General features: G+C 66.9%; 51 protein-coding genes and 1 pseudogene (2 of these 52 running past the window's edge). 36 read left to right on the forward strand and 16 right to left on the reverse strand.

The features are described from left to right. From L5G28_RS03190 to L5G28_RS03200, 3 genes are all read left to right on the forward strand, one after another. Positions 1–653, forward strand: partial view of a CaiB/BaiF CoA transferase family protein gene (locus L5G28_RS03190; protein WP_237000270.1) — the 3' portion only. It extends 1711 nt beyond the left edge of the window; only the last 653 of its 2364 coding nucleotides appear in the window; its start codon lies beyond the left edge, outside the window; the stop codon is at positions 651–653. A gap of 5 nt (positions 654–658) precedes the next feature. Continuing rightward, entirely contained in the window at positions 659–1918 is a 1260-nt protein-coding gene (locus L5G28_RS03195) for an acyl-CoA dehydrogenase family protein (protein ID WP_236998172.1), read from the forward strand. Between the two features lie 71 nt (positions 1919–1989). Next, complete coding sequence (locus tag L5G28_RS03200; protein WP_236998171.1) at positions 1990–3096, forward strand: acyl-CoA dehydrogenase family protein; 1107 nt, start codon at positions 1990–1992, stop codon at positions 3094–3096. Between the two features lie 30 nt (positions 3097–3126). Here the strand turns inward: L5G28_RS03200 and L5G28_RS03205 are convergent, their stop codons facing one another. Together L5G28_RS03205 and L5G28_RS03210 are read right to left on the reverse strand one after the other, a co-directional pair. Beyond that, positions 3127–4515, reverse strand: a complete 1389-nt coding sequence (locus tag L5G28_RS03205) for an amidohydrolase family protein (protein WP_237000271.1) — start codon at positions 4513–4515, stop codon at positions 3127–3129. After that, positions 4512–5702, reverse strand: a complete 1191-nt coding sequence (locus L5G28_RS03210) for a CoA transferase (RefSeq protein WP_237000544.1) — start codon at positions 5700–5702, stop codon at positions 4512–4514. The genes L5G28_RS03205 and L5G28_RS03210 overlap by 4 nt, the downstream gene beginning before the upstream one ends. 211 nt (positions 5703–5913) lie before the next feature. On the opposite strand from L5G28_RS03210, the gene L5G28_RS03215 reads away from it, so the two are divergent. Together L5G28_RS03215 and L5G28_RS03220 are read left to right on the forward strand one after the other, a co-directional pair. Continuing rightward, positions 5914–6858, forward strand: coding sequence for a zinc-binding dehydrogenase (locus L5G28_RS03215; protein ID WP_236998169.1), 945 nt, complete (start codon positions 5914–5916; stop codon positions 6856–6858). After that, positions 6851–7630, forward strand: a complete 780-nt coding sequence (locus L5G28_RS03220; protein ID WP_236998168.1) for an SDR family NAD(P)-dependent oxidoreductase — start codon at positions 6851–6853, stop codon at positions 7628–7630. Before L5G28_RS03215 ends, L5G28_RS03220 begins: the two co-directional genes overlap by 8 nt. A 90-nt stretch (positions 7631–7720) precedes the next feature. On the opposite strand, the gene L5G28_RS03225 is transcribed toward L5G28_RS03220, so the two are convergent. Genes L5G28_RS03225 through L5G28_RS03235 form a run of 3 tightly spaced genes read right to left on the reverse strand, consistent with a single transcriptional unit; the run spans position 7721 to position 10068 of the window. Beyond that, positions 7721–8908: a thiolase C-terminal domain-containing protein gene (locus L5G28_RS03225; protein WP_237000272.1), complete on the reverse strand. Its 1188-nt coding sequence runs from the start codon at positions 8906–8908 to the stop codon at positions 7721–7723. Positions 8909–8915: 7 nt separating this feature from the next. Next, the gene (locus L5G28_RS03230) at positions 8916–9335 is read right to left on the reverse strand and encodes a Zn-ribbon domain-containing OB-fold protein (RefSeq protein ID WP_237000273.1); all 420 of its coding nucleotides are present in this window, start codon (positions 9333–9335) and stop codon (positions 8916–8918) included. A 1-nt stretch (position 9336) separates the two neighbouring features. After that, a complete protein-coding gene (locus L5G28_RS03235) occupies positions 9337–10068 on the reverse strand; it encodes a FadR/GntR family transcriptional regulator (protein ID WP_236998165.1) in 732 nt (243 codons plus the stop codon). Between the two features lie 234 nt (positions 10069–10302). Between L5G28_RS03235 and L5G28_RS03240 the strand changes: the two genes are divergently transcribed. From L5G28_RS03240 to L5G28_RS03255, 4 genes are all read left to right on the forward strand, one after another. Continuing rightward, entirely contained in the window at positions 10303–12660 is a 2358-nt protein-coding gene (locus L5G28_RS03240) for a CaiB/BaiF CoA transferase family protein (RefSeq protein WP_237000274.1), read from the forward strand. Between the two features lie 6 nt (positions 12661–12666). Continuing rightward, complete coding sequence (locus L5G28_RS03245; RefSeq protein WP_236998163.1) at positions 12667–13476, forward strand: SDR family NAD(P)-dependent oxidoreductase; 810 nt, start codon at positions 12667–12669, stop codon at positions 13474–13476. A gap of 37 nt (positions 13477–13513) precedes the next feature. Beyond that, entirely contained in the window at positions 13514–13969 is a 456-nt protein-coding gene (locus L5G28_RS03250; protein WP_237000275.1) for a nuclear transport factor 2 family protein, read from the forward strand. 176 nt (positions 13970–14145) lie between these two features. Next, positions 14146–14961 (forward strand): SDR family NAD(P)-dependent oxidoreductase, encoded by an 816-nt coding sequence (locus tag L5G28_RS03255; protein ID WP_237000276.1) that lies wholly within the window; start codon positions 14146–14148, stop codon positions 14959–14961. Positions 14962–15016: 55 nt separating this feature from the next. Here L5G28_RS03255 and L5G28_RS03260 read toward each other — a convergent pair whose 3' ends face one another. Beyond that, the gene (locus L5G28_RS03260) at positions 15017–16144 is read right to left on the reverse strand and encodes a CaiB/BaiF CoA transferase family protein (RefSeq protein WP_236998160.1); all 1128 of its coding nucleotides are present in this window, start codon (positions 16142–16144) and stop codon (positions 15017–15019) included. Between the two features lie 167 nt (positions 16145–16311). Between L5G28_RS03260 and L5G28_RS03265 the strand changes: the two genes are divergently transcribed. Genes L5G28_RS03265 through L5G28_RS03275 form a run of 3 tightly spaced genes read left to right on the forward strand, consistent with a single transcriptional unit; the run spans position 16312 to position 19076 of the window. Then, a complete protein-coding gene (locus L5G28_RS03265; protein WP_236998159.1) occupies positions 16312–17325 on the forward strand; it encodes an LLM class flavin-dependent oxidoreductase in 1014 nt (337 codons plus the stop codon). Positions 17326–17374: 49 nt separating this feature from the next. Next, positions 17375–18820 (forward strand): MFS transporter, encoded by a 1446-nt coding sequence (locus L5G28_RS03270; protein WP_237000277.1) that lies wholly within the window; start codon positions 17375–17377, stop codon positions 18818–18820. A gap of 55 nt (positions 18821–18875) precedes the next feature. Continuing rightward, complete coding sequence (locus L5G28_RS03275; protein ID WP_236998157.1) at positions 18876–19076, forward strand: ferredoxin; 201 nt, start codon at positions 18876–18878, stop codon at positions 19074–19076. A gap of 66 nt (positions 19077–19142) precedes the next feature. Here L5G28_RS03275 and L5G28_RS03280 read toward each other — a convergent pair whose 3' ends face one another. Continuing rightward, positions 19143–20372, reverse strand: a complete 1230-nt coding sequence (locus L5G28_RS03280; RefSeq protein ID WP_237000278.1) for a cytochrome P450 — start codon at positions 20370–20372, stop codon at positions 19143–19145. A 135-nt stretch (positions 20373–20507) separates the two neighbouring features. Between L5G28_RS03280 and L5G28_RS03285 the strand changes: the two genes are divergently transcribed. From L5G28_RS03285 to L5G28_RS03320, 8 genes and pseudogenes are all read left to right on the forward strand, one after another. Next, positions 20508–21281: an SDR family NAD(P)-dependent oxidoreductase gene (locus L5G28_RS03285; RefSeq protein ID WP_237000279.1), complete on the forward strand. Its 774-nt coding sequence runs from the start codon at positions 20508–20510 to the stop codon at positions 21279–21281. Next, positions 21278–22159, forward strand: coding sequence for a DUF6282 family protein (locus L5G28_RS03290; protein ID WP_236998154.1), 882 nt, complete (start codon positions 21278–21280; stop codon positions 22157–22159). Before L5G28_RS03285 ends, L5G28_RS03290 begins: the two co-directional genes overlap by 4 nt. Positions 22160–22179: 20 nt before the next feature. Continuing rightward, entirely contained in the window at positions 22180–23010 is an 831-nt protein-coding gene (locus L5G28_RS03295; protein ID WP_237000280.1) for a mycofactocin-coupled SDR family oxidoreductase, read from the forward strand. Positions 23011–23021: 11 nt separating this feature from the next. Further along, the gene (locus L5G28_RS03300; RefSeq protein WP_237000281.1) at positions 23022–23807 is read left to right on the forward strand and encodes an SDR family NAD(P)-dependent oxidoreductase; all 786 of its coding nucleotides are present in this window, start codon (positions 23022–23024) and stop codon (positions 23805–23807) included. A 5-nt stretch (positions 23808–23812) separates the two neighbouring features. Further along, positions 23813–24576: pseudogene (locus L5G28_RS03305) on the forward strand (crotonase/enoyl-CoA hydratase family protein). A 92-nt stretch (positions 24577–24668) separates the two neighbouring features. After that, positions 24669–25817, forward strand: a complete 1149-nt coding sequence (locus L5G28_RS03310) for an acyl-CoA dehydrogenase family protein (RefSeq protein ID WP_237000282.1) — start codon at positions 24669–24671, stop codon at positions 25815–25817. 29 nt (positions 25818–25846) lie between these two features. Next, on the forward strand, positions 25847–27058 hold the full coding sequence (locus L5G28_RS03315) for an acetyl-CoA C-acetyltransferase (protein WP_237000545.1): 1212 nt from the start codon (positions 25847–25849) through the stop codon (positions 27056–27058). 69 nt (positions 27059–27127) lie between these two features. Then, on the forward strand, positions 27128–27808 hold the full coding sequence (locus L5G28_RS03320; protein WP_237000283.1) for a GntR family transcriptional regulator: 681 nt from the start codon (positions 27128–27130) through the stop codon (positions 27806–27808). Between the two features lie 70 nt (positions 27809–27878). Here L5G28_RS03320 and L5G28_RS03325 read toward each other — a convergent pair whose 3' ends face one another. From L5G28_RS03325 to L5G28_RS03345, 5 genes are read right to left on the reverse strand one after another with little or no spacing between them, the layout of a single operon-like run. After that, on the reverse strand, positions 27879–28334 hold the full coding sequence (locus L5G28_RS03325) for a MaoC family dehydratase (RefSeq protein ID WP_236998148.1): 456 nt from the start codon (positions 28332–28334) through the stop codon (positions 27879–27881). A gap of 10 nt (positions 28335–28344) precedes the next feature. Next, entirely contained in the window at positions 28345–29235 is an 891-nt protein-coding gene (locus L5G28_RS03330) for an HTD2 family dehydratase (protein WP_237000284.1), read from the reverse strand. Positions 29236–29237: 2 nt separating this feature from the next. Beyond that, positions 29238–29981, reverse strand: coding sequence for a 3-oxoacyl-ACP reductase FabG (gene fabG / locus L5G28_RS03335; protein WP_236998146.1), 744 nt, complete (start codon positions 29979–29981; stop codon positions 29238–29240). Between the two features lie 54 nt (positions 29982–30035). Next, positions 30036–30863 carry an HpcH/HpaI aldolase/citrate lyase family protein gene (locus L5G28_RS03340; RefSeq protein WP_237000285.1) on the reverse strand — a complete coding sequence of 276 codons (828 nt, stop codon included), beginning with the start codon at positions 30861–30863 and terminating at the stop codon, positions 30036–30038. After that, the gene (locus L5G28_RS03345; RefSeq protein WP_237000286.1) at positions 30860–32032 is read right to left on the reverse strand and encodes an acyl-CoA dehydrogenase family protein; all 1173 of its coding nucleotides are present in this window, start codon (positions 32030–32032) and stop codon (positions 30860–30862) included. The genes L5G28_RS03340 and L5G28_RS03345 overlap by 4 nt, the downstream gene beginning before the upstream one ends. A 132-nt stretch (positions 32033–32164) precedes the next feature. Between L5G28_RS03345 and L5G28_RS03350 the strand changes: the two genes are divergently transcribed. The 3 genes from L5G28_RS03350 (at position 32165) to L5G28_RS03360 (ending at position 35550) form a co-directional block, all read left to right on the forward strand. Next, on the forward strand, positions 32165–33352 hold the full coding sequence (locus L5G28_RS03350; RefSeq protein WP_237000287.1) for a CaiB/BaiF CoA transferase family protein: 1188 nt from the start codon (positions 32165–32167) through the stop codon (positions 33350–33352). Positions 33353–33354: 2 nt separating this feature from the next. Continuing rightward, positions 33355–34572 carry a CoA transferase gene (locus L5G28_RS03355; RefSeq protein ID WP_372477155.1) on the forward strand — a complete coding sequence of 406 codons (1218 nt, stop codon included), beginning with the start codon at positions 33355–33357 and terminating at the stop codon, positions 34570–34572. A gap of 69 nt (positions 34573–34641) precedes the next feature. After that, a complete protein-coding gene (locus L5G28_RS03360) occupies positions 34642–35550 on the forward strand; it encodes an MBL fold metallo-hydrolase (protein WP_237000289.1) in 909 nt (302 codons plus the stop codon). A 26-nt stretch (positions 35551–35576) separates the two neighbouring features. Here the strand turns inward: L5G28_RS03360 and L5G28_RS03365 are convergent, their stop codons facing one another. Beyond that, on the reverse strand, positions 35577–37184 hold the full coding sequence (locus tag L5G28_RS03365) for an FAD-dependent oxidoreductase (RefSeq protein WP_237000290.1): 1608 nt from the start codon (positions 37182–37184) through the stop codon (positions 35577–35579). 113 nt (positions 37185–37297) lie between these two features. On the opposite strand from L5G28_RS03365, the gene L5G28_RS03370 reads away from it, so the two are divergent. From L5G28_RS03370 to L5G28_RS03380, 3 genes are all read left to right on the forward strand, one after another. Beyond that, positions 37298–37894 (forward strand): helix-turn-helix domain-containing protein, encoded by a 597-nt coding sequence (locus L5G28_RS03370; RefSeq protein WP_237000291.1) that lies wholly within the window; start codon positions 37298–37300, stop codon positions 37892–37894. A gap of 89 nt (positions 37895–37983) precedes the next feature. Further along, the gene (locus tag L5G28_RS03375) at positions 37984–39354 is read left to right on the forward strand and encodes an NADP-dependent succinic semialdehyde dehydrogenase (protein ID WP_237000292.1); all 1371 of its coding nucleotides are present in this window, start codon (positions 37984–37986) and stop codon (positions 39352–39354) included. Between the two features lie 46 nt (positions 39355–39400). Next, the gene (locus L5G28_RS03380; protein ID WP_236998139.1) at positions 39401–40291 is read left to right on the forward strand and encodes an oxidoreductase; all 891 of its coding nucleotides are present in this window, start codon (positions 39401–39403) and stop codon (positions 40289–40291) included. Here L5G28_RS03380 and L5G28_RS03385 read toward each other — a convergent pair. Then, entirely contained in the window at positions 40288–42231 is a 1944-nt protein-coding gene (locus tag L5G28_RS03385; RefSeq protein WP_237000293.1) for an SDR family oxidoreductase, read from the reverse strand. The two genes, L5G28_RS03380 and L5G28_RS03385, sit on opposite strands and share 4 nt — an antisense overlap. 401 nt (positions 42232–42632) lie before the next feature. On the opposite strand from L5G28_RS03385, the gene L5G28_RS03390 reads away from it, so the two are divergent. Then, positions 42633–43157, forward strand: coding sequence for a GtrA family protein (locus L5G28_RS03390; RefSeq protein ID WP_237000294.1), 525 nt, complete (start codon positions 42633–42635; stop codon positions 43155–43157). Between the two features lie 18 nt (positions 43158–43175). Here L5G28_RS03390 and L5G28_RS03395 read toward each other — a convergent pair whose 3' ends face one another. Further along, entirely contained in the window at positions 43176–43766 is a 591-nt protein-coding gene (locus L5G28_RS03395) for a TetR/AcrR family transcriptional regulator (protein WP_237000295.1), read from the reverse strand. 112 nt (positions 43767–43878) lie between these two features. Between L5G28_RS03395 and L5G28_RS03400 the strand changes: the two genes are divergently transcribed. From L5G28_RS03400 to L5G28_RS03420, 5 genes are all read left to right on the forward strand, one after another. Then, the gene (locus tag L5G28_RS03400; RefSeq protein WP_236998135.1) at positions 43879–44049 is read left to right on the forward strand and encodes a hypothetical protein; all 171 of its coding nucleotides are present in this window, start codon (positions 43879–43881) and stop codon (positions 44047–44049) included. Positions 44050–44276: 227 nt separating this feature from the next. Further along, on the forward strand, positions 44277–47678 hold the full coding sequence (locus tag L5G28_RS03405; RefSeq protein ID WP_237000296.1) for a pyruvate carboxylase: 3402 nt from the start codon (positions 44277–44279) through the stop codon (positions 47676–47678). Between the two features lie 187 nt (positions 47679–47865). Further along, positions 47866–48735, forward strand: a complete 870-nt coding sequence (locus L5G28_RS03410; protein ID WP_237000297.1) for an SGNH/GDSL hydrolase family protein — start codon at positions 47866–47868, stop codon at positions 48733–48735. 185 nt (positions 48736–48920) lie between these two features. Next, the gene (gene alr / locus L5G28_RS03415) at positions 48921–50066 is read left to right on the forward strand and encodes an alanine racemase (RefSeq protein WP_236998132.1); all 1146 of its coding nucleotides are present in this window, start codon (positions 48921–48923) and stop codon (positions 50064–50066) included. 10 nt (positions 50067–50076) lie between these two features. After that, a complete protein-coding gene (locus L5G28_RS03420; RefSeq protein WP_237000298.1) occupies positions 50077–51039 on the forward strand; it encodes a D-alanine--D-alanine ligase family protein in 963 nt (320 codons plus the stop codon). A 30-nt stretch (positions 51040–51069) separates the two neighbouring features. On the opposite strand, the gene L5G28_RS03425 is transcribed toward L5G28_RS03420, so the two are convergent. Next, positions 51070–52443, reverse strand: a complete 1374-nt coding sequence (locus L5G28_RS03425) for an MFS transporter (RefSeq protein WP_236998130.1) — start codon at positions 52441–52443, stop codon at positions 51070–51072. Between the two features lie 316 nt (positions 52444–52759). On the opposite strand from L5G28_RS03425, the gene L5G28_RS03430 reads away from it, so the two are divergent. The 4 genes from L5G28_RS03430 to L5G28_RS03445 all read left to right on the forward strand — a co-directional run. Beyond that, positions 52760–54385 (forward strand): SpoIID/LytB domain-containing protein, encoded by a 1626-nt coding sequence (locus tag L5G28_RS03430; protein ID WP_237000299.1) that lies wholly within the window; start codon positions 52760–52762, stop codon positions 54383–54385. Positions 54386–54463: 78 nt separating this feature from the next. Beyond that, positions 54464–55663 carry a UDP-galactopyranose mutase gene (gene glf / locus L5G28_RS03435; RefSeq protein ID WP_237000300.1) on the forward strand — a complete coding sequence of 400 codons (1200 nt, stop codon included), beginning with the start codon at positions 54464–54466 and terminating at the stop codon, positions 55661–55663. After that, entirely contained in the window at positions 55664–57574 is a 1911-nt protein-coding gene (locus L5G28_RS03440) for a glycosyltransferase (RefSeq protein WP_237000301.1), read from the forward strand. After that, positions 57555–57671, forward strand: the 5' portion of a protein-coding gene (locus tag L5G28_RS03445) for a phosphatase PAP2 family protein (RefSeq protein WP_237000302.1). It continues 480 nt past the right edge of the window; only the first 117 of its 597 coding nucleotides appear in the window; it begins with the start codon at positions 57555–57557; the stop codon falls past the right edge of the window. The genes L5G28_RS03440 and L5G28_RS03445 overlap by 20 nt, the downstream gene beginning before the upstream one ends.

Genomic DNA, 57671 nt, shown 5'->3' on the forward strand with positions numbered 1-57671 from the left:
AAGCGCAGTACGTGGAGAGCCCGCAGCTGCACTCGAGCCTGTTCGTGATCAGCGAGCACTCGGCGACACTCGACGGTGCGGCGGTGCCCGCCCACCAGCTCGACTCCGAACAGATGGGGCTTTCTCCGCTGTACCGCCTCTACCGGACCTCCGATGGTTGGATCGCGATCGCGGTATTCGGTGACGCCGCCTTCTGTCGCCTAGCCGACGCTCTGAACCTCCTCGGCCTGGCCAGTGACGCGCGGTTCGCCGACGCGGCCCTACGCCGGACGAACGCGGACAGCCTCGCGGAACTGCTCACCGCCCGCTTCGCGGAGCTCACCAGCGACGACGCGTTCGCGATCCTTGACGGCAACGCGGTCCCCGCCGAGATCCCGCTCGATCACCCGGCCATGCCGGAGCTGCTGTGGGAGGAATGGGCCACCGACTCCGGTCGCGTCGTCGAACACCACCACGAAGAGTACGGCTGGTCGCGCGAGGTCGGAATGGTGATCCACCTGTCCGACACTCCCGGACGTTTCAAGGGCGGCAGCCCGCGTCTCGGCCAGCATACGGCTGAGATCCTCGACGAACTGGGCTGGAGCGCGGACGAAGCCGCCGCGCTGATGGCCTCCGTGTGCAAGCTGCCCACTGCTGCAGCAAAGGAATCGTAAGAATCATGGACATCACCTATCCCGCGGCCGCCGAAGAGTACCGCGTTCAGATACGCACGTTGCTCGAATCGGAGCTTCCGGACGACTGGCAGGGCATCGGTGCCTTGCCGTTCGCCGAGCAGGAAGTGTTCCTCAAGAACTGGCGCAAGGTGCTATCCGACAATGGGCTCCTCGCCGTCTCGTGGCCGAAAGAGGTCGGCGGAGCCGGACTGTCGGGCATCGAGCAGGTGGTTCTCAACGAGGAGCTCATGCGACTCGGTGTGCCCGACGGCACTGAGAACGACACCCTCGGCATCAAGCTGCTCGGCAACACGATCGGTGTCCTGGGCACCGACGAGCAGAAGGAGTACTTCCTGCCCCGTGTGCTCTCCGGAGAGCACGTCTGGTGTCAGGGATATTCCGAACCCGAAGCCGGCTCCGATCTCGCTGGCATGCGTACGCGGGCCGTCCGGGACGGCGACGAATGGGTGATCAACGGTCAGAAGACCTGGACGTCGCAGGGACACAGCGCGAACTGGATCTTCGTGATCGCCCGCACCGATCCGACGGTCGCCAAGCACAAGGGTCTGTCGTTCCTCCTGGTGCCGATGGACCAGCCCGGTGTCGAGGTCCGCCCGATCCTCAACGCCGCCGGATACGTCGCGTTCAGCGAGGTGTTCTTCACCGATGCGCGCACGCCCGTCACTCACGTCCTTGGCGAGGTCGGCGGCGGCTGGAAGACGGCGAACACCCTCCTCGGTTTCGAGCGCGGCGTGCGAGCGACGACCGACGCGGTGCGGTTCGGTCGTGAGGTCGAGCGCCTGATCGAGCTGGCACGCGAGCGAGGACTGACTGATGATCCGCGGATCCGCGCGGAACTGGCCTGGTGCTGGTCGCGCGTGCAGACCATGCGGTTCCGCGGCTACCGCGCCCTGACCAAGCTGCTCAACGGCGGCTCGTACGGTGTGGACGGATCGTTCTCGAAGGTGATCTGGAGCGAGTTCTTTCAGCGGCTCACCGAGATCGGCATGGAGATCCTGGGCCTCGAAGCGCTCACGCCGAGCGGCGCAGGCAACGACGGCATCCTCGTGACACCGAACCCGGGCACGGACAACTCGTCGAAGTGCTGGACGGACATCGCACTGTATGCGCGCGCCGCGACGATCTACGGGGGCAGCTCGCAGATCCAGCGCAACATCATCGGAGAACAACTCCTCGGGCTCCCCAAGGAACCGCGCCTGGACGGCGGGCCGTTCCAGGACATCGGGCGTCGTCAACCCGCCTGACTCGAAACGTCCACGCCCTCGAACCTCTTCGCTGCTGTGCCGGCGACCTGGATGAAACGGAAAACACCAGCATGTATTTCGAATTCGACGATGATCAGGAGGAGTTCCGCAAGTCGCTGCGCCGCCTGTTGACCGAGCGTGCTCCGATGAGTCGAGTCCGCGAGTTCGCCGAGTCCGGCGACTACGACGCCGACACGTGGAACCTGCTTGCATCGAACATGGGCGTTCCCGGACTGCATATCGACGAGCAGTTCGGTGGCGGCGGGTTCACTTTCCTCGAGACCTGCCTGGTCGCGCAGGAGTTGGGGCGCGCGCTGACCCCGGTCCCGATGGTCACCACGACCGGAGCCATCGAGGCGATCCTTCGACTCGGAACTGACCAACAGAAGCAGGATCTGCTGCCGCGCCTCGTCGAGGGCTCGGCGATCGGTGCGCTCGCACTGAGCGGTCCCGACGACACCTCGGTGGACGTGGCAGGCGTGCGCGCGGTCGACGACGGCCCCGGGGCCCAGTCCCTGACCGGGCGGGTCGATTATGTGGCCTTCGGACACATCGCCGACCTGTTCGTCGTCCCGGCGCTGACACCGGCCGGGGACCAGGTGGCGCTGTACGCTGTTGATGCTAACGCCGACGGCGTCGAGGTCACTTCACAGCCGTCTCTGGATCTGACGCGTCCGGTGGCGACCGTCGAGTTCACGAACACTCCCGCGCAATTGCTCGGTGCGGAGCCCGAGCCGATCCGGCACGTCGTCGACGTGGTTCGGACGCTGCTCGCCAACGAATCACTCGGTGCTGCGGAGGCAGCGCTGGAGATGGCCGTGGAGTATGCCAAGCAGCGTGTGCAGTTCAACCGGCCGATCGGCTCGTTCCAGGCGATCAAGCACAAGTGTGCGGACATGGCGATCGCGATCGACGCGTTGCAGGCGACGGTCATGTACGCGTCGATGTGCGCCGACCAGGACAGCGACGAGTTCAGTCGCGTGTCCGTGATGGCCAAGGGGCAGGCTGCCGAGTGCCTCACCCTATGCGCATCGCAGAACATTCAGGTGCACGGTGGAATCGGGTTCACCTGGGAAGCCGACCCGCACCTGTACTTCCGGCGCGCGAAGGCCACCGAGCCGCTGTTCGGTAACAGCAAGCATCACAGCGATCTGCTCGCCGATCTGGTCGGCATCTGATCCGATCGCGATGACGCGGTGCTGCGCCGCTCATCGCTCAAACACGACCCGGCTGCCGACGAGGGTGTATCGCACCCGCACGGCTGCCGGGTCGTCGAGCATCTGCGCCCACGGTCGGTCGAGAACGATCAGATCGGCGTCTGCGCCGACCGCGATAGTGCGGGCGGGCCCGCCCGGGTCGTCGAGCGGAGCCAGGAGGCGGTCGAGGGCGCTCGCCGCCGTCAGGGTCTCCGACTGTCCGACGACTCGCCCGTCGGGGGCGGTGCGATCGACCGCTGCCGCGACGATCCGCCACGGATCGACCGGGCCGTACGGCGCGTCGCTCGAGAGTGCTAGCCCGATGCCCGCGGCGAGGAGACTCCGACAACGGTAGAGGCTCTCGAGATCGTGCGGGTCGACGCGCCGCAAGTAGTCGTCGCCGCGGTCGGCGAGGAACCCGGGCTGCGTCACCACCGTCAGGCCGAGGTCGTGGAACGTTCCGATCGCCTCGTCAGGGATCACCGCGCCGTGCTCGACACGGTCACCGGGCACGGTGCCTACCGCATGGAACACCGCCACCAGCAGCCAGCACGCCTCCACACTCACGCAGTGCACCGCGACCGGACGACCGAGTGCGTGTGCTCGCTGAATCGTGTCCTCGAGTTGCTCGATGTCCGGCAGGTCGGAGTCGGCGATGACGATTTTGTACGGCCCCGTCGCGACGTTGCGGCCGCCGGACCGGTGCAGCGGCACGCCGAGCAACTGGAGGCGTTGGGGGAGGGCGCCGGTCGCTGCCGCATCGGTCAGTGCCGCGAAGGTGCGACCGTCCAGATCTGGCGTCGCATCGGTGATCCCGGTGATTCCGTGCGCCGCGAGATGCATGCCGACCTCGTCCAGCGGAGGCGGGCCGTGATCGGGTAGACGAGTCCGCAGCCAGGTGTCGGCGCGCCAGACGCGACCGGTGGCCCGGCCGCTGTCGTCGCGTTCGACGCCGGGCTCGGTGGCGTTCTGCAGGTCGACCAGGTGGGCGGCAGTCGAATTGAGGACCCACATGGCTCCGCTGCGGTGCTGGATGCGCGTCGGACGATTCCGGCACAGTTCGTCGAGGGCGTCGGCATCCAGATGGCCCGCGACAGTCTCGACGTAGCCGACGCCGCGGATCCACCCGTCGCCGGGCGCCGAGGCGAGGGCCGCGGCCAGGTCAATGGCCGTCGTCACATGCGGGGGGCCGCAACGGATCGAGCGCCAGTGGGCGGCGAGCGCGTGCAGGTGGAGATGATGATCGTGCAGTCCGGGAAGCACCGCGCACCCAGCGGCGTCCAGCGTCGGCGTCGACGGCCGGGCGTATCCGGTCCCGACGGCGTCGATTCGGCCGCCGCGCAGGTGGACGTCGGTGCGGACTCCCGCAACGTCGGCGTTCGCGATCACCAGACGGTTCACCGGGCGACCCCCAGTTCGGCGAGCACCGCCGCGGTGTCGCGTCCGCTGACGGGTGCCTGGTCGGTGCTCGGTCGTCGGCGCGGCGCGGTGAGGAGCGCGTCGCCGGCGGGTTCGGTCTGCGTCGCGGGATCGAGAGTCGTGGCGACCACCGACGACATGTCGACGTCCCACAGTTGTCCGGAACCGTCGGGGCCTCTCGACATCGCGAGATCGGCCGCGGCGAGTCCGGACAGCGGATCGGCGATCGCGTCGCCGACGAACAGCGGCGTGCCGTCGTCGGCGCGCGCCACTAGACCGGCGCATGCGGCGATGTCGTCGCCGAAACCGATCCGGTTCGACTCCCGGCCGTGTGCGGTGATCGAAACCCAGGTGCCGCCCGCCGCGACGAACCGGTCTGCGTCGAGTCCCCACCTGGCAAGGGCCCTGGGCCGCGATGCCTCGATGACGATATCGGCGGAGGCGACGAGCGCGGCGAGCGCATCTCGCTGCGCGTCGTCGTCGGGATCGAGGACGACCGATTCGTGCCCGGCGTGCAGGAGTCGGTAGAACTCGCTGTCGCCGCGCCGTGCGCCGTCCGGGCGGCCGGGCGTCTCGACCTTGATGACGCGAGCGCCCGCGAGAGAGAGTAGATGGGCACATAGCGGGCCCGCCCACAGTGCGCTGAAATCGACCACCCGCAGTCCGGCGACCGACCTCGGCGGCAGGGTCGCGGCCTGCGCGGTCGACTGCGCCGTCTCGACCGGGCCGACTGTCCCGACCGGCCCAGCCGCGACGCCGAGAAGCTCGGCGCGCTCGGCGAGTTCGGCTCCGGTGTGTGAGCGCACCCAGTCGGCGACCGCGGGCCACGGATCGTCGCGGACGTCCGCGCAGGCCAAGGCGCCAAGTAGAATCGGGTCGTCTGGTCGTGCGCAACTGACCGCGGCCCAGCCGTCGAGCGTGGGCAGTAGTCGGCAGTGCCGACCAGCCGAGGTCATCCCGTGCCGGGTGAACCCGGTGTAGGCCGCACGTTCGGACAGCAGTCGCGCGCCAGCGAGCCGAACTCGTCCCTCGGTGGCCTCGGCGATCCGGGCGGCGTGTCGATCGGCGACGGTCGCGGCGTGGCCGGGAGGGATCAGCGGGGGGCCGTCGCCGAATCCGGTCAGTACCGGGACGCCGCTGCGTGCCCAATCGATCACGCGGCGCGACATCTCCTCGGTTCGGCCTGGCACGTGGGCGAGTGTACTGCGCGCTCGCGAAGCGGAATGGGGTATTCACTAAACAGCTAGTAATCGTTATCATAAATAGTGCTACCGCTGACCGTCACCGGGTGCGGAGTCGATCCCGTCGCCGGCCCGTGCGTCATCGTCGACTACGGACTCCCGTACGTGTGAGGCCAACCTAGAGAACGGAAACCTGGACATGAAGGCATGGCAGTTCGAACGTGCGGGCACTCCGCTGGAGCTCCGCGACCTTCCGGAGCCGCGCCCCGCGGCCGACGAGGTGTTGATCGAGATCAAAGCGGCCGGCTTGTGCCACACCGACGTCGGCATCCTGCACGACCCGCAGTGGTCCGAGCGGATCGGTCCGTTCCCGTTGACACTCGGGCACGAGCTCGCGGGCGTGATCATCGAAGTGGGGCCCGACGTCGAGGGTTTCGCGGTCGGTGACCGAGTAGGCGTCTTCCCCGCGGGGCGGACCCGCCCCGGGCTCGGGCGCGATGGCGGCTACTCGTTCCGATGCACGGCGTTGCCGGAGGACCTGGTGAGGGTCCCCGCAGAGGTCGGATTCGAGCAGGCCGCGCTGGGCACGGACGCCGGGCGGGCGGCCTACCGGGCGTTGGTGCGCCGCGGCGGTGTCACGAGCGGCGACAAGGTCGGCATCATCGGCTTCGGCGGGCTGGGCCAGATGGCGGCGCGGATCGCCGTGGTGCTCGGCGCCACAGTCTTCGTCGCCGAGAAAAAGAAGTCGCTGTGGAGCGCCGCCACCGAGATCGGCGCACAGGCGGTGTCTGGCGACATCACCGACTTCGCAGACGAGAAGCTCGATCTCGTCGTCGACTTCGCAGGTTTCGGGACGACTACCGCGGCAGCGATCGAGGCCGTCCGCGAGTTCGGCACCGTCGTGCAGGTCGGAATGGGCAAGCTGTCCGCAGAGATCTCCACCGGATCGCTGATCTTCAAGCAGGTGACACTCATCGGGTCGCGCAGCGGCTCGGTCGAGGACATCGCCGCGGTGTACGAGCTGTTCGCGGCGGGCGAGTTGAATCCGTTGATCTCACCGATCACGTTCGAGGACATTCCGGCAGCGCTCGACCGGCTGCACCGGGGCGAGGCGGAAGGGCGACTGGTGGCCGTCTATGAGTGACCGAGCGGCGATTGTCACCGGTGGAGCCAGCGGTATCGGCGCCGCATGCGCCGAGCGGTTGGCGTCCGACGGATTCCATGTCCTGATAGCCGACCTACAGGAAGACGCCGGTCGGGCGCTCGCCGATCGCCTCGGTGGGGAGTTTGTCCGCACTGACGTGACGGATGAAGCGGACGTCGCGGCGGTCGTGGACCGCGCAGGCGAGTCTCTCGAGGTGTTCTTCGCCAACGCAGGCGTCTTCGGTGCCCTGGGGCCGATCGAGCGGACCGACATGGCTGCAGCCGACCACACCATTGCGGTGAACCTGCGCGGCACAGTGCTCTGCCTCAAGCACGCGGTGCGCGTGATGCGTCCGCGCGGGCGCGGATCGATCATCGTCACTGCGAGCCCGGGCGGGATCGTGGGTGGGGTCGGCCCCCACATTTACAGTGCGACCAAGGCTGGTGTGGCAGGCCTGGTGCGCGCCGTTGCCGCCGAGGCGCGCGACTACGGCATCCGCGTGAACTCGCTCGTCCCGGGGGCGATCGTCTCGCCGATGACGGCCGCGGTGCTCGCCGACGACCCGACCGATCTCGACGGTGCGACTGCAGCGATGGCTCCGATCCCGCTGGTCGGCCGCCCCGGGCAGCCCTCCGACGTGGCGGGCGCGGTCTCGTTCCTCGCCTCCCCGGACTCTGCGTTCGTCACGGGTACCGAACTCGTCGCGGACGCCGGGTACACGCACGCGTCTGGCTCGGCGGCGTTCGCCAAAGGGCGGTTCGCCGAGTCGTGACTCCGCGGAACGGCTGAGAGCGAACTCGCGACCCTCCTCACCGACGAGGAGGGTCGCGAGTCTGTTCGTCAGGCTCCGCAGGAGCGGGCGTCAGTCGTCGCGGCTGAACACGAACGCAGTCGACTTCGCCAGACCGTTCGACACGGTCACCAGTGATCGGGACGCGCCCGGCACCTGACGGTCGCCACCTCGGTCGGTCACCTGGATTACGGCTTCGGCGAGATGAGTCATACCGTGCAGGCGACCCTCGCCGAGCGCGCCGCCGCCCGTGTTGACCGGGAGTCGACCGGTCAATTCGGTGTGTCCGTCGCGGGTGAACGGGACCGCCTCGCCACGGCCTACGAAGCCCATGCCCTCCAGCCAGGTGTGGACGAAGACGCTGAAGCCGTCGTACAGCTGCGCGTTGTCGATGTCGGCCGGACCCAGCCCGCTCGTCTGCCAGAGGGTGCGGGCGATCTGCTCGGAGCCCTCGATGAGATCCTCCAGCGTCATCACGGCGCTCGTCGGCGCGGTGTGGGTTCCCGCGGCGAAGCCGGTGAGCAGCGCGGGCGCCCGGCGCAGGTCGCGGGCGCGTTCGGTCGAGGTGAGTAGGAGCGCGACGGAACCGTCCACCGGAAGATCGCAGTCGAGGATCGTCATCGGGTCGGCGATCATCCGAGCGTTCAGATAGTCGTCAGCGGTGAGCGTGGTCCCGCGCCAGTACGCGTTCGGGTTCCGCTGGGCGTTCGCGCGATTGGCGACCATGAACGGCGCGAGATCGTCGCGGGTGAGTCCGTGCAGATCGAGGTAGCGGCGGAGGACGGTCGCGGCCCAGGCGGGCGGCATGCTGAAACCGAACGGCGCATGGAACTGGTCGGGGCCGGCCGCGACTGAACTGTCGTAGTTGATGTACGTGCCCTTCGGCACGTGCAGCGACCGGTAGACGATCGCGTAGTTGCAGACTCCGGAGCGGATTGCCATCGCAGCGTCCATCACGCTCTGGGTGACCATTCCGTTGGTCGATCCGGTCCAGGTGATCTGCGGTCGGATGCCGAGCACCTGAGGCAGATAGTACGGCGTCACGACATCGATGCCCTCGCCCGTGCCCTTCGTGCCCCCGTACCGCGGCATCGACGGCGACGTCGCGATGCCGTCGACGTCGGCCCGAGTCAGTCCCGCGTCGTCGAGGGCGCGGTCGCACGCCTCGACCGTCAGCGACGCCAGTGTGCGGGGCAGTCGTCGGCCCATCTCGCTGTATCCGACGCCCGCGACGGCGACCCTGTCACGTAGTTCCCACATCTTCGTCTCACGCTTCCGTCAGTCGGAACTGCGGGAGCACGCAGTCCTCGGAGATCTCTTCGAAGTCCACTTGCACCGCTGCTCCGATCCGAGCCTGCGCCGGCTCGGCGTCGAGTAGGTCCGCCACGAGGAGCAGACCCGGCTGCTCGACGAGTTCGACGATCACCACGACGAGCGGCAGCAGCTCGGCGAAGCCGGGGCCCGGCGGATGTTCGAGCACCGTGAAACTGTGCACGGTGCCGTAGCCGGAGACTTCTTCGAAACCGAGGTCTTCGCTGCCGCACGTCGGGCAGGTCAGGCTTGGTGCGTGGTTGAAGCGTGTGCACGCGGCGCACCGCTGGATGCTCAACCTGCGTGCGCGCACGCTCTCCCAGAACCCCTCGGTCACATCGTCGGGGAACGGGGCCGGTCGGATCGGTGTCGTCACGTCACATCCTCCACTTGACTGGCGCCGCGAGCGCCTTGGCGTAGTGCTTCTCGGTGTAGGTGGTCAACGCCGTCATATGCGTGTTCATCAGCTCCTCGGCCCGGTCGGGGTCGTGGTCGGAGATCGCGGTGGCGATCGAGGTGTGGATGTCGACGGTCAGTTCGCGTTGCCGGGAGGGATACTGGACGCCGACGGACGACCCGTCGAGGATGTCCGACAGCGCGGTGAACAACGCGGCGAAGATGAAGTTTCCCGATCCCTCGGCGATGCTGTTGTGAAAGCGACGAGTCTGGGTGAGGAAGCCGTTCTCGTCCTCGAGGTTCTGTTGCTCCAGGTCGATGATCGCGAACAGGGCGGCGATCTCGTCGGCAGGCATCCGTTCGGCGGCCAGCCGTGCCATTCGGGGTTCGAGCGCCGCGCGGGTCTCCACGACAGTCTCGAACGGCGCCTGCTGGAACTGCAACAGCAGGCTCAGCGAGGTGGCGATCGCGGAGCTGTCGGGCCGCTGCACGATCGGGCCCCCGCTGGGGCCGGGCTTGAGGGTGATGACGCCCTGCAACTCAAGGAATCGCAGCGACTCGCGCAGGGTTCCGCGTCCGACGTTGTAGTCCTCGAGCATGGCCTTCTCCGGTGGTAGGCGATCGCCGATCTGATTGCCCCGCCGGTGGATGTCATCGACAATGCGCTGCGCCACGAGTAGCGCAGTCTTCTTCGGGCGTTCCGTCGTCGACATGGTCGTGTTCTCCTGGCTCTTGTGCTCGCGTCACCCGTACCTTACATTCAATGTTATTGATATGTATAGATCGTGTGATTTTGTGAGGCTCGCCGACCGATCTCAATAGCGGAAGAGTTTCTCTCGATCGCCTCGTGGATCTCCGCAGCGCGGCGCGTGTCAATTCGCCCTGCTGGTGGCCGATTCCACCAAAGAATCGGCCACCAGAGAATCCGAACAGTGAGGGAGTGTCTTATGCCTGGTCCACTCGATGGGCTCGTAGTAGTCGATGCGAGTCGGGGCATGCCGTCGGGCATCGCCACCATGATGCTGGCCGATTACGGCGCGCGAGTGGTCAAAGTGGAACGCCCCGGTGACGTATCGGGGGCCGAGGCGACGCTGCGAAAGGTCCTCGACCGCGGGAAGTGGAGCGTCGCAGCGGATATCGATACTCCGGAGGGGCTGGAGACGCTGCACGAGGTGCTTGGGTCGGCGGATGTCTTCGTCGAGGCCTGGGGTGCCGGACGGGCCGAGGCAAAGGGCCTGGACCACGCGTCTCTGCGCGAACGATACCCGCAGTTGGTGTGCCTGACAGTGACGGGATATGGGACAACCGGGCCGCTGTCGACGAGGCCGGGATACGAAGCCCTGCTCAACGCCCGCCTCGGCATGAGCGCCGAACAGCGTGCGCATCGGCCCGGTCCGACGTTCCTCGGTCACCCGACCGTGTCATACGGCACCGCGTTCCTGGCGGTCATCGGCGTGTTGTCGGCGCTGCACGCGCGCAAACTCACCGGTCGGGGTCAGCGCGTGGACACATCGCTGCTCGACGGGATGCTCGCCATCCGAGCGATGAACTGGTGGTGGAACGAAAAGGACATCTCCTATCTGGCCCGCAGCGGAACGCAGCAGGGATTCGGTAACAAACGGCTGATTACGGATCCGTTCGAATGCGCCGACGGCAACTGGTTGATACCACACACCGGCGGTCCGGGATCCTACAAACGGATGATGGACCTGCTCGGCTTCGGTGATCGTGTACGCACGATCGAGGGCCCCGAGATGTCGGTGCCGCTCGATGACGACGAACTGGTGATCGCGCGCGACCTCGTACCTGAAGCGTTCAAGTCGCGTCCGCGCGACGAGTGGGTCGCTCTGTTCGCGGAACACGACATCGCCTGCCTGCCGGTGCTGCATCCCCACGAGATCTTCGATGACGACCAGGTGCGTCACGCCGGTGTCGCGGTCGACCTGGCCGATGCCGACCACGGCACCGTCCGGCAGATCGGACCAGTGGTGCGCTTCGAGAAGACCCCGCCCGAGGTCCCGACGCCGGCCCCGCAGGTCGGAGCTCACAACGGTCGGGTCGGCGAACTGGAGCAGAGCCCGGCATGGCGGCCGACCGGCTCGCGCAGCCTGACGCGGCCGCTCGAAGGAGTGCGGATCGCTGACTTCAGTTCGTTCTTCGCGACCGGGTTCGGATCCAAGCTGCTCTGCGATCTCGGGGCCGAGGTCGTGAAGGTGGAGCCACCGTCGGGCGACCAGATGCGTCCGCTCGGTGACCTGTGGGAGTGCTCGCAGCGCGGCAAGCGCGGTCTGTGCATCGACATGCGCACCCCGGAGGGGCAGGAAGCCGTTCGCAAACTCATCGCGGAGGTCGACGTGGTCGCCGTCAACTTCCGGCCGGGCAAGGCGGAGAAGATCGGCTTGGGCTACGAACAACTGCGCGAGATCAACCCCAACCTGATCTATGCGTACCTCCCCGGTTTCGGCTCGACCGGCCCCAAGTCGTCGTTGAAGAGTTTCGCGCCGCTGCAGTCCGGCCTCGTCGGGATGAACTTCATCGGTGCGGGCGCCGATAACCCGCCGATCCGACGGGTGATGGGAAACGAGGACCTTTACAACGGGTTCCTCGGCGCGGTCAGCATCGCCATGGCGCTGGTGGCTCGCCAGAACTCCGGCTCCGGCCAATACCTGGAGAGCCCGCAGCTGCATTCGAGCCTGCTGGTGCGGACAGAGATGGCCGCGGACGGCGACGGCAATCCGCTCGAGCCGTATGGGCTGGACTCAGACACGACCGGATGGGGACCGCTCTACCGGCTGTACCGCACATCTGACGGTTGGGTGATGATCGCGGTCTTCGGCGATCAGAAGTTCGCCGCGATGACCGACGCGCTCGGCCGTTCCGAGTGGGACCGGGAGTTCGGGACGAAGCAGCAGCGGGCTGATGGTTCCGACGAACTGGCGGCCAAACTCGAAGGCGTGTTCGCGTCGATGAGCACCGAGACCGCTTTCGCCACTTTGGACGGTGCGGGCGTGCCGGTGGAGATTCCTGCCGACGATCCGGTCATGCCGGAGCTCTTATGGGACGAGTCTCTCGCGGAGACCGGGCAGGTCGTCGAACAGCATCATCCGGAGTACGGCTGGTGCCGCGAGGTTGGTGTCACGATCCGTCTCTCGGACACTCCGGGCGCAGTGCGTGGGCCCAGCCCGTTGCTGGGACAGCACACACGTGAGGTCCTCACCGAGCTCGGCTATCCGGTCGCGGCCATCGACGACATGGTGGAGCGCGGCGTGTGTCGTGAGCCCGCGGCAATCGAATCGAAGGTGTGAGATCCCGTGTTGACGGACAAGCGGGTGCTGGTCACCGGCGCCGCCAAGGGGATGGGGCGCGACCTCGCCCTGGAGGCCGCCCGTCAAGGCGCGTCGCACATCGGCGTCACCGACGTCGATGCCGTCCAGCTCGCGCAGACCGTGCAGGAGGTCGCCGAAACGGGTGCTCGGGTCCACTCGGTCACTGCGGATCTGCGTTCCACGTCGGATATCGAGGCGATGGTGGAGGAGTTCGCCGGTTGGGCGGGCGGACTGGACTCGCTGTTCAACAACGCCGGCGTCCTCGACCACATGTTCACCCCAGCTGACCAAACCGGTATCGAGACGCTGCACGAAGACGTCTGGACCACCGTGATGGACATCAACCTCAAAGCCGTCTGGTCGGCGATCAAGTTCGCCGCGCCGCATCTGCGTGAATCCGACCGGGGGCCGTCGGTGGTCAACGCCGCCTCGGTGTCGGGGCTGGCCGGGACCAGCATGGTGGCCTACGGAGTCTCCAAAGCCGCGGTGATCCAATTGACGAAGGTCGCCGCGGTTAACCTGTCACCGCATGTTCGAGTGAACTGCTACTGCCCGGGTTCGATTCGGACACCGATGAGCGACGCCCACCTGGCCGCCGGCGACGACCGGCTCCGACAGGCGCGATCGATGTATGGAACCCACCTCATCCCGCGGCGCGGTCTGCCGGTGGAGGTGGCGCGGACGGCGTGCTTCCTGGCCAGTGACAGCGCCTCGTTCCTGACCGGCGTCGTGCTGCCGGTCGATGGCGGCACCATGGCCTGGCGTGGCACGCACGACGATGTGCCGCTGGACTGAACCAGACTCGAGATCGACCCACCCTGGAGGTAGGAGCATGGTGAACGACGAAGTGACCGACCTGCGCAACCGGTTGCGACGGCTCGAGGCGGCAGAGACCGCGCGCGACCATCTGCACGCCTATGCGCGGGTGCTCGACGATCCGGACCCGGACACCGTGACGGCATTGTTCGCCGCCGACGGGGTGCTGAGCACACCGTCACGGGAGGCTCGAGGCGTCGCGCAGATCCGTGAATTCTTCCAAGGTGCGTTCGCCGCCGATCCGTCGATCAAGCGGCACTTCGTCGCCAACACCGAGGTCACGTCGGTGGAGGCGACCAGAGTTCGGACGCAGTCGCAGTTCCTCTTCACCGGCCGCGGACGGGACCGATCCGTGATCGGCTGGGGCGACTACACCGCCACCATCGATACGGCCGGCGCGCGGCCGATGTTCTCGGAGTTGCGAATCGCGATCGACGTGAGCACCGACCTGGCGACCGGGTGGCCGAAGTAGGCCGGCACGTTCGACATGACGAAGGCCTGATACGTCCGCAGCTCGCCGCCGTCGGCTCAGTCCTCGAGAACCTGGGTACTCGAGCATCGATCGGCATGGTCGTCATCGACGGGAAGCCCGAAAGACCGCGACTAACGCTGAAGAATGTCCACATCAACAACAGTGAGGTTTGACCGATGCTCGGCGACAAGAGAGTTCTCATCACAGGTGCGGCGAAAGGGATGGGCCGTGAGCTCGCCCTCGAAGCCGGCCGACAGGGTGCGACCGCTATCGGCATAGCCGATGTGGACGAGGCAGAGCTGGCGGTGACAGCCGATCTTCTCGCCCAGGCGGGCGTGCGGACGCGAGCGATCCACACTGATCTGCGGTCGACCGCAGAGGTGCGCGCGATGGTCGAGGACTTCGCCTCGTGGGCGGGCGGGCTGGACACTCTGTTCAACAACGCGGGCGTCCTCGACCACATGTTCACCGATCCGCAGCAGGCCACCCTAGAGGGTCTGGACGAAGACGTCTGGAACACCGTGATGGACATCAACCTAAAAGCGGTCTGGTCGGCGATGAAGTTCGCCGCACCGCATTTGCGGGAGTCCGAGCGCGGTCCGTCAGTGGTGAACGCGGCGTCCGTCGCCGGGATGGCAGGTACCCGGATGCCGGCATACGGTGTGTCGAAGGCAGCGGTGATCCAACTGACGCGGGTGGCCGCGGTCAATCTGAGTCCGAAGATTCGGGTGAACTGCTACTGCCCGGGAACGATCCGGACACCGATGAGCGACGCGCATCTCGCCGCGGCGGCGGACAAGAAGGCGCGTGCCCGCGAGATGTACGGCCCGCATCTCCTCAACAGGCTAGGGGAATCGGTCGAAGTTGCGCGGACGGCATGCTTCCTGGGCAGTGACGATGCGTCGTTCTTGACCGGTGTGGCGCTGCCGGTCGACGGTGGGATGACGGCCTGGCGCGGAGTGCGGGACGAGGCCGAGATCGAAATCGACTGATCTTCTCGTCCGCGGCCCGTTGGAGCAGATTTCACATCGGGCCGCGGACGGTGGCTCAGCGGGTGGGCAGCTTCGGTGGGTTGGTCCGGTACGTCGGCGGCGTCTTCGACAGGCGGATCGGGTTGCGGATCTGCGCGACGCCAGTGCCTGCGGGCTCGTCCGACGGTTCGACGACGGGACTCAGCCCGAGGCTGTCGGCGAATTCGATGGCCTGCCCGATGTCGTTGATCGGGCCTGCGGGGACATCAGCGTCGCCGAGAACGGCGAACCAGTGGTCCGCGGTGTCGGTGCGCAGGACCGTTTCGAGCGACTCCACTAGTTCCGTGCAGTTGATGACCCGGTTGGCGTTGGTGTCGAATCGCGGGTCGTCGATCAGTTCGGGCAGTCCTAGCGACCGGCACAGTGCGGCGAACTGGCGATCGTTCGCCGCGGCCACGGCGAGCGGCCGGTCGGCGGTGTTCAGCGGCTGGTACGGCGCGACGCTCGGGTGCGCGTTGCCCATCAGGCCAGGGACGTTTCCGGTGATGATGTGACCGGATACCTGGTTGGTCAGCGACGCCAACACCGACGACAGCAGGTTGACCTCGACGCGCTGGCCTTCACCGGTCCGCAACCGGTGAATCAGCGCGGTCTGGATGCCCATCGCCGCGTGGAGGCCGGTGATCGCGTCGACCATCGCCACGCCGACCTTGGCGGGGCCGGTCTCCGGATGCCCGGTGATGCTCATCAGGCCGCCGGTAGCCTGGGCGATCAGGTCGTAGCCGGGCAGATGCGCGCCCCCGTCCGATCCGAACCCGCTCACCGAGCAATAGACGAGGCCCGGATTCTCGGCGGCGAGTTGCTCGTACCCGAACCCGTACCGCTCCATGGTGCCCGGGCGGAAGTTCTCCACCACGACGTCGGCTTCGGCGATCATCTCATGGGCCATCGCGCGGTCGGCCTCGCTGGTGAGGTCGAACCCGATGGACGTCTTGTTCCGGTTGAGAGCGAGAAAATATGTGGATTCGCCCTCGTGCCAGGGCGGACCCCATCCGCGGGTGTCGTCCCCGACGTTGGGCCGCTCCAGGCGCGTCACGGCGGCGCCGAAGTCGGATAGCAGCATCGTCGCGTACGGACCGGCCAGAACTCGGCTGAAGTCGACGATCCGAATGCCGGTCAGGGCTCCTGGTGTGGTCGCGGTCATCGTTCTCCCTCTCTGGCATCGTGCCAGGTTGAACACTTGGTGATGCGGTCGCTCCGTGTCGAATCAGTTGAACACTACACATCCATGCGCATGGTTGCTATGGTTCTACTGAATCGACAGTGGCGCGGGACACGTTCCGGCGCCGACAGGGAGTGAGGCACCGCCACATGAAATTGGCCCTGCGATACGACATGCGTACACCGGACATCGGAGTGGGCAGCCCGGAACAATACGCCGCCGTCCTCGATCACGCCGCCTGGGCCGACGAGGTGGGCTTCGAGACGGTCTACCTCGCCGAACATCACGGCGCCGACGACGGCTACTGTGCGTCACCGATGATTCTGGGATCCGCGATCCTCGGTCGGACCCGCAGGCTGGGGGTGCACCTCTCCGCGCTCGTCGCGGTCCTGCATCATCCACTCCGCCTCGCGGAGGATCTGGCCGCGCTGGATCTGATCGGTGGCGGCCGAGTCGAGGTGACGGCGGGCATCGGCTATCGCGACTTCGAGTACCGGATGTTCGATGTCGACCGACGTCGTCGGGCACGGATTCTCGAAGAGACCATCGAGGTGCTGCGGCAGTCGTGGACGGGCGAGGAGTTCGAGTTCCGCGGCGAGCGGGTGCAGGTGCGGCCCCGACCCGCGCGTCCCGAGGGGCCGCCGCTGTACGTCGGCGGATCCGCCGATGCGTCCGCGCTGCGCGCAGCGCGGATCGGTGACGGCTACCGACCCGCCGGTGCGGAGAAGGATCGCCTGTACGAGGTGTACGCCGCCGAGCTGCGCAAGCTCGGCCGACCGGTGCCGCCGCAGGCCCCCGCGCTCGGACCGCTGTTCCTGTTCGTCTCCGACGATCCAGCGCGCGATTGGGACGTCGTTGCGCCGCACGTGCTGTACACGACGAATTCCAACGCCGCGTGGGCCCGCGAGCGTGGAGTCGGCACCACGGCTTACCGTGCCGCCGACGGCGTCGCGGATCTCAAGAGAGACCCCAACATCCGAGTCGTGACGCCGGAGGAGTGCCTTGCGCTCTGCGACGAACTGGGCGACGACTCCGAGCTCGTCTTTCAACCTCTGATGGGCGGTCTTCCACTCGAAGCAGGATGGCGGAGCCTACGTCTGTTCGAGACGGAGGTCCTCCCCGAACTCGTGGTTCGCGGGTATCGCGACGCGGAACCCTCGTGACCCGCCTGCCGACCAGCTACGGACCTCCACTACTCAACGAAGAGGCACAATGACCAGCATTACATCGACTACAGAGGGAACCGACGCCCCACCCGGAATGCCGCGCGCACTGGTCGCGCTGATCGGCTACTTCGTCATCCTCGCCACCCTGGTGACGACCATCCCGATCAAGCTTCTCGGTCAAATCGGCCCCGATCTGGGCGCATCCGGCGGTCTGCTCAACTGGGTGGTCATCATCGGCTCGCTCAGCGGTGCGATCGGCACGGCGCTCCTCCCGCCGACCGCCGCCCTGTTCGGACAGCGACGAGTGGCGCTGGTGACGATGGGGCTGCTGACGTTCGGGAGCCTTCTCGCCGCCTTCGCTCCGAACATGACTGTCCTGTTGATCGGCAGATTCATCGGCGGCTTCACCCTTGGTGCCATCGCGCTCGCGTTGGTGATGGCACGAGCAAATCTGTCCGGCCGGGCGCTGAGCACCGTCCTGGCGTGGATCGCCGCCGCCGAGGGCGTAGCGGCGGGCCTCTCGTTCGCGGTGGGCGGCCTCCTCGCCGACACGGTGAAGGTCGACTGGCGAATCATCATCGGCGTCCTGGCACTGCTGGGTCTCGTCGGGGTCGTCGCCACGCTCGTCGTGATCCCCGCCCATGACGCACCGAGCACGGGCCGCGTCGACTGGATCGGCGGAGTGCTGTTGGCCGCAGCCCTCGCCCTCATCCTGGTGCCCCTCAGCATGGGGTCAGAGTGGGGATGGTCGTCTGCGACGGTGCTCGTGCCGCTGATCCTCGGTGCCGTCGCCGTCGCAGTCTGGTGGCGGCTGGAGGAACGCGTCGCCGAGCCGTTGGTAAACACCCGTGCGCTGCGGAACGCGAACTTCCTGCGCGGTTGGCTGGTGTTCTTCCTTGCCGGCGGCCTCACCTGGGTCGTCAACTTCACGATTCCGAAGTTCAGTGAGACGCCGGAATCGGCAGGCTTCGGCTTCGGCTATAACGGCCTGACCAGTGGCCTGTTGATGCTGGTGTACTGCCTCGGCATCGTCCTGGGGAGCGCAGGTGCCGGGCCGTTGAGCCGGTACGTACCCACTCGAGTGATCTCGATGATGGCGTTCACCGGGTGCACTGTCGGCATGCTGCTCATGGCTTTCGAGCACGACCAGGAATGGCAGATCTGGGTCTGGTCGTCCATCATCGGTCTCTCGTACGGGCTCGCGTCGGCGAGCGCCTACATGACCTTCATCCGGGCACTGCGTCCCGAACAGGTTGCGACGGCCGCGAGTATGGGCCAGATCAGCGCTCCGCTGGGCGGTGCGGTCGGCAGCGCCGCCATCACCGGCATCCTGACCGCTCAGGTCCTGCACATCGGCGGCGTGTCGATTCCCACCCAGCACAGCTTCCAGATCGGCTGGCTGATCGGCGCAGGCATCGCGATCGTCGGACTGCTGCTCGTCGCGCTGGTGCGGTCAGACGCCGCAGAGGATGCCGCTGAGGACCTCAACTGAACGACGAACGGCCGCGCTCGCGTGCCGTCAAGCACTGAACAACCAGGAGTTACCCATGATCATTTCGATTGCCGGTGAAAAATGCACTGGGCACGGTCGATGCTATTCGGTGGCCGACCGGCTGCTCACCGACGACGACGACGGATTCGTCGTCGAGCGGGGCACCAGCTGGGAGGTCGCCGACGGCCTGCACGACGAGGCGGCAGCGGCGGCGAAGGCCTGCCCCGAGGGTGCGATCAGCATCCGCGACGCCTGACCCGACTCGACACAGACTTCGGCCCGGAACTCGCGAGAGCTCCGGGCCGAAGTCGTGATGCGGGGGTCAGTCCCACACGAGGGGGAGGCTCTGCAGGCGGAGCTGGCTGCCCCGCTCACGCAGCTCGGTGCCCTCCGCGATGTGGTAGTGCGGGATGTGCTTGTGCCACTCAGTGAGGGCGACGACCAGTTCCGCCCGCGCGAGGTGCATCCCGAGGCAGCGGTGGAAGCCCGCACCGAATCCCAGGTGCTGGGTCAGGTTGTCGCGCTCCGGGTCGAACTTCTCCGGGTTGTCGAACGCTCGCGGGTCCTGGTTCGCGGCGGCCAGACCCAGCCACACCAGGTCGCCCTTCTTGATCGGCAGCCCGTGGAAGTCGATGTCGTGGGCGGCTTCGCGGCCATCCTGGAAGACCAGACCGTACAAGCGGATAATCTCCTCGACGGCGTTCGGCCACAGTTCCGGTTCGTCGATGAGCAGCTGGCGATCCTCCGGATGGGTGGCCATGTGCAGGAACGTGTACCCGAGCGCGCTACGAGTCGTGTCGAGTCCAGCCGACATGATCGTCGAGCAGATCGTCAGGATCATGTCGTCGGGAATGGGCGCGCCTTGATACTCGGCGGTGATCAGTCGGGTGACCAGGTCGGTCGTCGGGTCGCCTGGGTTCGCGCGGCGGTCGGTGATAGCTGCGGTGAAGTACTCGTCGAGTGCCTGGCGGGTCTGCGCGGCGACTTCTTGACCCTCGGGGGTCTTATCGAAGAATCCGGTGAACTGGCCCTCAACCCACGGCATCAACGTGGTGCCGTCCTCGACCGGCAGCCCCAGGAGGGCCAGGAACAGCTCGGTCGGGTAGAGCATGCCGAAGCCGGTCGCCATGTCCTCCGAACCGCGCGGGGCGATGTCTGCGACGAGCGCAGTGGCGCGCTCCTGTGCCAGGTCGGCGATGCGCCGCACCAGTTTGGGGGCGAAGAACGGATTGAGGATCTTGCGCATCTCGGCATGCTCGGGCTGATTCAGGTTCTCCGGAATTAGTCGCATCGCGGGCGATCGGTGGAATGCGCTCACCTGGTCGTTCGTGAAGTCGTCGCCGCGTTGGAGTGCCTCGCGGACGTCGTCGAAGCGATTGATGACCCAGAACCCCTCCTCGGTGGAGTCGTTCCAGGCGAACCGCGACGCTTCGCGGTCGGCGTTGAGCAGGCGGTACGTCTCAAGTGCCGGTCGCTCAAGACGGTAGTCGGTGTGGAACACCGGGCAGCCGCCGAGTTCGCGGGGTGGCGTCGTGATGGCTTCTTCGGTCATAGGGGAGCTCCTCGTCCTCAGAGTCGATACAGTGACTAGTGCTAATTATTAGCATCATTGTGATGGAGATCAATGGTTGACGCTCAATCCTAATGATGCGTATCATTCGAATAAATATGGAGGAGGAGGCCCAGTATGAACAGGTTGCACAACCAGGTCGCCGTGGTGACCGGCGGTGGTTCCGGTATCGGTGCAGCGTCAGCGCGGCGGCTCGCTGCCGAGGGCGGCGCGGTGGCCGTTGTCGATCTCCACGCCGACGCCGCCGAACAGACGGCCCAGGACATCAGGTCTGCTGGCGGTCGCGCTCAAGCTTATGAGGCCGATGTCCGAGATCGCGAACGGATCGGCGAAGTGATCGACGCAGCGGTCGACGATTTCGGTGACATCGGCGTGCTGTTCACCGGAGCCGGTGTCTCAGGCGCTCGGATCGACAGCCACGAGATGTCCGTCAACGACTGGCAGAGTGTTCTCGACATCAACCTGAACGGCACGTTCTTCGCTGTCCAGGCCGTGCTGCCCTCGCTGCTGCGCCGAGGCGGCGGGTCGATCATCACCTGCGGCTCCACCTCGTCCTACGTCGCGACGCAGGGCGGACTTGCGCCGTACCGCGCCTCCAAGGGCGGCGTGAAGATGCTGACCCAGACCCTGGCCGTCGAGTACGCGCCGCAGGGCATCAGAGTCAACAGTGTCTGCCCGGGAGCGGTGAAGACCAATCTGAGTGCGAACACCGCGTCGATAGTCCCGGCCGACGGCACCGTGCGGAACCCGTCCAAGCCGTTGAGCGTGCCACTCGGCCGATACGGCGAACCAGAGGAGATCGCCTCGGTGGTCGCATTCCTCGCATCCTCCGACGCGTCGTACATCACCGGTCAGGCGATTCTCGTCGACGGCGGAGTCACGGCCGAATGACACGCGACTCCGGCACGGCGCCGATCCACTTCGACGGTGCGATCGACATGCACTGCCACTTCGGCCCGGAACCGCTCGTCGAGAAGCTGGCGAAGCATCCGCACGCCGTTGATCCGATCGAGGCGGCCCAGGAGGCATTCGCTGCCGGGATGCGTGCCGTCGTGCTCAAAGCGCACGAGTTCCCGTCCACGGCAGTCGCGGATCTGGCCAACAAGGCCGTCCCAGACGTGCGTTCGATCGCGGGTATGTGCTGCGATCACCCGGTCGGCGGCATCAATCCGCAGGCAGTCGAGACCGCGCTGCGGGCGGGCGCGCGGGTGATCTGGTTGCCCACGCTCTCGTCCGTGTCGAACCGGCCGGCCGCCGTCGCAGCTGCGTTCGGCGTCTCGGAGGGAATAGCCGTGCTCGATCCCGATGGTGAGTTGCTGCCTGAGGTCCGCGCGGTCATGGACCTCGTCGCGGCCTACGATGCTGTGCTGGCCACGGGCCACATCACAGTCGACGAGCACTACGCGGTGGCGCGAGAATTCGGCCGGCGCGGCCGGCTGGTCGTCACGCACGCGATGCATGCGAGCGCCGGACCGGGCCTGTCGGTCGACCAGACTGCGGAACTCGCCGATCTCGGCGCCGTCATCGAGTTCTGTGCCCACACGTGCATGGGCAAGCCGTCGACGTTCGACCAGGTGATCGCCGCCATCGCGCGAATCGGCGCCGATCAGGCGATCGTGTCGACGGACTACGGCTGGACCGACTCGCTGCCCCACCCGGCAGCGGGGCTGAAAGGTTACGTCAACTCCCTGTGGGACGCGGGAGTCGATGAGCAGGACTTGCGGGTGATGGCCGGTTCAGTGCCGGCCCGCCTGCTGAGCTTGGACTGATGACTATGGAGGAGATCGGTATGGGACGGGTAGCAGGCAAGGTCGCGTTCATCACGGGTGCGGCGCGAGGCCAAGGTAGAGCGCATGCGGTGCGCCTGGCGCAGGAGGGCGCCGACATCATCGCCGTCGACTCGTGTGAAGACGTGTCGTCGCTGGAGTATCCGATGGCGACGGAGGACGACCTCCGCGAGACGGAGAGACTGATACGCGAACTCGGCCGCCGAGTGATGGTTCGCAAGGTCGACGTCCGTGACCAGGCCGCTCTCGACCAGGTGACCGCCGACGGCGTCGCCGCGTTCGGCGGCATCGACATCGTGAGTGCCAACGCGGGCGTCTGCGGATGCCGTCCGACGATGGACCTGTCTGACGTCGAATGGCAGGACATGGTCGACATCAACATGACGGGCGTGTGGCGCACAGTGAAAGCCACTGCGCCGCACCTGATCTCGGCTGGTCGGGGCGGCTCAATCGTCCTGACGAGCTCGGTCGTCACCATGGTCGGCGCCGCGAACGTCGCGCATTACAGCGCGTCCAAGAGCGGTGTGGTCGGGCTGATGAAGACGCTCTCCGCTGAACTCGGCAAGCACCAGATCCGGGTGAACGCGGTCCACCCGGGCAACGTCGCCACCGACATGCTGTTCAGTGAGTCGACGCTGCGGGTGTTCTGTCCGGACCTCGAGAATCCCACGACGGACGATCTGCGCGAACGCGCGCGCGGCGGCGACGTGCTCGGCCAGGGTTGGGTCGAAGCCGTCGACATCAGTAACGCGGTCCTGTACCTGGCGTCCGACGAGGCTCGTTTCGTCACCGGCGTCTCCCTCCCGGTCGACTGCGGCCGTCGGATCGGCTGAACGGAGTGATGATGTCTGAAGCGACGAACACGGGGAACCAACACTTCCAGGGTGGAAGGCGTTTGCCGGGTAGACGGATTCTCGTCACCGGAGGAGCGGGCGGGATCGGTGCGGCGGCCGTCAAGCAGATGTCGGACGAAGGAGCCGCCGTGGCCGTCCTCGATCGAGGCCTCGACGCCGCTCGTCGGCTCGCCGCCGACATCGATGGCGCGACGGCGTTCGAGTGCGACGTGACAGACGCGGCGTCGGTCGACGCCGCGGTGGCCGCAGCGGCGAACGAGTTGGGCGGACTCGACGGCGTGCTCACCTGTGCGGGCATCGCCCGTTCCGGCTTGCCGCACGAGATGTCGCTCGACGACTGGCATGCGGTGATCGACGTTAACCTCAACGGGACGTTCTTGGCCATCCGCGCGGCGATGCCGCACCTGTTGGCTGCCGATGTCGCGAGTGTGGTGACCATTGGTTCGGTGGCATCGCTTGTCGCTGCCAACACGAACACCTGCGGATACGATGCGTCCAAGAGCGGTGTCGTCGGCCTCACCCGGTCGGTCGCGGCCGGCTACGCCGAGCACGGTGTGCGGGCGAACTGCCTGTGCCCCGGTGTCGTCGACACCCCGCTGGCGCGCCGAGCGCGAGAGGTCGAAGGCGTGACGAGCAACGCAGTCGCCGCGACTCCGCTGGGGCGTCGTGCCGAACCGGAGGAGATGGCGCGGATCATCGCCTTCCTCCTATCGTCGGAGGCGTCGTACATGACCGGCTCGGTGGTCACCGCCGACGGCGGCCTGACGGCGCGGTGACGACGATGAGTGACGAAGTGCTGGTCGAGGAACACGACGGCGTGCTGGTAGTGACACTGAATCGCCCCGCGGCACGTAACGCGGTCAACGCCGCCGTGTCCGAAGGTGTTGCTGCGGCGATGATCGAACTGGACAGCCGCGACGATCTGTCGGTCGGCGTGCTCACCGGCGCGGGTGGAACCTTTTGCTCAGGAATGGATCTGAAGGCGTTCGTGCGCGGAGAGTCGCCGGTGATCGAAGGCCGCGGATTCCTCGGCCTCGTGGAGGCCCGCCGGACAAGCCGCTGATAGCAGCTGTCGAAGGCTACGCTCTCGCCGGTGGTTGCGAGGCGGTGCTCGCGGCCGACCTCGTCGTGGCGGCGCGTACTGCGAAGTTCGGCATTCCCGAGGTCAAACGAGGTCTCGTCGCCGCGGCCGGTGGGCTGATGCGACTCCCGCAGCGGATCCCGCAGTCGGTTGCGCTTGAGTTGGCCTTGACCGGCGAGTTCCTCGACGCTGAGCGTGCCCACCATTTCGGTCTGGTGAATCGTCTGGCCGACGAAGGGGCAGTGCTGGAGGTGGCGCTGGAACTCGCCGGGGCGATCGCTGAGAACGGTCCGCTCGCCGTACGAGCATCCAAGCAGATCATCCGCGACAGCGCCGACTGGCCGTCCGATGAGATGTTCGACCGGCAGCGAAGCATCGTCGGCCCGATCTTTGCCTCCGCGGACGCGCAGGAGGGGGCTCGCGCCTTCGCCGAAAAGAGGCCGCCGCACTGGCGTGGCGAGTGACCGTCAGGCCCCTCACGGTGTCGCCGTGCGGCAAACACATATATTAAGCTAAACACTGACGGGGTCTGTCCCGCGGAAGGAACTATCGAGTCATGGCATTGACCGAAGACGAACAGGACATGGTGGCACTCGTCGCCGACTTCACCGACCAACGTGTCCGTGACCGAGTCCGCGAGTTCGACGAGCCGGACGTGTACCCCGAGGAATTCATCGAAGAGATGAAGGCGCTGGGCTTCTTCGGTCTCCTCGCTCCCGCCGAGCACGGCGGCGTGGACGTGAGCACCGCATGCTTCGCGCGGGTCACCGAAGAGCTCGCCCGCGGCTGGATGAGCCTGGCGGGCGCGATCGGTGGGCACTCGGTGATCACCTATCTGGTCAAGACGTTCGGCACCGACGAGCAGAAGACCAAGTATCTGCCGAAGATGGCCACCGGCGAGATCCGCGCCACTATGGCTCTCACCGAGCCGGGCGGCGGTAGCGACCTGCAGGGCATGCGCACCTACGCGACCCCGGCCGACGGCGGATACTCGATCACCGGCTCCAAGACGTGGATCTCGAACGCCGCACACTCGGGGCTGATTGGCCTGTTGTGCATCACCGACCGTGACGCGTCGCCAACGCACAAGGGTATGAGCGTCATCTTGGTGGAGCCGGGCGACGGTCTGGTGATCTCGAAGAAGCTCCCCAAGCTCGGATATCGCGGTGTCGAAGCGTGTGAGCTGGTGTTCGACGGGATGCACGTCCCCGCGAATGCTGTGCTCGGCGGCGAACCCGATAGGGGGTGGGGCCAAATGATGCGCGGCCTGGAGATGGGGCGCATCCAGGTGGCGTCGCGGGCACTGGGCGTTGGCCAGGCGGCGCTCGATGCGGCCGTCAAATACGCGCAGGAGCGCGAGTCGTTCGGCAAACCGATCTGGAAGCATCAGAGCGTCGGCAACTTGATCGCGGACATGGGCACCAAACAGCAGGCTGCACGTCTGCTCACCGCGGACGCGGCGGAGAAGCTCGATCGCGGTGAGCGTGCCGACATGGAGGCGGGGATGGCCAAGCTGTTCGCGTCGGAGACCGCCATGCAGATCGCTTTGGACGCGATCCGTGTGCACGGCGGCTACGGCTACTCGAAGGAGTACGACGTGGAGCGCTACTTCCGTGACGCGCCGCTGATGATCGTCGGCGAAGGCACGAACGAGATCCAGCGCAACGTGATCGCCGCGCAGATCATCTCGCGGAACAAGATCTGATCGACAGGAGCCAGCCAGTGACCCAGCAGTTGAAGCGCGCGGCGGTCGTCGCACCCCTGCGCACCCCGGTCGGCACGTTCGGCGGCTCGCTGCGTGACGTGCCCGTGGAAGATCTCGGCGCAGGCGTCGTGACCTCGGTCATCGAGCGTTCCGGCGTCGACCCCGAACGCATCGACGACGTGGTGTTCGCCCAGTCGTACGCCAACTCCGAGGTGCCGTGCGTCGGCCGTTGGCTCGCACTGCACGCCGGACTGCCGATCTCGGTGCCGGGCATGCAGCTCGACCGCCGCTGCGGCGGTGGCCTCCAGTCGCTGATCACCTCGGCGATGATGGTCCAGACCGGCGGTGCCGACGTGGTATTGGCCGGCGGGATCGAGTCGATGAGCCGCATCGAGTACTACTCGACCACCAACCGGTGGGGCAGTCGTGCGGGGAACTCGGTGCTGTACGACCGGCTTGACCGCGGCCGTGAACGGTCGCAGCCGGTCCACCGGTTCGGGGAGATCTCTGGGATGATCGAGACCGCCGAGAACCTCGCCGCCGACTTCGGTCTCACCCGCGAGGCCGCGGACGCCTATGCGGCGCGCAGCCATCAGCGCGCGGCACAAGCATGGACCGAAGGCCGATTCGACGCCGAAGTGGTGCCCGTGTCGGTGCCGCAACGCAAGGGCGATCCGATCGAGTTCACTCGCGACGAGGGCGTCCGACCGGAGTCGAGTGTCGAGACCCTCGCCAAGCTGCGGACGCTCACTCCGGGCGGCACAGTGACCGCGGGCAACGCCAGCCAGCAGAACGACGCCGCCGCAGGCTGCCTGATCGTCGCCGAAGACAAGCTCGACGAGCTCGGTCTGGAGCCGATCGGCTTCCTCACCGGCTGGGCGGCGGCGGGCTGCGCGCCCGACCGGATGGGATTCGGACCGGTCCCCGCGGTCGAGAAGCTCGCCGCACGCGCAGGCACGAGCGTGCCCGAACTGCTCGACCGGTGCGACCTCGTCGAACTGAACGAGGCGTTCGCAGTCCAGGTGCTCGCCGTGCTCGAAGGGTGGGGCTGGCACGATCACGACAAGCTCAACGTCAACGGCTCCGGAATCTCCCTGGGGCATCCGATCGGCGCCACCGGTGTCCGCATGGTGACCACCCTGATGCACGAGCTGACCCGTCGCGGCGGGGGTTCGGGGCTGGTGACCATGTGCATCGGCGGCGGGCAGGGCCTGGCTGCAACGTTCGAGACCGCGTCGTAGACCAGCCGGCCGGCGGAAGACGCCCAATCAATGGCGAGTGAGTTGTGACGAGCGAATAGGAGCGTGCGGATGGCGGCGATCGAGCAGGGCGGTCCGGGAGGCCGTCGCCAACAACTGTCCGAGCACGTCGCGGCGTACGTCCGTGAGTCGATACTGACCGGACAGGCCAGGCCGGGAACGTTCCTTCGCACGGAGGCGCTCGTCGAAGCGGTCGGCGTGAGCAACACGCCGGTTCGGGAGGGACTGCTGATCGTCGCAGGCGAAGGGTTCGTCGAACTGGTGCCACGTCGGGGCTACCGGGTTGCCGAGGTGAGCCGCCGCGACATCCGGGACATGTTCTTGATGCAGGCATCGATCGCGAGTGAACTCGCCCGGCGAGCCGCAGCGTCGATCACCGACGAACGCCTCGCCGAGCTGACCGACCTGGTAGCCGAGCACCGGCGCGCGGACCAGGCCGGAGACGATGAGGCCACAGTGCGTCTGGGCCATCAGTTCCATCGAGCGGTGAACCTCGCGGCGGAGTCGCCACGGATGACGTTGGTGCTCGGCGGTCTCGTGAAGCAGCTGCCGAACCGCTTCTACAACGACATCGAGGGACACAACCACGACACCGAGGTGGCCCACCCGAAGATCCTCGATGCGTTGCGAGCCCGGGACGGCGAGGTAGCAGCATCGGTGATGCACGCGCACATCATGGACGGTGCGGACGAACTGGTTCCGTTCCTCGAATCCCAGGGGATGTGGGGTTGATTCACCGATCGCGTTGCACAACGGTCGTCTGGCGACCGTTGTGCAACGCGATCTGTCTATGACTGGCGAGTCAGTCGGTGATGACGACGAGGGTCTCCGCGATGCAGGAAGGCTTGGCCGCGCCGTCGACGGTGACGGTGTAGCGGGCGGTCACGGTCGCACTGCCAGGCTTCTCGGCGATGTCGACGATGGTGACGGTCGCGGTGAGCGACGAGCCGACGGGAACCGGCGCGGGGAAGCGAACCTTGTTGGCGCCGTAGTTGATTCGGGCGCTGCCGAAGTCGAACGAGACGAGGTCGGAGCCGAACGACGGAAGCAGGGACAACGTCAGATATCCGTGGGCGATCGTCGTCCCGTACGGGCCGGAGGCGGCACGCTCGGGGTCGACGTGGATCCACTGGTGATCCCCGGTGGCGTCTGCGAACTGATTGATGCGTTCCTGCTCGACGACGATCGGAGCGCTCGGTCCGATCTCGGTGCCGAGCGCGGCCCGGACATCGTCGAGAGTGGCGAAGACATGTGACATTACGATCCGTTCAGTCGGCGAACTGCAGGTCGATGCTGGTGTGCGGTCCCGCGTCGAGACCGCGCGGACCGATGAGAGAGACGGTGCGGCCGCCATCGGAGTCCTCGGAGCGAAGCCACGCGTCCTGCCCGCAGAACAGCGGGGCCGAATTGCGGTGAGACAGAGACGAGATCGCTCGGGAATCACCGGAGAGCCGGTGCGTCTCGGCGAGCGCCAACGACATCAGCGGGCCGTGCACGACGAGGCCCGGATAACCCTCGACTCCGGTGGCGTACGGCCAGTCGTAGTGGATCCGGTGGGTGTTCGCGGTGGCCGCCGAGAAACGCATCAGCAGTGTCGGGTCGGTCCGCAGGTCCCAGCCGCCGTCGTCGCGGGCGACAAACGGGGCGCCGCTCGGGACGAACGCCGACGCGGCATCCGGAGACGGCCGATCACGCGCGTCCGACGGTGCCGCTGAGTCCCGATAGATCAGGTTCTGATGTTCGATCACGGCGGGCTCGCCGTCGGAGCCGTGCAGTGTGGTGGCGACGGTGACGAGGACGAGTTTGCCGCTGCGGCCGTCCTTCTCCGTCACCGACTCCACCCGCGATTCGCGCCGTGTCGTGTCACCGACGTGCAGCGGTGCGCGGAACTCGACGCTGCCACCGGCGAACATGCGCCGCGGAAGTTCGATCGGCGGTAGGAACGAGCCGCGGAACGGATGCCCGTCGACGCTCAGCTGGGACGATTCCGCCCACCGCGGCAGCGCCACCCAGTGCCACAGCGGTGGCAGCTCGTCGCCCGGCAGCGGAGTGGGCAGACCGTCGTCGAAGATGCTCGCCAACGCGGCGACCGGCGTCGGGTCGATGAGCTCGTCCGTGACGACCGTGTGCGGCTCCCAGACTGTAGAAGTGTCGACCATGGCTACATGTACCGCCCGCCGGTCACTTCGAGGACCGTTCCGGTCATGTAGGACGAGAGGTCCGAGGCGAGGAACGTCGCGACGTTCGCGATCTCGCTCGGCTCGCCCGCGCGGCCCATGGGGATCTCGGCCATCTTCTGATCCCAGATGCGCTCGGGCATCGCTTCGGTCATCGCGGTGCGGATGAGGCCGGGCTGGATGCAGTTGACGCGGACACCGAGGTACCCGACCTCTTTGGCGGCGGCCTTCGACAAGCCGACGATGCCAGCCTTGGCGGCCGAGTAGTTGGTCTGGCCGGCCAGACCGACCTTGCCCGAGATAGACGACAGGTTGATGATCGAGCCGGTCTTACGTTCGCGCATGTGTGCGGCGGCGGCCCGCGTGCCGTGCCAGACACCTTTGAGGTGGACGTCGATGACCTGGTCGAATTGGTCTTCGGTCATCTTGCGCATGGTCGCGTCCCGGGTGATCCCGGCGTTGTTCACCATCACGTCGACGACGCCGAACGCGTCGACGGCAGCGTCGATGAGCGCCTGGACGTCGGCTGCCGAGGTGACGTCGCACGCGACGCCTCGGGCGACGGACGTGTCGCCGAGGCCCGCGGCGGCGGTCGCGGCCTGGTCGGCGTTGATATCGCCGATGACGACGCGAGCACCGTCGGCGACGAACTTCTCAGCGATCGCCAGGCCGATGCCCTGGGCCGCGCCGGTGATGACGGCGACCTTGCCGTCGAGGAGTGCAGACATGGGGTGTCCTTTCGTGGAGGGGACGAGCGTGGAGGGGGTCTAGAAGGGGGTAGGTCAGCGGCGCGCGAGGATCGCGCGGGCGCGGTCGACGACGGGTTTGTCGACCATCTCGCCGTCCACCTGGGCGACAGCGGGGGACGAACCAGCGGGGGACGAACCAGCAGGGGAATCGAACGCGTCGACGATGCGTTGCGCCCAGGCGAGCTGGTCGTCGCTCGGCGCGAACGACGAGGCGACCGGGGCGAGCTGACGCGGGTGGATGCACAGCTTTCCGGTGAAGCCGAGGCGCCGCGCATAGGTGGTGTCGGCGGCCAGCCGGTCGGGATCGTCGATTGCCGCCGTGACACCGTCAATGGGCCCGGCCAGGCGCGCGGCGGCCGACGCCAAGACGAGTGCGCCGCGGGTCGGGAGGAGGGCTTCGGTGTCGAGCGGGTCGATGCCGAGCTGTGCGGCGAGGTCGAAGGTCCCGACGCCCAGACGGACGACGTTCGGCGCGGCCGCGAGAGCCGCGGCGTCCAACACGCCGCGGGCCGATTCGATGAGCGCGATCACCGCGGTGTCGATGCCGAGGACATCGCTGATCATCGCGAGATCGGCAAGGTTCTCGGCTTCGGGCAGCATGACGGCGGCACCGGTGCCGACGAGCGACCTCAGGTCGTCGTGGAACCATTCGGTGCGGGCGCCGTTGACCCGGACGGCGCACGCGTTTCGGGCAGCCCATTCGGCGATGTTGCGTCGGGCAGCAGGTTTGTCGTCGGCGCCGACCGCGTCCTCGAGATCCAGGACGACGAGGTCCGCGCCCGCTTCGGCGGCCTTGTCGAACCGGTCGGGGCGGTCGCCGGGCACGAACAGGAGCGTGGACGGGGTAGCCGCCGCCGTCACTTGGCCGCCTCCTTCTTCGCCTGCTTCACGAGGCCGCCTCCGATAATGAGGCGCTGGATCTCGCTGGTGCCTTCGTAGAGGCGGAGGAGGCGGACGTCGCGGTAGATCCGTTCGACGGGCATCTCGCGCATGTAACCCGATCCGCCGTGGACCTGGACGGCTTTGTCGGCGACCTGCCCGACCATCTCGGTGCAAAACAGTTTCGCGGCCGACGGCGCGATGCGACGATCCTCCTCGGATACCCACTTCGCGGCGGCGTCACGCGCGAGTGCGCGGCCGGCCATGACGCCGGTCTGCATGTCGGCGATATGCGCTTGCACCAGTTGGAAGTCGCCGATCGGGGTGCCGCCCTGAGTGGCGACGGCGACGTGCCGCAGCGACTCGTCGAGTGCACGTTGAGCAGCGCCGACAGCGAGGCCGGAGATGTGGACGCGACCGCGGGCGAGTGACGTCATCGCGGCGCGGTACCCGGCGTCGACGTCGCCGCCGACGACTGCCGACGCGGGAACCCGCACTCCGGAGAAGGCGACGTTAGACGTCCATGCGCCCTGCTGGCCCATCTTCTCGTCGTGCGGTGCGACGGTGAGACCGGCCGTGTCGGCGGGAACGAGGAACACGGCGATGCCGGGACCGTTCGCATCGGCCGGACGGGTGCGCGCGAAGGCGACGAACAGGTCGGCGGACTCGGCGTTGGTGATGAAGCACTTCTCGCCGTCGAGGATCCAGTCGCCGTTGTCTTGCTCGACGGCCTTGGTCCGCAGGCCTGCGGGGTTCGATCCAGCGCCGGGCTCGGTGAGTGCGAACGATGCGACGACCTCGCCGGAGGCGATCTTCTCGAGCCACTGGGTCTTCTGCTCGTCGGTGCCGTAGTTCACCAGCACTTGACCTGCGATGCCGTTGTTGGTCCCGAACATCGAGCGGACGGCGAGAGATGTGTATCCGAGTTCCATCGCCAACTCGACGTCTTGGGCCAGGTCGAGGCCGAGGCCGCCCCACTCCTGAGGGATGGCGAATCCGAAGAGACCCATCTCCTTCGCCTGTTGGCGGAGATCGTCAGGCATCGCGTCGTTGTCGGCGATCTCGCGCTCGCGGGGGACCACCCGGGTGCGGATCCATTCGCGGACGGACTCGTTGATCGCGGTGAAGTCTTCGGGACTGACCTCTGACATCCGTGGCCTCCTCGGCTGTTGGGGCGACTGATGCGCCGTCTTCGCTTAATATATGATCTGGATCGAATGTATGCCACCGCCGCTTCGACATTCGACGGCGGGTGTTGGTCGACGACAAGAAGGGGCCGTGCCATGAGTGATGGGCCGTCACGTCGTGCACCACTTGAGGGCGTCACCGTTGTCTCGTTGGAGCAGGCGATCTCGGCTCCGCTGGCGACGCGTCACCTCGCCGATCTCGGCGCCCGCGTCATCAAGGTGGAGCGGCCGGACGGTGGGGACAGCACGCGGCACTACGACACTGCGGTCAACGGGGAGTTCAGCGCGCACTTCGTGTGGCTCAACCACGGCAAGGAGTCAGCCGCGCTGAACCTGAAGGACCCGGACGATCTGACTGTTCTGATCGGGTTGATCGGCCGGGCCGATGTGCTGATCAGCAACCTCGCGCCCGGAGCACTCGAGCGTCTCGGCCTCGGAATCGACGATCTCGCCGCAGCGCACGAACGGTTGATCGTCGTCGACGTGTCGGGCTATGGCAAGGGCGGTCCCCTCGACGACAAACGTGCGTACGATCTGCTCGTCCAGTCGGAGGGCGGAGCCTGTTCCATCACCGGCGAGGCCGGCGCGCCGGCCAAGGCGGGCATTCCGATCGCCGACGTCGGCACCGCGATGTACGTCTACTCGACGGTGCTGGCCGCGTTGTACGACCGGGAGCGAACCGGGCGCGGCGCTGTCATCGAGATCGCGATGCTCGACGTGGTCGCCGAGTACATGGGCTTCGCGCTCAACCAGGTGATCCACACCGGGACCGCGCCGACTCCGGTCGGCATGGGGTCACCGATGATCGCGCCCTACGGGGCATACCCGACGGCCGACGGCCAGACCGCCGTTCTCGGGACCACGAGCGATTCCGAGTGGCGGCGACTCACCACGATGATCGACCGACCTGACCTGGCCGCCGATGAACGTTATTCCCGGAACAGCCTGCGCGTGGAGCATCGCGCGGAGGTCGACGCGGTCGTCGGGCACTGGTGTGCAGCCCACACGTTGGCGCAGATCCAGGCCGCGGCGGACGCGAACGGGATCGGCAATGCGCGGTACAACACCGTCGACGATCTCGTGAAACACCCACAGCTGGCCGCGCGTGACCGGTGGCGCGAGGTCGGCACCCCGACGGGCGATGTTCCCGCGCTGCGTCCACCCGCGGTCGCACGATCCTGGCCGATCCGGTCGGGATCTGTGCCGGGGCTGGGTGAGCACACCGATGCCATTCGTGCAGAGCTCTCCTCTGCCGCAACACAATCTGAGATATCAGGGAGTTGACTGTGTCCGATCCGATCGCGCAACCACTCGATGGCGTTCGCATCGTCGAGTTCGCGAGCTTCGTCGCTGGACCGAGTGCCGGGATGGCGCTCGCGCAGCTCGGCGCCGACGTCATTCGCGTCGATCCGCTGGGCGGCAACGCCGACTACCGGCGGTGGCCGCTGTCGGACCGCACCGGCGAGAGTCTGTATTGGAACTCCCTCAACCGGGGCAAGCGATCAGTGGCGGTGGACGTGCGCAGTGACGCGGGCCGTGAGCTACTGCTGAACCTCGCGACCGCTCCAGGGGCTGATGCGGGCATCGTCGTCGACAACGCCGTCGGACGCTCGTGGTTCTCGTACGAGACTCTCCGCGCCAGGCGCGAGGACGTGATCGCCGTCCGCGTGCAGGGTCGCGCTGACGGCGGGCCCGCCGTCGACTACACCGTCAACGGGGCGGCCGGCGTCGCCGACCTCACCGGGCCCGTGTACACCGACGCGCCGGTGAACCACGTGCTCCCGGCCTGGGATCTGCTGTGCGGCCAGCAGGTGGTTTCGTCGGTGCTCGCCGCGTTGCGGCGGCGTGATCGGACCGGTCACGGCGCGCTCGTCGAGATCGCGCTGGCCGACGTCGCGATGGCCGCCGTCGCCAACATGGGCTGGTTCTCCGAAGCCGCGGAGCGCGGCGACCGCGTCCGCCACGGCAACCACGTGTACGGGGGTTTCGGCGTCGACTTCGCGACCGCCGACGGCGACCGCGTGATGATCGTGGCATTGACGCCGCGCCAGTGGAAGGCGATCGGCGAGGCGACTGGGACCGCCGAGGTGTTCGCGGCGCTGTCGGCGTCGCTGCACGCGGACTTCTTCACCGACGAAGGGCGGTACGAACATCGCGGCGTCATCGAGGCGGTGCTGACGCCGTGGTTCGCGAAGAACTCCACGTCGCACGTTCACGCCGCCCTCCAGAACGCTGGCGTGCTGTGGGGGCCGTACCGTTCGGCGGCCGGGGTGGCCGCGGACTTCGCCGCAGATCCGGCGTCCGAGCCGGTCCTGGAGTCGCTCGTGCAGCCGGGGGTCGGTGAGGTCATCTCTGCGAACTCCGCGGCTCGCTTTGATTCGCAGTACTCGGGCAGTGTGCCCGCGGCGCCGCTGGGACACGACACTGACGCCGTCCTGTCCGAGGTGCTCGGGCTCGACGCCGGCGAGCTGGGGCGGCTTCGCGACGACGGTGTGATCGGCTGACGGCTTGACGGGCGGGGGCGTATCCACAGCGGCGGGTGCCAGGGTCGGGTGCCCCTTACGATCTACCCCATGCGCATCCGCCCCGGCAGGCCCCGCCTCGACGACTACGGTCGCTACTTCGACCTGCCCGCGGCGCCTGCCGACGCACCGCTGACCATCACGTGGGCCGGTGTCACGACGCTGCTCATCACCGACGGGGCCTCGTCGATCATGACCGACGGATTCTTCACGCGGCCGTCACTGCTGTCGGTCGGGGTGCGCAGACTTCGCTCGTCGCCGCCGCGGATCGACGATGCACTGACCAGGCTCGGCGTCGAGCGCCTCGACGCGGTGATCCCCGTGCACACACACTTCGATCACGCGCTCGACTCGGCGACCGTGGCCCGGCGGACCGGCGCGGACCTGATCGGCGGAGCATCCGTCGCCCACGTCGGGCACGGGCTGCCCGACGGCCGGGTCCGCGTCGTCGACGCCGGTTCGACGGTCTCGGCCGGCGCGTTCGACGTCACGCTCATCCGCGGTGACCACTGCCCGCCCGACCGCTATCCGGGTGACATCACCGCGCCGGTCGTCCAACCCGTGCGCGCCTCGGCCTACCGCTGCGGCGAGGCGTGGTCGACGGTCGTGGTGCACCGAGCATCCGACCGTCGCCTTCTGATCGTCGGGAGCGCGGGATACGCGGAGGGCGCGCTCGCCGGGCAGACGGCCGATGTGGTCTACCTCGGGATCGGGCAGCTCGGTGTGCAGTCGCCGGAGTACATCGAGACGTTCTGGCACGAGACGGTCCGGACGGTCGGCGCACATCGAGTCGTCTGCACCCACTGGGACGACTTCTTCCGTCCGCTCGACCGGCCGCTGCGCGCGCTGCCGTACGCGGGCGACGACCTCGACGTCACGATGACGACGCTCGCTCGCCTCGCCCAAGCCGACGGAGTGGCACTGCATCTACCGACATTGTGGCGGCCGGTCGCGCTCTGACGCCGGCGTAGCGCCGAAGGTCGAGGTCAGCGACGACGGAAGGCCCTGACGACGACGTCGTGAATGGTGGTCTCGTGGCACTCGGGGCCGGACACCGTTCGGCGGGACTCCTCGGCGGTCACGATCTCCCACTGGACGGGGTCGAGGCGCGCAATGACGGTGGCCGCGGTCGCTGAGGCCGAGACGGGCGGGCCGTCGGACTCGTGTCGGTGCCTGTCGGTGGCGGCGTCGTGGTGGAGGTGACCGACGATCAAGAGGGTTCCTGCGGGGGCCACCCACGATGCGAGGCGGTCGTAGAACTCCAGCTGCGGGATCGCTGGATGCGCATAGTGTGTGGTGACCAGGTCGTAGCGTTGGTCGGGGGCCCAGGTGGACAGGTCCGCCTGGACCCACTCCACGCGCTCGGCGACTCCAGCGTCTCCGGCGCGCTCAGCGGCGCGGTCAAGCGCTGCGGCGGCGATGTCCGCACCGGTGACCTGCCAGCCACGCTCAGCGAGCCAGATCGCCTCGGCGCCGGCGCCGCAGCCCGCCTCGAGTGCCGTCCCAGGTGTCAGACCGCCGACCTCGCGGACGAGATGCGGGTTGGGTTGACCGGAACCCATGGCTGCGGCGCGGTCGCCTTGCCAGATCCGATCCCAATAGTCGTTGTCGAAGGCGTGCTTCGAGTCGGAGCTTCCGACGCTGCCAGTTTCGGTGGCCGCTGCGCTCACGGCATCGTCGAGGTCCCTCATGATGAGGTCCGTGTTGATGTGCTGAGCTGCTAACGCACCGGCGGCCGCCGCGGCCCCGACCTGGGCTCCGATGTCGGACGAGTTGCCCGCAGCCCATACTCCCGGCACCGAGGTGGCGCCGAACTGGTCGGTCTCGATGAACGCGCCTGCGGGATTGGACGCTGGCTCTATGCCGAGGCCGGCAACGAGTTCGGCGCGGGCGACCATCTGTGTCGAGACCACCACAGCGTCCACCGGGACGACCGTCTCGTCGTGGAGCCGTACCCCGGTGAGGCGATCGTCGACGGTCTCCAGGCGGAGGATCGTACCGTCGACGACGTCGATGCCGAGGGCGTCCAGCTTGACGCGGTCCTCGGGGTCGAGCTGCCGGGTATGGGCGAAGTACACGACGTCGGCACTCCACTGGCGGAACAGGACGGCTTTGTGCACCGCCATCGCATCGGTGCCCAGCACGCCGATCCTGCGATCGCGGACCTCCCAGCCGTGGCAGTACGGACAGTGCAGCACGCCGCGTCCCCACTGGTCGCGGACGCCGGGGATGTCGGGGAGCTGATCGACCAGCCCGGTGGCGATCAGCAGGCGTCGGGCCAGTAGGGCGGACTCGTCGCGAAGTACCACCCGGAACCCGTACGACGCGCACGAGACCTCGACGACCTCGCCCGCGATGATCTCGCCGCCGTAGCCGGTGAATTCGTCGCGGCCGCGAGCCAGAAGTTCGATCGGACTCACACCGTCCAGCGCCAGTAGCCCGTGCACACCGTCCGCGGGCGCGTTCCTCGGCGCTCCGGCGTCGACGACCGTCACCGTCCGCCGCGCACGTGCCAGCGTCAGCGCGGCGCTCAGGCCGGCCGCGCCGCCACCGATGACCACCACGTCGCGTAGTAGATCTGTGTGGTTACCCATGTTGACTCCTCGGGTTCGTCTCGCCTGGTGCGAGGTCTGATAACGCCTATTGATGAGAATGACTTCCAACAGTCGAAGTTGCAATCAATGTTGCCAAATGGAAATGTCGAGGCATGAGCGAATCTCTGGACCGCACACTCAACGCCGTGGGGCCGCGACTCAAGCACCTGCGATTGAGGCGCGACATCACGTTGAGCGACCTCGCGGAGGAGTCCGGCATCTCCACCAGCACCCTGTCCAGGCTCGAGGCCGGTCTCCGACGACCTACCTTGGAACAGTTGCTGCCATTGGCGCGCGTGTATGGCGTCACTCTCGACGAGCTCGTCGACGCACCGCCGACCGGCGACCCGCGGGTCAACCTGCGCCCGATCCCCACCAACGACGGCCGAACGATTCTGCCCCTGAGTCGCAGGCCCGGGGGGATCCAGGCCTACAAGTTCATCCTCCCGGTGGGGCGTGACGACGCCGAGCCCGACCTACGCGCCCACGAAGGCTACGACTGGGCTTTCGTGCTCAACGGCAGACTCCGGCTCGTTCTCGGCGAGCACGATCTGATTCTTGAACCCGGCGAGGCCGCAGAGTTCGACACCCGCACCCCACATTGGTTCGGAGCCACCAGCTCAGGACCGGTGGAGTTCCTCAGTCTGGTTGGCAAACAAGGAGAACGCGCGCATATCCGCACTGCACCCCGACTACACGGATCGGGTTAGGGATCTCGCCCGTGAGCCTCTGACATGTTCGAGCCCGAGTGGCAGACTCGAGGTGACCGAGACCGCACGCGAGTAAGAGGTGTTCCACAGTGATCGCAACCATCAATCCCGCGACCGGCGAGACCGTCAAGACGTTCGATCCCGCATCAGACGACGACATCGAGAAGGCACTCGCGCTCGGTGCCGAGACGGCGCGGACTTACCGGTCGACGACCTTCGCCCAGCGAGCCCAGTGGATGCGTGCCACCGCGGACCTGTTGGAGGCCGAAGCCGACGACGTCGCCGCGATGATGACCCTCGAGATGGGCAAGACCCTCGCCTCGGCGAAGGGCGAAGTCCTCAAGTGCGCGAAAGGGTTCCGGTACTACGCCGATAATGCCGAAGAGATGCTCGCCGACGAGCCCGCCGACTCCGCGGCGGTCCACGCGAGTCAGGCGTACGCGCGATACCAGCCGATCGGCGTGGTCCTGGCGATCATGCCGTGGAACTTCCCGCTCTGGCAGGCGGTTCGTTTCGCTGCGCCCGCGCTGATGGCGGGGAATGTCGGGCTGCTCAAGCATGCGTCGAACGTTCCTCAATCGGCGCTGTACCTCGCCGACGTGATTCGCCGCGGCGGTTTCCCCGAGGGCTGCTTCCAGACTCTCCTGATCGGTGCGGGCGCAGTCGAATCCGTGCTGCGCGACCCCCGTGTCGCCGCCGCCACCCTGACCGGCAGCGAGCCCGCCGGCCGGTCCGTCGCAGCCATCGCGGGCGACGAGGTGAAACACACGGTCCTCGAACTCGGGGGCAGCGACCCGTTCGTGGTGATGCCGTCGGCCGACCTCGACGCCGCCGTCTCGACCGCCGTCACCGCGCGCGTGCAGAACAACGGGCAGTCATGCATCGCCGCGAAACGATTCATCGTCCACACCGATGTGTATGACGAGTTCGCCGCGAAGTTCGTCGACGCCATGAAGGCGTTGACCGTCGGAGATCCGACCGACCCGGACACCGACGTCGGACCGCTCGCCACCGACCAGGGCCGTGCCGATGTCGAGGAACTGGTCGCCGACGCCGTCGAGCGCGGGGCCGAAACTCTGTGCGGCGGAACGCGGCTCGACGGACCCGGGTGGTACTACCCGCCGACGGTGATCGCCGGGATCACCCCCGAGATGCGGATGTACACCGAAGAGGTGTTCGGGCCGGTCGCCGGTCTGTACCGCGCCGCCGACGTCGACGAGGCCCTCGACATCGCGAACGCCACGGACTTCGGCCTCGGGTCCAACGCGTGGACCACCGACGCCGCCGAGGTCGACCGGTTCATCGCCGATCTCGACGCCGGCCAGGTGTTCATCAACGGGATGACCGTCTCCTACCCGGAACTCCCGTTCGGCGGCACCCGACGCTCGGGGACCGGCCGCGAACTGGCCGCACACGGAATCCGAGAGTTCTGCAACGTCAAGACCGTATGGATCGGGTGAACTCGAGGGGTGTCGCTCCGCGTCGACTAGTGGTACGAACAGTCACATGAGCAGCGACACGATGGCCTGGACCTCGAACGACCTTCCGCCCTTCACCGGCCGCACGGTGGTGGTGACCGGAGCTAACAGCGGACTGGGGCTCGTCGCGGCCAGTCAGTTCGCGCGAGTGGGTGCGAAAGTCGTTCTCGCTGTCCGTAATACATCCAAGGGTGAGGAGGCCGCCGCGTCGATCGACGGCGACACCGAGGTACGCAGGCTCGATCTCGCCGACCTGTCGTCGGTCCGTGCGTTTGCCGACGAATGGTCCGGTGACATCGCTGTCCTCGTCAACAACGCGGGCGTGATGAACGTGCCGGAGGGGCGCACCGTGGATGGCTTCGAGACGCAGATCGGCACCAACCACCTCGGCCACTTCGCGCTGACCAATCTGTTGCTGCCGCACATCACCGACCGGGTCGTCACGATGTCGTCGATGATGCATCGGTCCGGCCGCATCGATCTCGGCGACCTCAACTGGGAGCGGCGGAATTACAACAGGGTCGCCGCGTACGGGCAGTCGAAGCTCGCCAACCTGATGTTCTCGCTCGAATTGCAGCGTCGTCTCACCGCGACGGGGTCGACGGTCCGTTCACTTGCGGCACACCCCGGCTACGCGGCGACCAACCTGCAGACACGGACCGACAATGTGGTGCTCGACTGGGGCGGACGTCTCGGCAACAAGTTGATCGCACAATCCGCAGAGGCAGGCACGTGGCCGATGCTGTTCGCAGCGAGCCAGGATCTGCCCGGCGGCTCATACGCCGGACCGGACAAGCTCAACGAGACGCGCGGGCACCCCGCGCTCGCGGGTCGAACCGCCCGGGCGAGTGACCTGTCGATGTGCGCCGCGCTGTGGGATCTGTCGGAAGAGCTGACTGCAGTGTCGTTCCCGCATTAGCGCCGGAAGTCGTGCGTGGCGCTTGAACGCTCGCCCCGAGCCGCCCGCGAATCAGCCCCCATCAGGTACGTCGCGGTCATGGCCCTGCCGGTGGTCTTCGGGAAAGCGTGCCGGGCGAACCCGATGAGATTCCCCTGGGCCGTGTTGACGGTCGCCGGGCGATCGGTGATCGCGTGAAGCACGCGGGCGGCCGACTTCTCGGTGCTCCACACGCCGGGCAGTCGCTTGTAGGAGTTCGTCGGCGCGATCATTGGCGTCTTCGTCAGTGGTAGCCGGACATTGCTGAACGTGATGTGCGAGGACCGGGTCTCGACGGCGACGACATCGCTGAACGCTTCGATCGCACTCTTGGACGCCGTGTACGCGCTGAACCGGGGGCCGTGGGCCTGCACCGCGACGGAGGTGACGTTCACGATGTGGCCGGCCTGCCTGCGCCGCATGTGCGGCAGGAGTGCGAGCGTCAGGTTCACGGTGCCGAAATAGTTGACGTCCATCAGGCGGCGGTAGTCATGAGCCCGGTCCACCGAGTTGAACGCCTCCCGGCGGATCGAATGCCCGGCGTTGTTGACCAGGACGTCCACATGGCCCTGCTCGGCGACGATCCGTGCGACCAGTTCCCGGCACGCCTTCTCGTCGGCGACGTCGCACGGATAGGCGCGGACCTCGCCTCGGGTGATACCGGGCTTGGGCGCGACGGCCAGCAGCTCGGTCACGGTGCTCGTCAGGTGAGCTGGGTCCCGTGCCGAGATCGACACGTTAGCTCCGCGCGCGACGCACATGGCCGCGGTGGCCTTGCCGATCCCGCTGGAGCCGCCTGTGATCAGAATGTTGCGGCCGACGAGAGGTCCGTCGGCCGACGGCTGCCGATTAGCTCGTGTGTCGAGGCGATCTCGCCAGTAGCTCCAGATCATTGGCGCGTAGTCGGGGAACGCCGGAAGCGTGACCCCCAGGTCGGCGAGTGTCCGCGATGTGGCATCAGCGCGGAAGTCGGCGGAGAACGACACCGCGTCGAGTACAGCTGGGGGAATGTTGCGTCCGCGTGCGACGGCGTCGCGCGCAGTTCGGAGTCGCCCCTTCCGCGATCGGAGCACGAGAGGCTGCACCAGGCCGTTCGGGAGGGCGTTGAAGGCTCGCGGGCCGCCGAAGCTGGGGCTCAGCGCGTTGTACATGTCGGTGATCGACGGCGGGTTCGGATCGCTCAGGTGGTACACCGCGTGCTGCTTGTCCGGGTCGGCCGGAAGCAGGGCGCAGATCGAGTCGGCGACGAAGTCGACCGGGACAATGTTGGTCTTCCCGAGATTCGGGAACGGCACCGGCAGCCAGGATGGCAACACGCTGAGCAGGGTGAGGCTTTCGAAGAAGTAGTACGGACCGTCGACCTTGTCGATGCGCCCGGAGGTCGCGTCGCCGACGACGATCGCGGGGCGATAGATTCGCCACGTCAGATCGGTGCGTTCGCGGACCGTCATCTCCGCTTCGAACTTCGTCTGGTGATACGGCGTCGGCAGCGGCTGCCCTAGGTCGAAGTCAGTTTCGGTGTACCGGCCGCGATGGTCGCCGGAGACGGCGATCGACGAGACATGGTGCATGGTCGCACCGGCCGTGTGCGCGAGTTCGACGACGTTTCGCGTGCCCTCGATGTTGACGCGGTGCTGTGCCGCGGCGCTCGCGTCCATGTCGTAGATGGCGGCCAGATGCAACACGTGGTCGAGCTGTTGCGGGAGCGCCGTCGGATCGAGTCCCAGACCCGGTTCGGCGATGTCTCCGTTCACCGTGAAGACGCGGTCGCCGCCGTCGACTCGGCTCAAGAAGGACGCAAAGTCGTGAGTCGAGCGTTGGCGGATCAACGCGAATACGGTGTACTCCCCCGACTGCGCGAGCCGCTCCAGAACACGCCGACCGATGAACCCGTTACCGCCTGTGATGAGAATTGTCTGCATGGCTGCTCCTCGTTTGCCGGTTCTACCAGGTCAAACAACCTTACTTTTGAGTAAGGTAGGGCCAGTCTGGCACTTACATCGATTGATGGCAAGGTCTGGCTGGGCGGTACGGCGCCGATAAATGGCCCAATGCCTCGCGGATCAAGATGCATGCGCTCGATGCCTTTCTGTCCGACCTCTGCCGACAATGTGGGCGATAAGGAACTATCGGACCCTGCTGTTTGGTTGTGGTCAGAAGGTAAGAAGGAGGCATCGGCCACGGCCATGGAGGCCCGGCGCTTGCGTCTCCTGTCCGCCGCCTGACCGACCACCGCGGGCCTCCTCGCCCGCGATTGGTCTCGGCGAGAGGGTGCGGATCGCAGTCGACGCGAACACGCCGACCGGGCGGTAGTCTCCAAACGGTGAACCCGTCGAAGTGGCTTGTCAGCATGATCCCGGAACGGATCCTTCCGACCGTGATCGCCTACGCCGGATTCATTCGATTCGCTCTCGTCGGATTGTTCACATTCATCCTGACGACGGTGCTGTTCTTCGGCCTCAAGACGACGGTGCTCGACGAGAAACCCGTCACGGCGTTCTCGATCGCCACCCTCATCGCGACCATCGTGTCGTACGTCTTCAACCGCGAATGGTCGTTCGCCGAACGTGGCGGACGTTCCGTTCGACACGAGGCGTCGCTGTTCTTCGTCGTCAGTGCGATCGCCCTCGGACTCACCCAGATTCCGCTCGCGATGTCGCGCTACGTGTTCGACCTGCAGATGCCGCACCTGTCGGCGTTCGGCGAACACGTAGCCGACTTCGTCAGTGGCTCGATCATCGGCACCCTTCTGGCGATGGCGTTCCGGTGGTGGGCGTTCCGGAAGTGGGTGTTCCCGGAGTTTATCGGCGTCGATGGTGCGGAATCGGCCGCCGACGCGAACACGTAGCCGTCGAAGGGTGTTGACTCAGGCGTTCGCAGACCGTAACAGCGTTGCCGCCGCGCGTCGGGCCGCAGGCATGGCCTCGGGGAGGTCGGAGATCGACCGCAGCACGGTTGCCCCTTCGATGAGGGTCAGCAGCTGAACCGACAGGCTGTCGGCATCGGGGTGCCCTGCCTCGCGGGTCAGATCGGCGAACAGGTCCTTGATCCACAGCTTTCCGCCGCGGAGCACCTCGTGCGCCGGATGGTCCGCGGTCCCGACGAGCTCGCTGTGCGCGTGCACGAACGCGCAACCGAGCGGACTGTGCTCGTCCATCCACGACTGCAACGCGTCGAACACCGCAAGGACCTTCGCGTCGCCGTCGTCGTCGACCTCGGTCAACGTTCGCGCCACCCAGTCGCGGTAGTCCTGGTCGCGTTCGTCGAGGTACGCGACGACGAGGGCGGCCTTCGAGCCGAACTGGTCGTAGAGGGTCTTCTTGGTGACCCCGGCGTCCGCAGAGATCGTGTCGACGCCCACCGAGTTGATGCCCTGCTCGTAGAAGAGGCGAGACGCGGAGTCGAGGATGGCGCGTGCCGCAGGAGTCAGAGATTTCGGTTGCACACGGGTATCCATACAGGGCAGTATAGGTGACGTATACAGGTCGGTATACGAGTCGAGGTGCTCAGGCACCTGAACCGACTGGCCAGGCATCGAACCGGGCGTCGCTCCCGGGAAGGAGAACTTCATGCTGAAGTCACTGGGACGTGGGGTGCGCACCTTCATCCGAGCGCTCGACACCGCCAATGCGATCCGCCACGGTGCGACGCTGCCGCACTACGACGATGTCGTTGAGCCAGTGGTCGTCGTGCCGATCGACCCGACCGAGTGGGGTGACGTCCCGCGGCACGCCGCGTAGCCGACGCGGGTGACCGCCCGGCAGCGCCGCGCGTGTCATCACCCAAAGCGATCGGACACATCTTGAGATCTCATCGACCGGATCAGCCAAGCCGTATCGATCGGACGGCGCGCCGACTAGCGTTTGAGAAGCGATGCGCCGCAACGACTGCGCACCGGTAAACGCGACTGCCTCGCCACACCTGGCGCGGTTGTCGCCCGACGATGATCAAAGGAACCACCGATCCGATGACCAGCACGAATTTCACGAAAGTCCTTGTCGCCAATCGCGGTGAGATCGCCATCCGCGGATTCCGCGCAGCCTATGAACTGGGGATCGGCACCGTCGCGGTATTCCCGCACGAGGACCGCAACTCGGCGCACCGCACGAAGGCCGACGAGTCGTACGAGATCGGCGAACCCGGCCACCCTGTGCGCAACTACCTGGACATCGACCTGCTCATCGATGCCGCCAAAAAGGCCGGCGCGGACGCCATCTACCCGGGCTACGGGTTCCTGTCGGAGAATCCGGATCTGGCCGCTGCCTGCGCAGCGAACGGCATCACGTTCGTCGGCCCGCCGCAGCACGTGCTGGAGTTGACGGGCAACAAGGCGACCGCGGTCGCGGCGGCCAAGGCCGCAGGGCTCCCCGTGCTGCCGTCGTCGGAGCCGTCGAACGACATCGACGAGCTGCTCACCGCAGCGGAGTCGATGACGTTCCCCGTATTCGTGAAGGCTGTCGCGGGCGGCGGCGGCCGCGGCATGCGGCGCGTCGAAGAGATCAGCGGCCTGCGGGAGGCGATCGAAGCGGCGTCGCGCGAAGCCGAGTCCGCGTTCGGTGACGCGACGGTGTTCCTCGAGCAGGCCGTCATCAACCCGCGCCACATCGAAGTGCAGATCCTCGCCGACACGCACGGCAACGTCATTCACCTGTTCGAGCGGGATTGTTCGGTGCAGCGCCGCCACCAGAAGGTCGTCGAACTGGCGCCCGCGCCCAATCTCGACCCGGCGCTCCGCGAGAAGATCTGCGCGGACGCGGTCGCGTTCGCCAAGCAGATCGACTACTCGTGCGCAGGCACGGTCGAGTTCCTCGTCGACGAGCGCGGCCACCACATGTTCATCGAGATGAACCCGCGCATCCAGGTGGAGCACACGGTGACCGAGGAGATCACCGACGTCGACCTGGTGCAGTCGCAGCTGCGGGTGGCCGCCGGCGCGACGTTGAGCGAACTCGGTCTGTCGCAGGAGTCGATCACGATCCGCGGTGCCGCCCTGCAATGCCGGATCACCACCGAGGATCCGGCCAACGGATTCCAGCCCGACACGGGCCGCATCACCGGCTACCGCACCCCGGGTGGCGGCGGCGTCCGGCTCGACGGCGGTACCGCACTCGGTGCGGAGGTCGGCGCATACTTCGACTCGATGCTGGTCAAACTCACCTGTCGTGGACGCGACTTCGAGTCGGCGGTCGCGCACGCACGCCGCGCCGTCACCGAGTTCCGGATCCGCGGTGTCGCGACCAACATTCCGTTCCTGCAGGCACTGCTCGACGACCCGGACTTCCGCGCAGGCCGGGTGACGACGTCGTTCATCGAAGACCACCCGCAGCTGTTGACGTTGAACTCGTCGGGCAACCGCGCGTCGAAGATCCTGTCGTACCTGGCCGACGTCACCGTGAACCACCCGAACGGGGTGCGTCCGGTCCACGTGAATCTCGCGGACAAACTGCCTACCGTCGACCTGTCGACCGAGCCGCCCGCCGGGTCCCGTCAGCGTCTGCTCGAACTCGGACCGGAGGGCTTCGCAGCGAGTCTGCGCGCGCAGAAGGCACTCGCGGTGACCGACACGACGTTCCGCGACGCGCACCAGTCGCTGCTCGCGACTCGAGTGCGGACGTCGAGCCTGACCGCCGTCGCGCCGTACGTGGCGCGGCTGACGCCGGAGTTGCTGTCGATCGAGGCGTGGGGCGGCGCGACGTACGACGTCGCGCTGCGCTTCCTGAAGGAGGACCCGTGGGATCGGCTCGCCCAGTTGCGCGAAGCCGTCCCCAACATCTGCCTGCAGATGCTGCTGCGCGGGCGGAATACCGTCGGGTACACGCCGTACCCGGAGTCGGTCACGCGTGCGTTCGTGGCCGAAGCGGCGTCGACCGGAATCGACATCTTCCGGATCTTCGATGCACTCAACAACGTCGACCAGATGCGTCCGGCGATCGACGCGGTCCGCGAGACCGGCACCACCGTCGCCGAGGTCGCGATGAGCTACACCGGCGATCTGTCGGACCCGAATGAGAAGCTGTACACGCTCGACTACTACCTGCGGTTGGCCGAACAGATCGTGAACGCGGGCGCACACGTGCTGGCGATCAAAGACATGGCCGGGCTCCTGCGCGCACCTGCGGCGACGACGCTCGTGTCGGCGCTGCGGTCGGAGTTCGACCTCCCGATCCACGTGCACACTCACGACACTCCGGGCGGACAGCTGGCCACCTACCTCGCGGCATGGCAGGCGGGCGCGGACGCCGTCGACGGTGCGAGCTCACCGATGTCCGGAACGACGAGCCAGCCGTCCCTGTCGGCGATCGTCGCCGCGGCCGCGCACAGCGACCACGACACCGGTGTGAACCTGGAAGCCGTGTGCGAGCTGGAACCGTACTGGGAGACGCTGCGGAAGGTGTACGCGCCGTTCGAGTCCGGCGTCCCCGCACCCACAGGTCGCGTCTACACGCACGAGATCCCCGGCGGCCAGCTGTCGAACCTGCGGGCGCAGGCCACCGCGCTCGGCCTGGCTGATCGTTTCGAAGAAGTCGAAGCGAAGTATGCGGCGGCGGACCGTCTCCTCGGCCGGTTGGTGAAGGTGACACCGTCGTCGAAGGTCGTCGGCGACCTGGCCCTGGCGCTCGTGGGTTCGGGCGTGGACGTCGAGGAGTTCGCCGAAAACCCCGGACGTTACGACGTCCCGGACTCGGTGATCGGGTTCCTGCAAGGCGAACTCGGCACGCCCGTCGGAGGGTGGCCGGAACCGTTCCGGAGCCGTGCCCTGGCCGGGCGCAGCGAACCCGAACCGCAGGCCGAACTGTCCGACGAGGACGAGGCCGCACTGGCAGGCGACTCGGCGACGCGACGCTCCACACTCAACCGGCTGCTGTTCCCGGGCCCGACGAAGGAGTACCTGGAGCACGTCGAGACCTACGGCGACACCTCTCGTCTGTCGGCGACCCAGTTTCTCTACGGTCTGCGCTCCGGCATGGAGCATCGGGTAGAACTGTCCAAGGGCGTCAACCTGCTAATCGGCTTGGAAGCGATCTCCGAGCCGGACGAGCAGGGCATGCGCACCGTGATGTGCATCCTCAACGGGCACCTGCGGCCGGTGCCCGCCCGTGACCGGTCGATCAAGGCGGACGTCGAGACTGCGGAGAAGGCCGACAAGAACAACTCCGGCCACATCGCCGCGCCGTTCGCAGGCGTCGTCACCCTGTCGGTCACCGAAGGCGATCACATCGAAGCCGGTGGTCAGATCGGCACCATCGAAGCGATGAAGATGGAGGCGCCGATCACGACGCCGCACTCCGGCACCGTCACGCGCACCGCTATCGGCGATGTCGCGCAGGTCGAAGCAGGCGACCTTCTCGTCGTTCTGCACGACGAGTAGCGCCCTCGGAAAGTCTCGCTCGACCGGCGGCAGGGGTTCGTGCCCCTGCCGCCGGTCGAGCTGCGCCGACACTACGCGCACTGCACCACAACGAATCGAGCCGTTTCGTCCCTGCGCCCGCGGTCAGTGGTTTAGCGTGCACTCCATAGTGAAGTAGTTCGATCGATCGACATGGAGGAGTGTGGGGATGCGGTTCACGAATGTGGTGACAGCAATAGGGGCTTTGGCTGCTTCGGCGGTGCTGGCTGTCGGACTGACGCCGGGCGTCGCGGACGCGAGCCCCGATCCGGTGAAGTATGTCAATCTCGGCGACAGCTACTCGGCGGGTTCCGGGGTGCTTCCGCTTGCCGCGGACGCGCGCCTCGGGTGCGCCCAGTCAGCGCACAACTACGCGAAGATCATCTCGCGGGCCAACGGATTCGACCTCACCGACGTCAGCTGCGGCGGTGCGACGACCGACGACTTTTTCTCCTCGCAGCAGTCCGGCGTCAAACCTCAGCTCGATGCGCTCGACGAGAGCGTCGACCTGGTGACCTTCTCCATTGGAGGCAATGACGAGGACCTCTTCGGAGGGACCGTCATGAACTGTGTGGTCGCCGGGATCAGCACGGCGATGCACGGAGCACCGTGTGAGGCGAAGTACGCGAAGTCGGTGGCCAAGACGATTCGTGGGACGACCTACCCGAACCTGGTGAAGGCGATGGCGGCGGTGCGAGCGAAGGCACCGAACGCCCGCGTCGCCGCGCTCAACTACCCCTGGATCGCGCCCGACCGTAATGCGCCGTGCAACGGCATGCCGATCTCCGCGGGCGATGGCAAGTTCACCCACCGCGTGCAGGCCGAGCTCAACGACGCGATCGCACGTGCGGCGAAGAAGACAGGCGTCACTCTCGTCGACGTCGCGACTCCCTCCACCGGCCACGACGCCTGCAAGCCGATCGGCGTGCGATGGATCGAGCCGCTGCTGACCACCGTCCAGTTCGTGCCCGTCCACCCGAACGCGCTGGGGGAGCGCCGCATGGCCGCGGTCACGGCCAAGGCCCTCGACCTGAAATAGGGCACCGGGTTCTGTCTCGGGTCGACTGCGTCCGAAACGCGACGGCAGTGCGACCTGCCGGGGATAGGCATGGGACCGCGGCCGGTGATCGTCGTAGGCATGACGACTATTCCTCCTCATTCCTGGCGATCGGTGGTCGCGCGGGGTTCTTCGTCCGGGTCTGACCCGTGTCGAGGAGTTCGGCGGTGAGCGCGGCTCCTAGAGCGGGCGGTGGAGTCGCTCGCCTGCAGATCGACCTCGAAGCGGTAGCCGCGAATACTCGCCTGTTCGCTGACCGTACGGGCGGAGAGCTGATGGCGGTGGTGAAAGCTGACGGCTTCGGCCACGGCGCGACGGCAATCGCGCGCACCGCGCTCGCCCATGGGGCCTCCCGGCTCGGGGTGGCGAGCCTGGCGGAGGCGTTCGCGTTGCGCGCCGGCGGCGTGGACGCACCGCTACTTTCGTGGCTCAACCCCGGCGACGCTGATTGGGGTGCGGCACAGGCCGCACGGGTCGACGTCGCGGTGCCCTCACCGGAGCACCTGTGTGCCGTCACAAGGGCCGCTCCGGGCAGCCGGGTTCATCTGCATCTCGATGTCGACATGGCGCGCGATGGCGTGCGAGCCGAGGACTGGCCCGATGTGTGTTGCTGTGCGGCGCGAGCAGAACGCGAGGGTCAGATCCGTGTCGTCGGTGTGATGGGACATCTGGGATGCGCGGGAGAGTCGACTCACACGCAGGCTGGCGCTGCGGCGAACGATGTGGCGCGAGAACGCTTCGCGTGGGCTTTACGAGTCGCGCACGACGCCGGCCTGCGTCCAGTCGACCGACATCTCGCGGCTACAGCGGCGACCCTCACCGACCGCCGAACCCATCACACTATGAGTCGCATCGGTGCAGGTCTAGTCGGGATCGATCCGTCGAAGACCACGGAGCTCCGTCCCGCGCTGACGTTGACTGCGCCGGTCGTCACGATCCGTTCTGTGCGTGTTGGAACCGCGGTCGGATACGGCCACACGTGGGTCGCTGAACGGCCTACTCGGTTGGCGCTGCTGCCGCTCGGGTATGCAGACGGGCTGCCGCGTGTCGCATCGGGCCGTGCTGAAGTGCTGCTGGCGGGACGACGCTGCCCGATTGTAGGACTCATCTCCATGGATATGACGGTCGTCGACATCGGCGACTTGGCGGTCTTTCCAGGCGATCTGGCGATGGTGTTTGGACCGGGCGACGCGGGCGAGCCGACCGTTCGTGACTGGGCGCACTGGGCAGACACGATCGAGCACGAAATCGTCACCCGCCTAGGGCCACGACTGAATCGCACCGTCACACCGCCACTGTCTCGACTCATTTGAGGACCACAGCGTGATCAAGCAGCCCGAAACCGCCCAATACCGAGTCGCCGTCATCGGCGGCGGCGCAAACTGTGAACACGATGTATCCATCGCGTCTGCCGCAGCCGTCGTCGCCGCGCTCGAGTCGTTCGGGCACCAGGCCATCCCGTTCACCATCGACCCGTCTGGCCAATGGCGTGCTGGCCGACGACAGATCGACTTCGGAACAGCGGTCACCATGCTCCGCGACTGTGATGTGGTCTTTCCCGCTCTCCATGGGCCCCGAGGCGAGGACGGAACTGTTGCCGGACTGTGTGAACTAGTCGGCGTCCCCTACGTGGGAAGCGGGGTGGGTGCTGGGGCGCTGGCCATGGACAAGTGGGCCACCAAACTTGTGGCCGGTGCGGTGGGTATCGCGACTGCGCCGGCGACATTACTGACTGAGAGCACGGCAGCGTCATACGCCTTTTCTCAGCCTGTGGTAGTAAAGCCGCTTTCGGCAGGCTCCAGTTTCGGAGTCGGCTTGGCGCGTACGCCCGTCGAGCTGGCGACGGCGTTGGCTGATGCGTTCGAGTTCGGCGACCGCGTCCTGGTCGAGGACGTCGTCGTGGGCCGCGAGATCGATGTCGCTGTCCTCGGTCGGCCCGACGGGTCGCGTCTCGTCGCACCCGCTCTGGAGATCATCGTCGAGGAGCTGTTCAGTCACGCGGACAAATACGGTGGGGCCGCAGGCTTCCGTGTCCCCGCGGAGATCGAGGATGCCGACCGCATTGCGCTCGCCGATGCCGCTGTCGCCATGTACGACGCACTCGGCTGCTGCGGATTGGCCCGGATCGACTACTTCCTCACCGATGAGGGGCCGGTCCTCAACGAAGTCAATACGATGCCGGGATTCACCGAACAGTCCCAGGCGCCGAAGATGTTCGCCGCGGCCGGAACGGGATATCCAGATCTGGTCAACCTACTGGTCAGTGACGCTATCGCCGGTGAGTAGTTGCGGAGACGTGATTGCGCCCTCTCGCGTCTACTTACGTCCCACCCGAATCTGGTTGACCACGAGCGCGACGCAGACGACCGTCGCGGTCACCGCGGCCACGCCGAGTGCGACGGTGATGCCGTGTTCGCCGGGGCTCGCGGCGAGAATCGAGCCGACGATCGCGCTGCCGACGGCGCCGCCGACCGTGCGTAGGACTTGGTTGAAGCTGACGGCGCTGCCCACTTCGAACACGGCGACGTTGCGCGCGATCAACGTCGGCATCGCCGCGTACGCCGAGCCCATACCGAGGCCGAACAGGGTCATGCCGACGAGGATCTCCCACAGCTCGTCGTTGGTCAGCCAGATCATCAGCGCGGATGCCGCCATCAACGACGATCCGGCGGGGAGCATCGTCGTCATCGATCCGGGGCCGAGGCGCCGGACGAAACGGTTGCCTGCGAGGCTGCCGATCGACAGCGGGAGCATCACGAATCCGGCCCAGAACAACGGCAGCTCGAGGCCGTAACCGCTGGCCTTCGGGGCCTGCGCGATGATGCTGATGGTCGACAGACTCATGTACATCGCGACACCGAGGCCGATAGCGGTCAGGTTCGCCAGGAGGACGTCGGGGGATCTGACGACATACAGGTTGATCAGCGGATCGTGCGTGCGCAGCTCGACGGTCGCCCACGCGACGAGGCAGGTCGCGCCGACGAGCGCGACGATGATCGTCGGCACCGACAGCCAGCCCCAATGCGACCCCTGGCTGACGGCGATGAGCAATCCCGCCAACCCGATGGACAAGAGTGCAGCCCCCGCGGTGTCGAACGGGCGAGCCGTCCCTGCCTCGCCGTCGGCGGGCACCCACTTCCAGACGACGATGATCGCCGTGAGCACGAAGACGGCCGCGAACCAGAAGGCGACGCGGTAGTCGAGGAGACTCGCGAGGACGCCGGTTAACGGATAGCCGAGGCCGAGCCCGGTCGCGACCGTGACCGACAGCGTCGAGATCGCCGGATCGGCACGACCCGCGCCGAGGTGACGTCGGGCCAGCACGATGGTGATCGGCACGATTCCGTAGGTCAGGCCCTGCAGGGCGCGACCGATGAGGAAGATCCCGAACGTCGGTGCGGCTGCGGCGACGGCCGACCCGACGAGGATGACGCCGAGCGAGATCAGCAGCAGCCGTTTGGTGTTCAGGCCGTCGGACAGTCGGCCCATGATCGGGGTGGCGACGGCGCCGACCAGAAGGTTCACCGTGAGCATCCATTGCGCTGCGCTCACCGACACGTCGAGTTCGGACGCAATCGACGGCACCAGGAGCATGCCGAGCGAGCTGACGATCGACGTCGTCAGCGCCGCATAGATGAGGCTGGGAACGAGTGACCTGCTGGTGTTCACCGACTCCCTGCTGGTGTTCATCGAGTCTCTGCCCCGAATTCACAGGTGCACAGGGCGGAAGAGGGAGTCACGTCTCCGTTCTACCCGCCGTGTCGGTCGTTCCGTGAATCGGCGCGATTCACTGGTCAGCGCCGTCTACGCCGCGCGTCGCTCCGGAGCCTGAGTCGGCCGGTTCGATGAGCGTGCGCGATAGTCGAACCTGTGTTCTATAGACGTGACGCGGTTGTGACCGTGTGAGCTTGGCATGTCGCCGCTTTGGTCACTACTGTCACAGGAGTCCCACTAGTCACACAGGCCACGAGAGTTGTGCGTGTGGTCCCGCCCGAAGGGGTTTGCAGTGCCGAATGTCCGACCCAGCCGCGCCAAGAAGAGAAGTCTCACCTTCGCCGCTCTGGGGCTGGCCCCTGCGCTCGTCGTGGGTGGTCTAGTCGTCGGCGGCACCGACATCCTGAACGACGACGTCGGCCTCGCGGCTGACTCGCCGATCACCCTCACCGGGCACGGACACGGACACGGACGTGGCCTCGGGCAGTGGGGAGCGTACGGCTACGCCAAGAAGGGGTGGTCTGCGGATCAGATCCTGCGCCACTACTACGGCAACACCACCGCGGGGAAGGTGAGCAAGCCCGACGTCACGGTCTCACTCAGTGAGAAGAAGTCGGTGAGTGTTCATGCGGCAGCGGGCATGCGCGTAGGTGGCCAGACGGTGGCTCCCGGACAGGCGGTCCGTCTGTCCGGGGGCAACGCCGCCATCACTCAAGGATGCGGTGGCGCAGTCGTCAAGACGGTCAAAGCCGCCCAGGTCGACCCGATCAACACAGCGCCCAACCGTCCCGCGAACGAACTTCTCACCTTCTGCTCGGGCGACGAAGCGTACCGCGGCTCCATCGGCGTCGACTCGTCCGGCGTCGTCAACAAACTGCACGTCGACGACTACGTCAAGGGTGTGATCCCCAAGGAGTCCATGCCGTCGTGGGGCGACTCGGGTGGCTTCGAGGCGCTCAAGGCGCAGGCTGTCGCCGCCCGCTCGTACATCGTCGCGGGCCTGGAACAGGGCCGCAAGATGGACAACACCCAGCAGTCGCAGATGTACCACGGGGCCGGCGGTGAGGATCCGCGCACGAGCCGTGCCGCCGACGCGACCGCAGGCCAGATCAGGCTGCTCAACGGCAAACCCGCGCTCACCGAGTTCTCGGCGTCCACCGGCGGATACACAGCGGGCGGACTCTTCCCAGCCGTCGTCGACGCAGGTGACTCGATCTCGCCGACCCATAACTGGAAGGCGACGGTCAGCGCCGCGAGCATCGCGTCGGCCTTCGGTGTCGGCGGACTCAAGAGCTTCGAGGTCAGCGAGGCCAACGGGCTCGGCGACGGCAGCGGACGCGTCGTGAAGGTCCGCGTCGTCGGAACCGATCGCACCGTGGAAGCGACCGGCGATCAGGCGCGCACCAAGCTGCAACTCAAGTCCGACTGGTTCGCCGTCCAAGGCCAGAAGTCCATGCCGAAGATCGTCAAACCCCAGGTCGGTCCGGAGTCCCCCGGTGGTGGGGGGCTCCTCGACCTCGGTCCGCTCGGCGATGTCTTGAACAAGGTGGTCCCAGGGCTGTCCGCACTCGGCATGCCTGACGATTTGGACGGGGTCGCGAACAAGGTGCAACCGTTGATCCAGAAGCTGATCGAAGAGGGCACCAAGGCGCTCAACCAGAAGGCTGCGTCGCTCGACCGTCCGGTGAACCGGGAGCGCAGCGACAACAGTCAGGGCTCCACCGGCACCGTCAGCGCTCCCGAACTCCTCACCGACGGCCGCGGCATGCAGGGCCTCGTCCAGGTCTTGCAGAACGGCGTCCTCTACTTCAGCCCGATGACGGGTGCGCACGCCCTGTTCGGTGACGCTCTCACCGACTACCTGGACAAGGGCGGCCTGGACAAGCTCGGCTTCCCGACTGCCGACGCGCTGCGCTGACCACCAGACTGTGATCTGCCGCCCGCCCGGCCGCGTGCTCGGCGAATACTCAGGTTCGGTCCGTTACCCTGACCTGTTGTGACGAACAACAGTGAATTCGATCTGATCGTCGTCGGCTCCGGGTTCTACGGCCTGACCGTGGCAGAGCGCGCAGCGACCCAGCTCGGACAGCGGGTGCTCGTCCTGGACCGCCGCGATCACATCGGCGGCAACGCGTACTCCGAGGCCGAGCCGGAGACGGGCATCGAGATCCACAAGTACGGCGCCCACCTCTTCCACACCTCCAACGAGCGGGTGTGGGAGTACGTCAACCAGTTCACCGGCTTCACCGGCTACCAGCACCGCGTGTTCGCGATGCACGGCGGTCAGGCGTACCAGTTCCCCATGGGACTCGGCCTGGTCTCCCAGTTCTTCGGTCGATACTTCTCGCCCGACGAGGCGCGCGCGTTGATCGCCGAGCAGGCGGCGGAGATCGAGTCCGCCGAGGCCGCGAACTTCGAGGAGAAGGCGATCAGCCTCGTCGGCCGCCCGCTGTACGAGGCGTTCATCAAGCACTACACCGCCAAGCAGTGGGAGACGGACCCGAAGAACCTGCCCGCAGGCAACATCACCCGCCTGCCGGTCCGCTACACCTTCGACAACCGCTACTTCAACGACACATACGAGGGCCTGCCCGTCGACGGTTACACCGCGTGGCTGGAGAACATGGCGGCCGACGAGAAGATCACTGTCCGCCTGTCCACCGACTGGTTCGATGTTCGCGACGACCTACGCGCCGCGAACCCTGCCGCTCCGATCGTCTACACGGGCCCACTGGACCGCTACTTCGACTACTCGGCGGGCCGACTCGGCTGGCGAACCCTCGACTTCGAGACCGAAGTCCTGCCGACCGGCGACTACCAGGGCACGCCCGTCATGAACTACAACGACGCCGACGTCCCGTTCACGCGCATCCACGAGTTCCGCCACTTCCACCCGGAACGCACGAACTACCCGGCCGACAAGACCGTCATCATGCGCGAGTTCGGCCGCTTCGCCAACGACGACGACGAGCCGTACTACCCGATCAACACCCCGGACGACCGCGAGATGCTCGCCGCCTACCGCGAGCTCGCGAAGATCGAGACCACCGACTCCAAGGTCCTGTTCGGCGGACGTCTGGGCACCTATCAGTACCTCGACATGCACATGGCGATCGCCAGTGCACTGACCATGTTCGACAACACGCTGGCCCCGCACCTGCGCGACGGTGCGCCGCTGGCGTCGGGAGCGGAGTAGATGAGCAACTCGGAAACGGGAACGCAGAGCACAGCCGTCAGTCTTCTGCAGCGGGTCATCTTCCCGCGGCCCGGTGAACCGCTCGACGTGCGATCGCTGTACCTCGAAGAGGCGTCGACCAACAGCGGCCGCGCCCACGCGCCGAACCGGACGAGCGTCATGATCGGCGCCGACTCGGAGGCGAGCTTCGCTACCTACTTCAACGCGTTCCCCGCGTCGTACTGGCGGCGCTGGAGCGTCCTGGAATCTGTGGTCCTCCGAGTGGAAGTCACCGGCACCGCCCGCGTCGACCTGTACCGGTCGAAGATCGACGGCTCGCGTATCGCCATCGGCGGCGACCTCGTCGAGATCGGCGACGACGGCACCGGCGTCATCGAACTCGAGACTGATCTCGGCCCGTTCGAGGACGGCGGCTGGATCTGGTTCGACGTCACCACCGACACGGACACCGAGATCCGGTCGGCCGGCTGGTACGCGACCGTCGAACCCGCCGGGGACGACCGCGCGGGCGTCACCGTCGGCATCCCCACCTTCAACCGTCCGACCGACGCCGTCGCGGCACTGGCCGCGCTCACGTCGGACCCGCTCGTCGACGGCGTGATCGACGCCGTCATCATGCCGGATCAGGGCACCAAGAAGGTCGTGGACGAGCCCGGATACACCGAGGCCGCGACTGCGCTCGGCGACCGTCTGCGCATCTTCGACCAGGGCAACCTCGGCGGATCCGGCGGCTACTCGCGCATCCTCTACGAGGCGCTTCGCCTCACCGACAGCCCGTACATCCTGTACATGGACGACGACATCATGATCGAGCCCGACTCGATCCTGCGTGCCCTCGCCATGTCGCGGTTCGCGAAGAGCCCGATGCTCGTCGGCGGCCAGATGCTCAACCTGCAGGAGCGCAGCCACCTGCACTGCATGGGCGAAGTCATCGACCGCAACAAGTTCATGTGGACCGCAGCGCCGCACGTGGAGTACGACCACAACTTCGCCAAGTACCCGCTCACCGACCGTGAGAACTCACAGCACCTGCACCGACGCATCGACGTCGAAGGCAACGGCTGGTGGATGTGCATGTACCCGCGCGAAGTCGCCGAGACGATCGGACTGCCTCTCCCGCTGTTCATCAAGTGGGACGACTGGGAGTTCGCGCTCCGCGCGGCTCGCGCAGGCTATCCGACGGCGACCGTCCCCGGGATCGCGATCTGGCACATGGCGTGGAGTGACAAGGACGACGCGATCGACTGGCAGGCGTACTTCCATCTGCGCAACCGCCTCGTCGTCGCATCGATGTACACCGACGGCTCGATCGACGGCATCCTCAAGTCGATGGCCAAGGCGACGGCCAAGCACCTGCTCTGCCTCGAATACTCGACGGTCGCCATCCAGAACGAGGCGATCCGCGACTTCCTCGCCGGACCCGACCACATCCGATCGATCCTGCCGACCGCGCTCGGCAAGGTCGCGGGCATCCGCAAGCAGTACTCGGACGCCGTGGTTCTGCCGTCCGCGCAGGAACTGCCGCGGACCTCCGGCGAGGCGACCGCGTTCGGTGTTGCCGTCCCTGAGGGCAAGGCCGCCAAGGTCAAGACCTTGGTGAAGGCGATCGTCAACAACGCGCGTCCCGCCGACCCACGCCACCACGAGGTGCCGCAGGCCAACTATCCGCCGATCGAGGCCCGCTGGTTCTCCCTCGGTCGCGTCGACGGCGTCACCGTCACGACGGCAGACGGCCGCGGCGTCGTCTACCGTAAACGCGACCGCGACACGATGATCGCGCTCGGCCGTGAATCGGCCGATCTCGTCAAGGAATTGCGCGACCGCTTCGATGACATGCGCGGCGAGTATCGGAACGCGCACGACGACCTGGTGAGCAAAGAGAGTTGGGCGCGTGTCTTCGGAATCGATTGAGTTGAACGGCAACGGCAGCGTCGAGCCCGCTCGCGGCGAGCCCGCTCGCGGCGAGGCCGCGCTGCTCGTCGCCGTCCAGTCGGCCATCGCCGGCCGG

Source organism: Gordonia liuliyuniae (assembly GCF_021739025.1).
GTDB classification, from domain to species: Bacteria; Actinomycetota; Actinomycetes; order Mycobacteriales; family Mycobacteriaceae; genus Gordonia; species Gordonia liuliyuniae.

Coding starts and splice junctions, on each gene's coding strand:
- L5G28_RS03195 (WP_236998172.1), top strand. CDS start 659: ATGGACATCACCTATCCCGCGGCCGCCGAAGAGTACCGCGTTCAGATA.
- L5G28_RS03200 (WP_236998171.1), top strand. CDS start 1,990: ATGTATTTCGAATTCGACGATGATCAGGAGGAGTTCCGCAAGTCGCTG.
- L5G28_RS03210 (WP_237000544.1), bottom strand. CDS start 5,702: ATGTCGCGCCGCGTGATCGATTGGGCACGCAGCGGCGTCCCGGTACTG.
- L5G28_RS03215 (WP_236998169.1), top strand. CDS start 5,914: ATGAAGGCATGGCAGTTCGAACGTGCGGGCACTCCGCTGGAGCTCCGC.
- L5G28_RS03220 (WP_236998168.1), top strand. CDS start 6,851: ATGAGTGACCGAGCGGCGATTGTCACCGGTGGAGCCAGCGGTATCGGC.
- L5G28_RS03225 (WP_237000272.1), bottom strand. CDS start 8,908: ATGTGGGAACTACGTGACAGGGTCGCCGTCGCGGGCGTCGGATACAGC.
- L5G28_RS03235 (WP_236998165.1), bottom strand. CDS start 10,068: ATGTCGACGACGGAACGCCCGAAGAAGACTGCGCTACTCGTGGCGCAG.
- L5G28_RS03240 (WP_237000274.1), top strand. CDS start 10,303: ATGCCTGGTCCACTCGATGGGCTCGTAGTAGTCGATGCGAGTCGGGGC.
- L5G28_RS03250 (WP_237000275.1), top strand. CDS start 13,514: ATGGTGAACGACGAAGTGACCGACCTGCGCAACCGGTTGCGACGGCTC.
- L5G28_RS03255 (WP_237000276.1), top strand. CDS start 14,146: ATGCTCGGCGACAAGAGAGTTCTCATCACAGGTGCGGCGAAAGGGATG.
- L5G28_RS03260 (WP_236998160.1), bottom strand. CDS start 16,144: ATGACCGCGACCACACCAGGAGCCCTGACCGGCATTCGGATCGTCGAC.
- L5G28_RS03265 (WP_236998159.1), top strand. CDS start 16,312: ATGAAATTGGCCCTGCGATACGACATGCGTACACCGGACATCGGAGTG.
- L5G28_RS03270 (WP_237000277.1), top strand. CDS start 17,375: ATGACCAGCATTACATCGACTACAGAGGGAACCGACGCCCCACCCGGA.
- L5G28_RS03275 (WP_236998157.1), top strand. CDS start 18,876: ATGATCATTTCGATTGCCGGTGAAAAATGCACTGGGCACGGTCGATGC.
- L5G28_RS03280 (WP_237000278.1), bottom strand. CDS start 20,372: ATGACCGAAGAAGCCATCACGACGCCACCCCGCGAACTCGGCGGCTGC.
- L5G28_RS03285 (WP_237000279.1), top strand. CDS start 20,508: ATGAACAGGTTGCACAACCAGGTCGCCGTGGTGACCGGCGGTGGTTCC.
- L5G28_RS03290 (WP_236998154.1), top strand. CDS start 21,278: ATGACACGCGACTCCGGCACGGCGCCGATCCACTTCGACGGTGCGATC.
- L5G28_RS03295 (WP_237000280.1), top strand. CDS start 22,180: ATGGGACGGGTAGCAGGCAAGGTCGCGTTCATCACGGGTGCGGCGCGA.
- L5G28_RS03300 (WP_237000281.1), top strand. CDS start 23,022: ATGTCTGAAGCGACGAACACGGGGAACCAACACTTCCAGGGTGGAAGG.
- L5G28_RS03310 (WP_237000282.1), top strand. CDS start 24,669: ATGGCATTGACCGAAGACGAACAGGACATGGTGGCACTCGTCGCCGAC.
- L5G28_RS03320 (WP_237000283.1), top strand. CDS start 27,128: ATGGCGGCGATCGAGCAGGGCGGTCCGGGAGGCCGTCGCCAACAACTG.
- L5G28_RS03325 (WP_236998148.1), bottom strand. CDS start 28,334: ATGTCACATGTCTTCGCCACTCTCGACGATGTCCGGGCCGCGCTCGGC.
- L5G28_RS03330 (WP_237000284.1), bottom strand. CDS start 29,235: ATGGTCGACACTTCTACAGTCTGGGAGCCGCACACGGTCGTCACGGAC.
- fabG (WP_236998146.1), bottom strand. CDS start 29,981: ATGTCTGCACTCCTCGACGGCAAGGTCGCCGTCATCACCGGCGCGGCC.
- L5G28_RS03345 (WP_237000286.1), bottom strand. CDS start 32,032: ATGTCAGAGGTCAGTCCCGAAGACTTCACCGCGATCAACGAGTCCGTC.
- L5G28_RS03350 (WP_237000287.1), top strand. CDS start 32,165: ATGAGTGATGGGCCGTCACGTCGTGCACCACTTGAGGGCGTCACCGTT.
- L5G28_RS03360 (WP_237000289.1), top strand. CDS start 34,642: ATGCGCATCCGCCCCGGCAGGCCCCGCCTCGACGACTACGGTCGCTAC.
- L5G28_RS03365 (WP_237000290.1), bottom strand. CDS start 37,184: ATGGGTAACCACACAGATCTACTACGCGACGTGGTGGTCATCGGTGGC.
- L5G28_RS03370 (WP_237000291.1), top strand. CDS start 37,298: ATGAGCGAATCTCTGGACCGCACACTCAACGCCGTGGGGCCGCGACTC.
- L5G28_RS03380 (WP_236998139.1), top strand. CDS start 39,401: ATGAGCAGCGACACGATGGCCTGGACCTCGAACGACCTTCCGCCCTTC.
- L5G28_RS03385 (WP_237000293.1), bottom strand. CDS start 42,231: ATGCAGACAATTCTCATCACAGGCGGTAACGGGTTCATCGGTCGGCGT.
- L5G28_RS03395 (WP_237000295.1), bottom strand. CDS start 43,766: ATGGATACCCGTGTGCAACCGAAATCTCTGACTCCTGCGGCACGCGCC.
- L5G28_RS03400 (WP_236998135.1), top strand. CDS start 43,879: ATGCTGAAGTCACTGGGACGTGGGGTGCGCACCTTCATCCGAGCGCTC.
- L5G28_RS03405 (WP_237000296.1), top strand. CDS start 44,277: ATGACCAGCACGAATTTCACGAAAGTCCTTGTCGCCAATCGCGGTGAG.
- L5G28_RS03410 (WP_237000297.1), top strand. CDS start 47,866: ATGCGGTTCACGAATGTGGTGACAGCAATAGGGGCTTTGGCTGCTTCG.
- L5G28_RS03425 (WP_236998130.1), bottom strand. CDS start 52,443: ATGAACACCAGCAGGGAGTCGGTGAACACCAGCAGGTCACTCGTTCCC.
- L5G28_RS03440 (WP_237000301.1), top strand. CDS start 55,664: ATGAGCAACTCGGAAACGGGAACGCAGAGCACAGCCGTCAGTCTTCTG.